The organism is Pseudomonas sp. EB271-G4-1 (genome assembly GCF_058791355.1).
Window position 1 is genome coordinate 121,732 of record NZ_JBYTEO010000005.1, and the last position, 49,616, is coordinate 171,347.

The window sequence follows — 49,616 nt, forward strand, 5'->3', positions numbered from 1 at the left end:
TGTGGGAGCGAGCCTGCTCGCGAAAGCGGCTTATCAGTCACATCGATGTTGAATGTGCTGCCGTCTTCGCGAGCAGGCTCGCTCCCACAGTGATGGTGTACAACCCCCGGCTCAGTTCATCTCCCCCTGCACCCGATCCCTGCCTTCCTGCTTCGCCACATACACCCCCGAGTCCGCCCGTAACAACAGCGCATCCGCACCTTCTCCGGGTCGCCAGCTGGCAATGCCGAAACTGGCGGTGACCACGCCTACTTCATCGATCGGCGCACTGCGCAGGCTTTGCCACAACTCCAGTGACAACAGATGGGCCTGCTCGCCACCGATGTCCGGGCAAAGGACCATGAACTCCTCGCCACCCAGGCGGCAGAACACATCCGAACGCCGCAGCCGATGACCAATGCGCTCGCACACCGCCTGCAACACCCGATCGCCGACGGCGTGGCCGTACTGGTCATTGATACGCTTGAAGTGGTCGATGTCGAGCATGATCACCGACAGTTCGCCACCACCGCGCTCCACCCGCGCCATCTCGGTGGTCAGCCGTTCCTGGAAATAGCGACGATTGTGGATACCGGTCAGGGAATCGGTGACCGACAGCGCCCGCAGTTCCTCTTCCACTCGCTTGGTGTCGGTAATGTCGGAAATGTAGCCATGCCAGAGCACGCCGCCGCCGGGCAGTTCCTCCGGGGTCGCCTCGCCACGGACCCAGCGCAGGCCGCGCTGGGGCAATTGCACGCGGTACTCCTCGCGCCAGTGGCTGAGGCTGTTGGCCGAGGCGCGGATCGAGGCGCGCACGCGGGTGGTGTCCTGAGGATGAATCCGCGTGAAAATCGCTTCGGCGTTGAGCAACAGCACGTCCGGCTCCAGCTCATAGATCTCGCGAATACCGTCGCTGGCGTAGATCACGCTGAAACGCCCGTCGAACTCCATCTTGAACTGGTAGATCCCGCCGGGCACATGGGCACTGAGCTTCTTCAACAACAGGTCCCGCGCGGCCAGGGCCTCGTGCACGCGCTTGCGTTCAGTGATGTCGATGCAGATCGCCAGGTGCCCGACCCACAACCCCTGCTCGTCGAGGACCGGGGTCGCCAGCATGTTGACAATCAGATGGCTGCCATCGCCGCGTACCAACGTCCACTCCCGCGCCTCATGGCCACCCTCCTCGCCGCCCTCGACCAGCATCGCGTGACAGGCCGGTACCGGCTTGCCGTAACGCGCACTCAATTCCGCCGAGCGTGCCGCGAGCTCCCGGGGCAAGTGCAGGTTTTCCAGGGTCATGTGCCCGACCACGTCGGCGGCGGTATAACCGAGCATCTGCTCGGCGCCGGCATTGAAAGTGCTGATCACCCCGCGCAGGTCCGTGGCGATGATGGCTACCTGGGTCGCGGCATCCAGCACCCCGCGCAACTGGCCATGGGTGCCGCGCAGTTCCTGTTCGCGGGCGCGCAGCTGCGCGGTCCTTTGCTCGACCATTTTCAGCGCCCGCTGCCGCTGACTGACCAGTACATACAGCAAGGCGCTGAGCAACACACTGAGCAAGCCACCGAGCACGACCAGCGTGGTCACTGAAGAGTGGTTGGCTTGGAGAAAAGCCTCGCTGGGCCGGATATCGACCTGATAATCATGATCGGCGAGACGTAACAAGCGCGTCGTGGACAAGTCACTGTGCGCTGGCGCATTGGGCGATTCAAACAGCACCTCGTGCTGCTCATCGGTGGACAGGTCGAGGATACGCACCGAGAGATAATCGCGACCCGCCTCCGGCAACCCGTCCGCCAGCAACTGGCGCATGCTGATCACCGCCATGACATACCCGAACGGTTTGCCGGTTGCGCCGCCTTTGTTGCTGTGCGGCATGACCGGCGCGACCAACAGTACGCCTCGCGCATAAGCCGGCTCGATGTTGACCAGGTGCATCGGTTGCGACACGGCCATGCCCTGATGCTGGTCGGCCCGCTCCAAGGTGGCCCGACGCAAGGGCTGAGCCAGCAAGTCATAACCCAGCGGCGCACCGAGCTTGCTTTGCGTCTGGCTATACAGCACCGCAACGTACTCATCCCGCTCGCCGGCCAATTGCAGTTGGCCGGCGGCATTGAGTTCGCGCAGGGTGAACCCGCTCAGGCCCTCCTCGCGCGCCCGGCGTTCAAAGGCCGCCCGCTGGTCGCGGCTGACCCGCTCGGCGAACGAATACGCCTGGGTCCGGTGTAACAAGGGTTGGGTGTAGCCGTTGAATTCCGCGTGCGAGACCGTATCGGAGTTGGCAAAGAAGCGGCGCAGGCCATCGAGGCGCTGCTCCTGATCCTGGAAACGTTCTTCGATACGGCTGTAGCGTTCGCTGGCCAGTAACTGGAAGCGTTGACGCAATTGATTGTGAAACAGGTTCAGCGTCGACCAGGCGAGCAAAGCCGTGAGAATCGCGCCGACGAGCAAGACCATGAGCGCGACCAGCCCGGCCGAGACATCTTCGCTGATAAAACCCAGGATCTTGGGGCGCACGGCGTACAACGACATAGACGCAACTCAAAACGCCATGTGCGGGAAAGCCCATTGGCCGTGAGTTGAGTTATAGCTATTAGCCACTAATTTGACCAGTGGGGGACCAATAGTCTGTAGGAGCGAGCGGCGCGGCGATCCGGCTCGCCCGCGAAGAACGATGACGCGGTGCGACAGATGCACCGCGGCGACTGGTTCGCCTGTAGGAGCGAGGCTTGCCCGCGAAGAACGATGACGCGGTGTGGCAGATGCCCCCCCGCGTCCGGCTCGCCTGTCAGCGAGCAGTGATCTTCCACGCGCGATGGATCTTGGCGTTACGGGCAAAATCCGGATCGATGGTCTGGGCGGTGATCTCTTCGATCGCGTAGCGCTCGCTGAGGTTAGGCTCGAGTTCGAACTTGCGGAAGTTGTTGGAGAAGTACAACACCCCACCCGGTGCCAGCCGCGCCATGGCCAGGTCGATCAGTTGCACCTGGTCACGTTGCACGTCGAAGATGCCTTCCATGCGCTTGGAGTTGGAGAAAGTCGGCGGATCGATGAAGATCAGGTCGTACTCTTCACGGCAGGCATCCAGCCAGACCATCACATCGCTCTGCTCCAGGCGGTTCTTGTCGGAGAAACCGTTCAGCGACAGGTTGCGACGCGCCCAGTCCAGGTAGGTTTTCGACAGGTCGACGCTGGTGGTGCTGCGCGCGCCGCCCTTGGCCGCGTGCACACTGGCAGTGGCGGTGTAGCAATACAGATTGAGGAAGCGCTTGCCGGCAGCCTCTTTCTGAATGCGCATGCGCATCGGCCGGTGGTCGAGGAACAGCCCGGTGTCGAGGTAATCGGTGAGGTTGACCAGCAGTTTCACGCCGCCTTCATTAACCTCGACAAACTTGCCCTGGGCCGCCTGGCGCTCGTATTGCTTGGTACCGCTCTGACGCTCGCGGCGCTTGACCACCACCTGGTTCTTGTCGATGTTCAGGGCCTGCGGGATCGCCGCCAGGGCGTCGAACATGCGCGCCGAGGCCTTTTGCGGATCAATGGATTTCGGTGCGGCGTATTCCTGGACGTGGACCCAATCGTGGTAGAGGTCGATGGCCATGGAGTATTCCGGCATGTCGGCATCGTAGACGCGATAGCAGTCGATGCCCTCACGCTTGACCCACTTGCCCAGCGCCTTGAGGTTTTTCTGCAGGCGGTTGGCAAACATCTGCCCGCCTTCACTCAGGCGCGGCTGCTCGATCACCGGTGCCGGGGCTGGCGCAGGTTTGATCGGGTTGCCGTTCTTGTTGTACTGGCGCTCTTGCGGCTCGCTCGGCGCCTGATCGTAGGCCGCCTGCTCACGCTCGGCCTGACGCTGCTCCGGGGTACGACGCTCGCCGGTGACGAATTGATCCGGCAACACCTTGATCAGCAACAGCTTGCACGGCAAGGCGCCGTTCCAGAACGAATATTGCTTATGGCTACGGATGCCCATGCGCTTGCCCAGGTCCGGCGCACCGGTGAATACCGCGGCTTCCCAGTTGAGGCAAGCCTGGCGCAGACGTTCGCCAAGGTTCTGGTAGAGGTAGAGCAGGCTCGCCTCGTCGCCCAGACGCTCGCCGTAAGGGGGGTTGCAGATCACCAGGCCTTTCTGGTTCTGGTCCGGACGCGGCTCGAAGGTCGCGACTTCGCCCTGGTAGATCTTGATCCACTCGCTCAGGCCGGCACGCTCGACGTTGTTGCGCCCCGGTTGAATCAGGCGCGGATCGGCTTCGTAACCGCGAATCCACAACGGTGGCTTGGCCAGGCCGGCAGCTGCACGCTCGGAAGCTTCTTCATGGAGTTTTTTCCACAGCGCCGGTACGTGACCGAGCCACGCAGTGAAACCCCATTGTTCGCGGCGCAGGTTCGGCGCGATGTCGGCAGCGATCATCGCCGCTTCGACCAGGAAGGTGCCGACACCGCACATCGGGTCAGCCAGGGCTCCGCCTTCAGCGGCGATGCGTGGCCAGCCGGAACGGATCAGGATCGCCGCCGCCAGGTTTTCCTTCAGCGGCGCCGCGCCTTGCTGCAGGCGATAGCCACGCTGGTGCAGGCTATGGCCGGACAGGTCGAGGGAGAGGATCGCTTCACCGCGGTCCAGACGCAGATGGATGCGCAGGTCCGGGTTGAGCTTGTCGATGGACGGACGGTCGCCCTGTGGGGTGCGCAGTTTGTCGACGATGGCGTCCTTGACCTTCAAGGCACCGAAGTGGGTGTTGTCGATACCCGAGCCGTGGCCGCTGAATTCGACGGCCAGTGTGCCGTCATTGAGCATGTGGTCTTGCCACTCGATGTCCAGCACACCGTGGTAGAGGTCTTCGGCGTCTTTCATCGGAAAACGCTTGAGCACCAGCAGGACCCGGTTGGCCAGGCGCGACCACAGGCACAGGCGATAAGCGGTTTCCATGGTGGCCATGCCACGCACGGCGGAAGTGTGCTCACGTGCTTCCTCAAGGCCAAGCCCGACGGCTTCCTCGATGAGCAGGCCTTCAAGGCCTTTAGGGCAAGTGAGGAAGAGTTCGAAACGATCGGACATGAGAATTCGGAGCCTTTGCTGAGTGGAGCGGCAACGCATTGCCGGCCCGGTTTTCAATCAGGCGCTTTTCTCGAAGAGCGCCCGCGTGGCACGAAGGTGTGCCGTTCCACCCTTGCTGCCCGGGTTAAATGAGCTTAGATGCAAGGACAGATAAAAAAGTTGATGCAATAAAATGACATAAGTTGACCCTTCGTCGAATAGTCCACCCCGCCAACGGGAGGCATTCTCAGCAAAGGATTAACCTGATCATCCAACGCAGGGCCGATCATACCGGGGTTTGGTCAAGAAATACGCCACAAACATCATGTTACTTAGTGCCATAGCACATTAACGGTTACGTCCTTATGACAAAACGATCATTCCCTCGATGTGACGCATTGGTTAGAACTCAATACAGGTTGGCGCCGCAATGACGCCAACACCTTGGCTCGTCACGCCGGCAACGAGCCCCAACGGCAGAGTTTTTCTGCCAGACCTCGATTGAGGTCTACGCGATAAATACAGTCAACAAGTGAGGGCAACACCCTATGAGAAGACTTAAGCGTGATCCGTTGGAAAGAGCATTTTTGCGCGGATATCAATATGGCGTTGGTGGCAAATCCCGTGAGCTTTGCCCATTTACTCTACCGTCGGTACGCCAAGCCTGGATTAACGGCTGGCGCGAAGGACGCGGCGACAACTGGGACGGTATGACCGGCACTGCGGGAATCCACAGACTCAACGAACTTCACGCCGTCGGCTAACACAGGGCACACACTCCGACATACAATCTGATATGTAGCGAATTAACCACGCACGTCCCATCCGGACGGCGGGCTACGGCCCAGGGGCTCCTTTGAGGGGCCCTTTTTTATGCCTGTTTCATGGCCAACCCAATACCTGTAGGAGCGAGCATGCTCGCGATAAACCTGAGAGCGCCGCGGGGTGTCAGGTTTCCAGCGTTATCATTAACGGGGGCGGGTTACCTGAGGGCTGCGATAGCGTCCACTGACTCGCGAATCAGCGCCGGCCCCTTGTAGATAAAGCCCGAGTAGATCTGCACCAGGCTCGCACCCGCGCTGATTTTTTCCGCTGCGTGCCTGCCTTCGGTGATGCCGCCCGCCGCGATGATCGGCAAGCGACCGCCCAGCTCCGAGGCCAGCACCTTCACGGTGTGCGTGCTCTTGTCACGCACCGGCGCGCCGGACAGGCCGCCCGCCTCGTCCCCATGCTCCATGCCTTCGACACCCACGCGGCTCAAGGTGGTGTTGGTGGCGATGACCGCGTCCATCCCGGTTTCGATCAACGCCTGTGCGACCTGCGCAGTTTCTTCGTCGGTCATGTCCGGTGCGATCTTGATCGCCAGTGGAACGTGCCGGCCGTGACGCAGCGCCAGTTCCGCCCGGCGCGCGGCGAGGTCTGCCAGCAGCTGCTTGAGCGAGTCACCAAATTGCAGGCTGCGCAGGCCCGGGGTGTTGGGCGAGCTGACGTTGACCGTCACGTAGCTGGCATGGGCATAGACCTTGTCCAGGCAGATCAGGTAGTCGTCGACCGCGCGCTCTACCGGGGTGTCGAAGTTCTTGCCGATATTGATGCCTAGCACACCCTTGTACTTGGCGGCCGCCACGCGGGCCAGCAAGTGATCGACACCGAGGTTGTTGAAGCCCATGCGGTTGATGATCGCCTCGGCCTCCGGCAAACGGAACAACCGGGGTTTGGGGTTGCCCGGTTGTGGGCGCGGGGTAATGGTGCCGATTTCGACAAAGCCAAAACCCAGTTGTGCAAAGCCGTCGATGGCCGCGCCATTCTTGTCCAGGCCAGCGGCCAGGCCTACCGGGTTCGGGAAGTCCAGGCCCATGACATTCACCGGCAGTTTTGCCGGGGCCTTGCACAGCAAACCGTTGAGCCCCAGGCGCCCGCCCGCACCGATCAGGTCCAGGGACAGATCGTGGGAGGTTTCCGGGGAAAGTTTGAACAACAGCTGACGGGCCAGGGTGTACATGGGCGGGTTTGACTCGATTGGCGGCGAATTGAGCCGGCGATTATAGCCGGCCCAGCACGTTGCGAGCGAGGACCCCTGTCAATTAGAAACCACTTTTTGCGGCTAACCATCGCAGGTATCGAGTGTGAAGCGTTATTTGATAGCTGCAACGGCGCAAGAGGGGGAATGATCGCAAACAAGCCCCCTTCGTCAGACCGAGCGAAATATGCCTATATCAGTCGGATCAACAACCTCATTTCCAACCCTACCTGCTGCAAACGCCTCTCAAAACAGTGGTAGAAATCAGACGACCGTAGAATTAGAAAATAGCTCCCAAGACATCGCAAATGCGATCACTGAACATTCAAAACCCCTTGACCGGCACACCGCTCCATTTCCAAATAATATCGTAATAATCGAAATGGAAAACTTCGCCAAAACACTCGATAACGTCATTGCAGAAGAATCAAGAAACGCCCCTATCCACGCTGAAAACATGATTCAGACCACCACATTGCTGATGAATGGTGAAACCGAAAGTGTCGATCACACGGTAATACAGATCGAGGATATGTCGCTGTTCCACGGCTCAATGAATCAGCAAGAGCCCAGCATCGCTCTACAACGCGCCCAAACCATCGTTGACTCCCTTGGCGAAATGCTGGGCAAACTGGGCCGCAACGAATTCGAAGGAGATCTCGGACGCCTGGCCAGCAACCTCACGATCAGCGGCCTTCGAACCGGGCTCATCGTGGGTACCCTGACAACGATCCGCCAACTGATCGGATTCGCCTTGGAAAAATGCTTGCAGTCCAACGCCGCCTCCCCGCTGACACGCAACGTCATAGGTGGTGTTTCTTTGATGATTGGTCCGGCGATGAACATCATTGGCGCGATTCGGGATGAATGCAACGGCACCGCAAACACCCAGACGCGACTGTCACGAATGCTCACTTTGGGGTTAGTGCTGGCCGCAGTCGTCCTTGCACTCGTCACGCCGGGGGCGCTTGGCGCCCTCGCCTCATTCGGCCCGCAGATGGGGCTCTTCACCTTGGCCCGCGACCTCACGCAGGTGTTTGTTCCTTTCAACGACAACGCACAAACCAATCTGCCCGGTACGGCAGCCAACGCAGGCCTGTATGGAGCCTTACAGTTTCTTCTCGGTACAATCATGGACAATACAGCGCCCAACTCAGGCGCCGGATATGCCATGTCGGCCGGTAGCGAGCCATCCACTGCTGATGGCGGGTTCGCAGCGCAATTGATGAACTGGATGCACACATTCGTCAATTCAAACACAACCCCGGAGACTCGGGCCGCAGAGATCCTTGAATCCCTTGCTCCAGTTCTAGGACACGACATTCTGCGGGGTGTCTACAATGCGGGGGTTGAAATCACGAGCGATGTGGCAGGTGGCGAAATGATGCACAGGTTCCAGAGCGAAAGAGCGCCTGAAGGCTTTCGAATCACTTTCGCCCCACGTATCCCCTCCGCCTCACAAGTAGCCGATCAATTTCTGACTACCTCAGCAATGCGAACCTCGTTCGGCGGAGCGATCATGGCTGCCGCGATTTCCGCAGGGACTTACTTTGGCAGCCTGGGTTTATCCCCTTCCGCGGTAAATCACGCGGTCAATGCCATAGTAGCCGCCGTCGCCATCGCCGGCTTACCAGGTTTTTTCTACGCTCATCAGGTCAATAGGCCGATGGACAATACAGCCATGTAACCCATCCGGTGCGTTCCGTCATTTCGGCGGGACGCACCCTGACCTCACCACTCACTCTTCTCCCAAGCCTCATCCTCCATCGGTTGAAACACGTCACGCATTAAGCTCTGGACGAAGAGGTCCATGCTGAAAGCAAGGCCGTTGGCGCCTTCGATTTCCTTATAAAGCATCGATTTTTCCAGCCCGTCGTCCTTCAATCGAAACAGCACCTGCTGCGTAACTGCCATCAACGCCTTGGCAGTGGGGTACGCGGGTGATTCGCCATCTGCGCCTCGACGTGAACGGAGAAACGCATGGATGACCTTTTCTCCCTGCCCCTCCATGGCTGACAGCAACTCATACAGGCGCTCGAATTCGGGGTCCGGACGCTTGTTTTCAGGCATGTTCCGGTTGGCTGCACGTATATGCGACTCAAGGGACTCGACCGCTGCGCGCCCCCCGCTCTCAGTCGTGCGCAGACTCAAACCGCTTTCAATCTTCATGGGGAACCTCGGTAGGGGCAGTTTGCGTGGCATCGGCCGAGCGCTCGGCAAAGGTCGAATACAGATCCGTGAGCGCCTCCATGGCGGCCCGGTCCAGCGTGCGAACCGACTCCGGCAGGTTCGCCACGCGCGCGAGCAAGCGCGGTTCCAGACGTTGCCTCGTCGTTTCAAGATCGAATTCGAACAATTGATCCGCAAGCCGCGCCACATAACGCTCTTGCGGGTGATAGTCGAGGACCAGTTCGCCGGACCAGAGCCGGCTCAGGCGCTCGCGAAGTTCGTTGCCCTGGGGCCGACAATGCATCGGCAGCAGCACTTGCAACACTGCGCCCGAGCCGGCCGGTTGTGCCGTTAGCCAACGCTCGAACATTTCGTCCAGCCATTCGGGACGCTGCAACGCGTCTGCGAGCAAATCACGAGCGGACTGCGCAAGGTCGCTGCGCAATTGCTGCCCCAACGCCTGCGCTCCCAGCAAGCTGTCAGCCAGTTGCTCGATGACGCGCAAGATGCCGTCGGCGTAGCCTTGCGAAAAGGCATGGGCGTGAACCGCTTCGGCGTCACGCCGAGCCTGCTCTACACAATCACGGGCCCAGCGCTGGGCCTGTTGCTGCAACGCTCGACGTCGACGCGCGGCGGCGATGTCTTCGCGAGACACAAGCGCATCGCTCGCCGCGGGAAGGTCAGTCAGGGTTCGGATAGAGTCGAGCATGCTGCACCGCCAAAAAGAAAAGCGCTGTATCGGGTTGCGTGACTGGCCATTGCCTGTGCAGGCGAACAACCGGCTCGGAAAATTGCAGGGGAAGGCGTTCGAGCAAAGCTGGCGGTACCTGCTCGCACCAACTCCATAACGCATTGAGGCCGGCGGCGTCGACCTGCTCCATCGAAACAGGCGAGTTCCCGATCGGCAGGGCGCATCGCCCCCCCAGGCTGTAACCGGCGAACCGACGCAGGGGCAATGGCAGGCGAAGCAACGTCGCACCTCGCGCCAGATCGGGCATCAAGCGATGCGCGCCCATCAGCCTTGCGATATAAGGTAACTGCCGCCAATGGCGAACCCATTGCTGCGCCACCGCCGTCAGCGGCGGCGTCGCAGGTGATGCCCCCTGTTTTTCAAGCCCTTCGAGCAGTATTCGATTGAGCAGACTTCGTGCTTCAGGCCAGGTAAATTCCTCTGGCAAAAGCAGGCGCTGCGGATGCAAGTAACTCAGGGGCTCGGCGAGAATCTGCGATAAAGACTCAACGTGCGACATTACGCTGTCCTGCGCTTGATTGGCGGTAAGCCCAGGCTGCGCCACTGGCCAACAGCAATCCGGTCAACGCGGACAACAACCACGTCCAGTGCGAATCCCCTTGCGTGGCGGCCACGGACGGCGCGATATGCTGGGTCGGCGAGCGCCTGGACAGTACCACCGAGATGTTCTCGTACTCGACCGACGCAAAACTGTTCTTGAGAAACCGCTTGATGTCGGTGATCAGCAATTGCGGGTCGACGTCGAGTTCATGGATCGCCACTGCCGAGAGGTGGACAGGCGGCGTCTTGCGCCCGCCTTCGCCGGCCTCCAGGTCGTAACTGACATGCACTCGCGCCGAAACCACGCCTTCGAGCACACCCAGCGACTGTTCGATTCGCTGCTCCAACGCCGAATAAAGCCGGGCTTTTTCAGCGCGGGGCGAGGCCACCAACGTGTCGGCAGGAAACATCTCTGCCACTTGCAGGCGCGGCCGCGAAGGCAAGGAATAGAGGTTGAGCAAATCAACCGCCGCGGAAAAATCGACCTGATTGATCTTCACCGCGTAACCAGTTTTGCCGGCATCGACTTTCACCGCCGCTATGTTGTTGCGCAGCAGCACCGACAGCACTTCATTGGCCTGCTGCTGATCCAGCCCTTCAAGCAGATCGGGTTGGCGACACCCCGACAGCGCCAGGCACAACAGCATCAGCAAAATGCCTGGCTTCATGACGCACGCAACAGGGTTTCGGCAGTACCTACCGCTTTGCGGACCAGTACGTTGAGCAGGTTGATGTCCACGTTGTATTGCCCAGTCAATTCCTGCAACTGGGCCAATACTTCGGGACTGGTGATATTCGGGCTTTGCATCATCTGATTGATGGCTGAAACGTCCTGCTCGCTACTGACCGCGGAACCGGCAAATGCTTCGATCAATCGGGACTCAAGGGATACGATCGGGCCTTCGTGTGGGCCGCGCAGTTCCGTAAAGACTGCCCGGTCAATACCAGACAGAGAAATGTTTTGAATAGCCATGCGATGTACTCATGAAAATGGCCATCGTCACGTACCGATGGCCGGTCAAAAAAAGAAGATTCAGCGAGCGGCCTGGATGATCGCCATGTCGATATCCTTGAAGCCCTTGATCGTGTTGGTCTGAGCGTTTCGAAACACCGTGTAGGACGAAAACGCGGCCTGATAAGCCGCCAGCAGACCTGGGTCCGATGCATCGTTCTTCAAGTCAAGCAGCGCTTTGTCCAGCGCAGTCTTGAGGGAGGCGGCGCCGTTTTCGAATGCCTCGGCCTGACGCCCGAGAAAGTCATCGGAAAAGTCGATGGGGATAGCAATGTCGGCCATGAATCACCTTTTAGCGTTGTGTAGGAAAATGCCATGATGACGAAGTCATCTTGATGTAGCCCTGCGGGCCGGTCTGGAACGACTTGCCCCCGAGCAAGTCGTCCTTGAGCTCGACGGTGAAGTGCACGTAGCGATCACCCCACTGCCGGTAAAAGCTGTCGATGTACCGGCGGGCGTTCGCCAGTTCGGAATCCTGCAAATTGCCTGCAACGGCAAACGTGACACTGTCCTCGTGCTCAATGCGGCTGTAGGCCAGCGACAGCCGCTGCAAACCCTCTTGCGCCAGATCGACGAGCTGCTTGTCCTCCTGCATTTGCACCGTTATGTCCTGGGCATAAGGCGCGGCCGAGAGCAGTACATCGAGCAGTTTTGCCTGCTTTAGAGGGGTGAGCAGATTGCGTTGTGCACTCAGCAACAGGCGCGGTACCGAAGGATCCTTCAGGTCTATGGAGTGCCAGGCCAGTTGCGGATCATGGTCGACCAGCAGTTGCTCGAGCCGACGACGCTCCTGATCCATCACCAGCACTTTGCCGCTCAGTGTGTTGTGGCGCACCAGCACTTGGCGACTCCAGCCGGCATCCCGTTCGGAAGTCACGAACACATAGATCGCATTGTCACGACCGCTCAACACCTTGGCCTCGTCACTGGCTCCAATGATCAACGCGCGAACATCGGTTTCAGGTGTGGGTCCAGGCATCGACCAGATGCCGACCACGGTGACCAGGGCAGCCAGCGCCAATCCGCTGGCGAGCCATCCAGACCAACGGGCACGCCACCACGCGACAGCCACGGCGTCAAAGGTAGCGTCAGGTTGCAGCCCGAGAAGTTCGGGTGCCCAGGGCTGGTCTTCAGGTCGCACGGCGATTTGCAGGCTGCCGATCTGCACCCTGGTCTGGAAAGCACAGTGGCGTATTTCCGTTGACTCATCGAGCACCCGCAGCGGCAGGCCTTGCGGCGTGACTTGACCGGCCAATACCTCAAAGTTGCATCCCCCCGACTCCAGGGGAACGAAGATGGCATCCGCTGGGACACTGGCAATCAGTACCCCTTCTCCTAGTAGATCCACAGTCCCTACCACGAACAGGGTTGTGCCTGCGCCGAGGGGGAATTCGCAACCTTGCAGCGCGCCATTGAGTATCCGTAGAACGCAAGGTTGTGGGTCAGGTGCCGTCAGAACTGTCACCGTTCAAGCTCCAGGGCTATGAAATGAACGGGCATGGTAGAAAGGCTGGCTGCAGGCTTCATGATCGAATTCTGCTGATTGTGCCCTGCAGAGCATCAGAATCTGGCGCCAGCGCTCATGACACCCTCATTGTCGAGCCAGGGAAAACACCTGATAACGCTGCCAGACCTTGCGCGCATAGCGCAGGCGCTCAGCTTGCCGATGCGCAGAATTGCCGGCGTTATACGCACCCACTGCCGTCCAGTTGTAGCCATAACGCGCGATAAAATCGGCAAGCACCGACGCACCGACTTCAACTGACAGGCAAGGATCAGCCAGCAGGCGCTGCTCAGTGATGCCCTGGGTGCTCAAACGGGGTAAATGATGGCTGTTGATCTGCATTAACCCGATGTCTCGAGAACCGTCCTTGTTGTAGTTCATTGCGTTCGGATTCTGTCCCGACTCGACATCGGCAATCGCTCGAAGCAGTTCGGGTTCAATCGCATGTCGCGCCCCCGCCTGACTCCAGCACCAGGCTTGCGCCTGGCCCGCGCCAAGGCACACCAGCACCGTTAGCCACTTGATTCTGCGCGGTATCATGCCAAGCGCCGCTCGCTGACCAGCGTCGGTCGCTTGCGGACAGGATGTTCCTGGGTCAAGGCCTGATAGGGCACATGAGGCGATCGTTGCAAAGAACTCCAGAGCGGCTCAGCCACCGGACCACCTGACAGTCCGGACCAACGTGACGACGCAATGCCATCAACGGATCGCAGTCTGGCCAGAGTCCGCCAGTTCGCATACAGGTCGCGGGCATTGAATGGATTGACGCCGAACAGCACATTCCAGGCGGCCAGCCCCTGTTCACCGATTGCGCTTTCGCAAAGCCCGGCTTGTTCGAGCTCGTCCCAGGCTGCCGCGTGCTGGTCAAAATAAGCCAATACCACGGCATAGAGAATCACCAGCAAAGAATTGCCCGACGCGCCTTGTTGCAGGGCTCGACGAGCCATCAGCAAGGCCGACTCGGGACTTGCGGCAAGCGCAATGCGCATACGCAAGACCTGCGTCCTTACGCAATCAGGATCATGCCGCAGAGCGTTGTCGATGCTTAGCGCGGCCTGCTCGTTGCGCCGCCAGAACCAGTGATGCCAGGCATGAAAGTAATGAACGTCAGCCTGATCGGCAGTCAGCAAACAGCGTCGGAAAAGCACCTGGGCCGCGTGCTCGCAGCCTCGCAGACTGGTGAGCAAAGCCTGGCGGGCCAATGCAGGGATGTTGCCTGGGTCCAATGCCAAGGCACTGGAAATCGCCGATTGTGCCTCATCGATTGCCCGGCCCTGATCACACAATCCGATCATTGCCTGCCCCAGCCATGCATCCGCCAAACCGTACCAGGACAGTGTGTGCCCGCCATCGAGCTTCAGGCACTGGCGAAACTGTACCAGCGCATCGCGCAGACTTTGCGGAGTGTGCTGCTGCACGCTGCACAAACCACGCAGGTACGCCACCGCGGCCGGGTAGGACGCGCACGCATCACCAACAATATGCAAGCCGGGAATACGCTGCGCTACCACACACGTCAGTGCCCCAAGCGACGCCCCGAGATCACTTGCATCCAGTGTCTGACCATGCAGCAGAGCGTGATCGCGGCCACGGATCAACTCGACCGACCATTGTTGCTGATCGGCCGAGCCGCTACAGCGCCCGCTCAAGCAGAAGTCCGCGGACAACTGCCCGACCAGCGACCGCACATCGACCGGTTGAGCATAGGCCGCCATCAATCCCGAGGGAATGACGTGCAACACCTCACCGAACGCCAAAGTCAACTGACGGATCATCAGATCCTGCAGATCCAGCGCTGCTGTCTCCCCCTGATTGCGAAACGGCAGAACAGCCAGCGAAGGCGCCACGGTACTCGCCTGACCCGTTGTGTCGAGTTCAACAACCGCACAGGTAAATCGATAACCATGGCCGTACACGGTCGTAATGAAATCCTTGTTTTCCCTGAGCAGCTTGCGCAATGCATAAATGCAGCGGGTCAACGATTCTTCGGCGGCATCCATTTCGGGCCATACATGATCCAGCAAATAATCCTTGCTGACCACCGTCCCAGCTGACTTCAATAGCAGGCGCAGTACGTTTAACTCTTTGGGTGGGACGTGAACCCCCTCTCCATCTCGCATCAGCGTTCCATCGCTTTGCAATAGCCAGTGGTCAAAAACGAATGACTTGACCGGCGATAGATCAGTTGCAATGTCCATACTTTGAAATTTCTCTATAGAAAGTTGCTCAAGCGTAATCAAGCCTGTGAGTGATCAGGCTCAAGATAACGAGCGCTTGACTATAGGAAATTGAGCAGGAGGATTCCGTAGGACTATCACCTCCATGGCGTAGGAAATTACGACAATAACTGTAAGCTCACTTTAAAAATCATGCCCCCCTCACCAAACAACAAATGTCACCAACTGTCCGCCACTCCTTCACAGCTGCAGCCGGTAGATCGATACCAAACGTCTCATTGACAGACATAACAATCTCTACAACACCCAGGGAATCAACACACAAATCTTCCACCAGTCGTGAGTCCGCCTTGATCGTCCGTCGATCAACCTGTAGATAACCCGACAGCATCTGTATAACCTGACGTTCAAGATCATTATTCATAAAACCCGGCATTATTACCTCCAACAAAAAATGCGGTGCGGCAGCTTCGCTTCAAAAATTCAACATAGCCTTCAACATATCTGCGTACTGATTCAGATGTGCAGACAAGGTCTTATTGAAGTTATCGTGATAGGAGTTGGCGTTTGAATATTTCTGGGTGAATGATTGCAGTGTGTTCTTCATGCGTTCTTCCTGGGCATTGAAGCCGGTTTGCCAGTACTGGAATTTCGCGTTATCCCAAGTAATCCAATAAACATTGGGCGGCAAACCGTTCATCATCGTCGTCAACGGTCCGAGGTCCATGACCACACTGAACGTACCGTTCCCGTTATTGCGAAGGCTGGTGGCAGGCAGGCCTAACGCCTTGAGCCATTTTTCCGCTTCCTCCCTGGAAGCGCCTGGAGGGGGAAACATGCCTGGAGCGGGAAACAATACTGCCGCAGCGTTTGGGGGTGAGTATTTTTTAATCAGCGCATTCAACGCATGCCTGATATTGCCCGCATTTAAATCGACCTCCTTACCTTCGTTCGCGCCTTTGATCCAGTCCTTTAACTTTGCGCTTACCTCTTCGTTGAAGTCTTTAAAGAATTCCGAGTAAGCCGCAATGATATGTTCATAGCCGGCCAGATAGCCGTTTTTGATCAGGTTGATCAACTCCAGCAGTTTGTCAAAGAAATCATTCGATGAACTGATGCTCTGTTCGAACGCTTCGGCTACTTCCGTCGGCGGCGAGAACCTTTCTTGCAGATCGAGCTGAATATGCTCCTGGGCAACGTCCAGGCATTGGCGCTGTTCCGGCGGCAGGGTTTCTTGGCAATGCGTCATCACCGCGCCACACTGGCGCAACTGCTGCGCCCACATTTGCCTGCGCTCGGCTTTGGCTTGAACCAGATCACCAAGCTCTGCAATGAGGGTTTGCTCCGCTGCGCCCGCTAACAGTTTCTCGACCATTCTTTCAGCGCCCGATTGGAGCTTGAGCATGGTTCCAAGGTTGCGACTCAATTCCTTTGCCGAACGATCCAGCAATTGCCCGACGGAAGAAGCGGATTGATTCTCGAAAGGAATTTCGGGTGGTAAAGGTGCGTCGGTAACAACGTTTAAATTGACCGACGATTTAACGGCTTGCAGTGTGTAGTTGGAAATTATCATTGTATTTCCCTACTCAAGCCATTCTGCCAATGACTTCAATCCGCGATTGAAATAACTGCATCACTATGTCCATGAGTTTTTGCAAGAGCGCCGCATCGGCCGAGTCTTTTGCCCCGACTTCATCGCTCAAGCTCTTTTGTGTGCTTTGCACATTTTCTTGCAATACCTGTTCCTGCCGCGCCGCATGCTCGGCCATGCGAACTATGGTGGAGACAAGCTGACTCATGACCGTCGATATCGGGTTAAGCGCTCGACCGATTTCGAGTTTCCTTTCAATGCCTTTGCTGCTCATCTGGCTGAGCCAGTCCGACGATTGGCCAACCTTCTGTGCCTTGGAAATTTCCTCGTTGAACCATTGCTGCTCCTTGGGTGTAAGGGTCGAGCCCTCGGGTTTGAAATCCACTGGTTTCTTCCGGCCGAAATCATCGAACACCGTTACCTTGTAGGTCGTTTCCGGGTTCCAGTCAGTGCGGTTGCGATCACGTGTAAGGTCACGTTCGATGTTGCCAGCGTCCAGGGCGTTGCGTTTATGCAGGCTGATATCAGTATGTTTTTGCGCAAGCCCTTGAAAGGTCTTGACCATGGCAAAGCCGGCGATTACACCGGAGACCACCGCTGCCGTGACGGCGCTGTAGATCGCCGCCCTGCCGGATTCCATGATGGCCTCGCCCTGGAGTTTGCTGGCCTCGGCCTGCATCACACTGAAATGCCCGCGCAGTGCTGCGTTGGCGACCCGCGCAATGTTGACCGCGATGATCGCGGCGATCAGCACGTTGGCGTGTTTTTCCCAGGCCCCCGGATCGAAGATCAGATCGTTACGCACTTCATCGCTGACCATCAACCGGGCCGCAGTGAAGTCTTGCCAGTCGGATTCGGTGGGTTGATAGGCATCGATCGCGTTCTCAAGCTCCTGCGCCGTAGGAAAAGCCGAGTTACTGCTCTGGAGTATTTGCTTTGCAACGCTCCCGTCTGACAGGGCCGGCTGTAAAAGCCTTTTTCCGTTAAGTTCTTTGGAGAACTGTTCCTGAGCAACCAACTCGCTCAGGCCCGCATCGTTGACCGGATCGTGCGCCGGGACCGCTGGCATGCGCACAGGCGTTGCGTTTATTTGAGACATGACGAATTCCTTTTTATGAGCAGGTTCAGATGTACCGAGCCATTTGCAGGCTGACGGAATGGCTGCGTTGCAGATCGGAAAAAACATGTTCGATATGTCGGGTCCGGTCTTGCATGGCCTTGCCGTAGTCTTCGACCACTTGAGTGAGGTAAGAGGCAATTGATTCGCTGATCGCCATGCGCACCGTCACGTCCGTCAGGTGTTCTGCCGCTTGGGCCTGATGCATGCTGCTTTTAATGCCACATCCAACTTCCATCCCCACGCCGACGAACTCGGTAAGGGTTCGAGCGATTTCGACATTGGTGGCGTAACGTGCCAGGGCTACAGGATCAGCACCGTTGGTGATGAAACTGCGCAATTGAGTCAGCATCTGGGTCACCGTGTTGGCAGCCGATGTGGTCATCTGCTTCATGGCCTCCACCGCCGCAGGTGCAGCCTGCGACACCACAGTTGCCAGTTTTGACGCGACCGCGCCGATCATCGGCCCAATCACCTGAACACCCAAGATGGCCGCCAATGCGATGACTGCAATGGTGGTGCCGATGCCCGCGATCATGCCGGCGATTTGCGCAATGTCCTTCGCCGTTTCGGGATCAACGCCCACCGCGACCAGCACCGTGGTGTAGAGATCGGTAAAGAAGCTGATGGCTTCCTGAATTCCCGTTATCAGCGGCTTCATCGCTTCCGCCATGAACGACACACCCGTAAATTCCTTGACCAGCTCGTCCGCGATCATGAGCCCAGCCCCGATCACCCCAAACGCTATGAGCATCACGTTGCCGGTCAGAGCACCGGCCGCAATGCTGGCGATGGCCACCAGCGCGCCAACGATTTTGCCGATACAGCCCATGGTCTTCTGCAACGCTTCGGCTTTTCGGACTTCTTCCAGGTACTTGTCCGACTCGAGCTGCATTTTTTCCTGCAGTTTGGCCTGCAATTCCAGAAACAACTCTTGACTGAGCTCTTCCTTGTTCTGCGCCGACTCGCCCAGCAGCTCGATGATCTTCAAGCGGTTCAACAGTGCCAGTGCACTGCTGCTCAGCGCCTTTTCATCCGATTGTTTAACCTGCGGTCCACCAACGCCTGCCTCCAGGACTTTTGCGGTCACGATCGCGAGGACCTTAACGGCGGCATTAGCGATTTCGATCAGTTTGAGATGGGCACCGGTGGATTTTTCAAAAGCCTGGGTATGATTCGCCAGCTCGCCCTTGAGATGATTACGAAGAGCCAATTCGCTCGCATATTCGGGTGATTCAGGGTCCAGCTTCGTCAGACGCGCCTCGCTTTCGTCCAGCAAGCCCTGACACTGCTGGACTTTCTCGCGCAGCTTCTCCAGGTTTTGCTGACTACCGCCAACGGTCCCCTCAGCGGCCTCAAGTACCGCGACGGCCTCAGCATATTCAACCGCCAGTTTTTCATGACCCTGTTGCTTAGCCCCGGCCATGCTCTGCAACATCGCCAGGCGGTGTTTCAGCTTGTTGACGTCGACCTCGCCGATCAGCTCGCTGATCATCGCCATCAGCAGCGTGAACAGATCGCCTTCCGACTCTTTGCCGCTCGTGCGTGCCTGCGGCAGATGCAACTGTGGACGCCCCGTAGCTGCCGTGGATTTACCGTGCTCGTTGTCGTAGTTCACCGACATCAATCCGGCCAGCGCTTGCTGGCCAGCTTTCTGAAAATCCACCGTTCTGGCCGCCTGGCTGGCGGCTTTGCCGTAAATCTCAAAGGCTTCGTTACGGCTGAGCCCTCCGGCATAAGCCGGGTTGAATGTACTTCTGATTTCACTCATGTTCAGTCCTCCGAACAATGCTTTTCAATGTGAGCCAGGGTGTCGAGATACACCCGGGCCTGTTTGCGCAGTTCCTCTTCCGTGGCCTGCTCGAGTACGTACTCGAAACACAATCGGGCCTTGCCAATCTTGCCCAGGGCGAGCTGGCACTGACCGCTGTAGAACATCGGGCGGTAGTCGTTCTTGCCCTGGGCAAAGGCGATGGCGTACAGATCGATCGCTTTCTGATGGTTTTGCTTGAGCTGGTGCACCGCCGCCAGTCCCAGCCAATACTGGCTATTGTGTAAGTCGTAGATGCACAGGAAGTGGAAGAACTTCTCGGCATCGTCCAGCCGTCCCTGCTCATAAAACTGGAAAGCAAAGGCATAGAGACCGTCCATGTGCTCATCGCTGATGCCCTGCACGTCCTTTAACGACGCACCCGCCAGCACGGCATCCACGATGTCCAGAGCGATTTGCTCGTCTTGTTGGTTGTTGCGACTCATCAGCCACACTCCTGAAAAAACGTCAGCGCTGCTGACGATTGCATTGAGCCAAAGCGCTGGCAGGTACGCTGCCAAATTGCGCTCATGCCAACGATGGATAGATTAAGAAGGGGATCAGGCCTGCTCGACTTGCTCGAGCCAGATCAACAGGCGCAGGACTTCTTCGACTTCCTGCACCTGGAGGAAGCTATAGCGCTGGTGGGTCTTGAAGATCCGCCGGGCCAGTGCGATGTCATTGATCACGGGCACGCCAACCTCTTTGGCATACGCTCGAACGGCCAGGGCGCGCTGGTTGGTTTCCATCAGCGAGATGAACGGCAGCAGGGTGATTTCCGGGCGGAAATACACCCCGATGGCGATGTGGGTGGGGTTGGCGATGATCATCCGCGAGCTGCGCACGTCGGATTTGACCTGCTCGGACAGGAGTTCCCTGTGCAAATCGCGACGGCGGCCCTTGATCTCGGGATTACCATCCTGCTCCTTGTGCTCGCGCTTGACGGCGTCCTTGTCCATCATTTGATCTTTCATGAACAACCAGTATTCACTCAACGCATCCAGCACGACGATCAGCAGCACGCATCCCAGGAACGCCAACACCAGAACCAGCAACAAGTGCCCCCAGATCGCGAACAGCTCCGGGGCCTGGGCGAACAATTGGGCAAACAACAGTTGCCGCTGCGTGATCCAGACTATCCACAGCGCCATGGCAAAGCTGCCCAGGTACAGCAGCGCTTTGACCGTGTCCTTGACGGTGCGCAGGCTGAACAGTTTTTTGAAGCCATTGATCGGGTTCAGCGCACCGAGATTGAGCTTCAGGGCCTCGCTGGCCAGTGCAAAGCCGCTTTGCAACAACGCAGGTAGTGCACTGGTCAAGACGCACACCAGCAGCAACGGCAGCAATGCCTTGAGCCCGACCAGCACCAGCATCGCCGAGTACGCCTGCATATCCGTGTCGAAATCACTGGCAATGATGCGTCGATAGACTTCCATGACCTCCACCAGCGAACTGTTGAACACCATGTAGGTGATGCCGCAGAGAGTCAGGCAGGTGACCACCAGGTCCTTGGCCTTGAACGTCTGGCCTTTGCGTGAGGCGTCGCGCAGACGCTTGGCGGTGGGCTTCTCAGTCTTCGAGGCGCTGGACGACATCGGCGACCTCCCCTTCACGGCCCAGATAGTGTTCCAGCCCTTGGGATTTGCCGCCCATGCGCAGGACTTCGTCCGGCAGGTGCACGCCGAAATACAACATCAACACCACCAGCGCCACCAGGCTCTTGACCGTCAGCGACACCGAGAACGCGTTCATTTGCGGCGCATACCGCGAGAGCAAACCGAGCAGCGCTTCGCTGACCAACAACGTGGCCACCACCGGGGCGCTGATTACCAGGGTCTTGCTCACCAGTGCATCCAACAGGCCAACAATCGCGGACAGGTGTATCTCGCAACCATTGGCCGGCGCGCATATGCGGTAGCTGTGCCCAACGGTTTCAAGCATCAGCAACATGCCGCCACCTTCGAGATAGACCGCTGCGGCGAACAACTGGAGAAAATTTGCCAACTCCGACGTATCGACGCCATTGGCCGGGTCCACGGTGCTGCTGAGCATTGCCCCGCGCTGGTTGTCGATCAGGTTGCCCATGGCGTGCAACACCCAGAACGGCCAGCACAGCAGGCATCCAAGCAGCACGCCAATGCCGGCCTCACGCAACACCAGGCCGAAGAATGCCAAGCCGTCGAGCGCCGGCAACGGCACACCCACATAGGCCCAGAACCCCGTCGCCACCAGCACAATGACTGCCTGGCGTGGCGCCCCCGTGAGCACACCGCTGTTGAGAAAGGGCAACATGAAAAAAATCGGCGCCAAGCGAGCCACCCCCAGGATGGCGGCGGCGAACCAGGCGTACAGGTCAAAAAACAACGTGACCGACATCGCGCTAACCCAACGCCAGGCGGATGACTTCACGACTGAAATCGAGCAGGGTTTCGCCGTACCAGCCCGACAACAGGAACAGGCATGCGGCAACAGCCAACAGCTTGAAACCGAACGGCAGGGTCTGTTCCTGAAGTTGCGTCACCGTTTGAATCAAACCCACCACCAGGCCGACCACCGTGGCGACAATGATCGGCCACGCCACCATCAACAGAATCAGGTACAGGGTTTTATTGCCGGCATAGACCAGATCGTTCATGAGCCGCTCCTACGCCAGCAAGGTCAGGTATTGCTTGACCAGCCCGGTCGACAGCAACGCCCAGCCATCCAGTGCCACAAACAGCACCAGTTTGATCGGCACCGAAATGATCACCGGGCTCATCATCATCATGCCCAGTGCCAGCAGAATGCTGGAGATCACCAGATCGACGATCACGAACGGCAGGTACAAATAAAAGCCGATCTTGAAGGCGCTTTTGATTTCACTCAATGCGTAGGCCGGCAGCAGGGAAAACAGCGACGGCGTGAGCTCTTCATCGGCGGGCAGACCGAGGTCGGACTCACTCTGCACCGCTTGCGCCCGCTCAAAGAACAGCGCCAGTTCCGGGTCGGTGTATTTGCGCAAGTATTCCTTGTATCCCCCCAACCCGTTCTCGGCAAAATTCACCACCGACTCGATGTCGGTAAAGGCCACCTGTTCTTCCTTGTAATAGCCATAGCCTTGCTTCATCACCGGCGTCATCACGAAAATCGCCAGCATCAGGGCAATCGCATTGAGGGTCATGTTCGAGGGCACTTGCTGCAAGCCCAAGGCGTTGCGCACGATGACAAAGACGATGGAAAACTTGATGTAGCAGGTGCCGGCCGCCACCAGGAACGGCAGCAGTGAAGCGAACGCCAGCAGCGCAATCAACGAGACGTCATTCATCGCGGCATTGCGTCCATTGAGTCGTTGCGATAGACCTCGAGCAACTCCACAGCCAACTGCTCTTCCAGTTGCACCAGTTCGCCACGGGCCACCGGCTTGCCATTGGCTCGCACTTCGATGTGCCGCGTCGCATCGTCCGCCAGCGGGATCAGTTGTCCCCCGATAAACTGCGACAGCGTGGCCAGGTCGATTTCCTGGGTCGCGAGCACGAACTGCAGACGCACCGACATAGCGCCGAGGTCAACATCGGGCTCCGGTGCGGATTCTGCGGAGCCTTGGGCGTCGGGCTCGGTCAATTGCATGTGTATCCCCTGTTCAGTAAAAGTGAAAACGCCGAGGCATAGATGCCCCAGGCAGCATCGTTGCGAACGCTGAATAATTCGCAGGACATCGCCCGCCTTCAGCCGTATCCCATGTCTGAGGTGACTCGACCCCAGCATCAGCTCCAGGCACAGCGGCAAATCGCTCAGCCATGAGTCGGTGTACAGGGGCGCGCTGGCGGCCCGTGCCGATGGCAATCGGGTTAACCACAAGCGCCCACGAGGCGTGTCGAGCCAAGGCAGCTCTTGCGGTGGCAATTGCCCGGGAAGCACCACATCGACGTCGGATAATTGCTGGTAGTGCAAGTCGTCTACCTCCAGCAGCAAGGGTTGCGGCACCGCGCGGAACAGTTCGGCGATGCTCATCAGCGAGCACTCGACTGTCAGTAACGACCGCAAACCCGGGAGTGATTGATGCAACCAGTCGCGGGCGTCGATCAAACCCCGCCATTCCCCGCCCTCACCTGATGCGCGAAAACACAGGTAGCCCGATTGCCCTGGCGGATGGCCTGAACCGGCGACGACATTCGCGCTCCGCCAGCGTCGTATCGCTTGCGCGCCAGCACGTGCCTGGGCGTTGATCCGGCGCAACTTCAGTGCGCTCATGCGCCCTGCCCGGCGTCTTCGGCCTGCTCGTCGTCCGGCGGCTGCCGCGAGCCCTGGCGCTGCTGTTCGTCTTCGCTATTGGTCAGGCGCCACGTGGGTTCGCGGACCTGCTCCAGCGACACTTTGAGTTGTTCGTAAACCAGGGCATTGCTCGGGCTGAGTTGCAGGTTGCGGGCAGGCTCATCGGCCACGCGGCTGATCGTCACTTGCCCGCTGACGGCTCCTTTATTGAACGGAACCTGAAGCAAGCCCCGGTCGGCAACCGACAAGGTTTCGATGATCGGATCGATGGCAGGAGGTACTGGCGGCATCACGGGCGCCGAGGCCGCAGGTGTGGCAGCTATGTGCACATGGCGTACGGTGGGGAGGCTCGATAAGGCTTCGGGCCTTTGCCCTTCGAACTCAGGTATCGGGGATGCACCTGGACGAGTGGTAACTTCGACCGACAGCGGTTCGACGATGTTTGACGGCGGTTGGATCGGCCCTGATTCAACAATGATGGGAGTCGCCAGGTTTATCGGTGCCGACGCGACAGCCCTGGCGACAACAGGCGCAACGTCAACCAAAGGTGACAACAACCGGGGCTGCACAGGTTTACTCAAAAGCGACTGCGCTGGGGGATGAGACGACGGTGTGAGCGGCCGTACTTCGTCGACTTCAGCAGCCAGCTTTTCCGGGAGCGTGACCATCGCCTGCAAAGTGCTTGCACGACCAGCGTCCATCTGAGGCCGATGACGCAGGATCAACGGCACCATCAGCGCCAGGACACCTTGGGGCAGTTCATCCTCCTGCACCGATACCAGCCTGTCGTGCAACTCATCCATCGGCCGTTCGATGACGGGTTCCAGGGGTTGAACCGGCAAGGGTGAAATTACAGATACAGTGCTCATCGCGAAACTCCGTTCATCTCTTCGACTTCTCTTTCATCCCGGCGCACCTGTTCCAGCCGTTGCCTGCGTAACAGAAGCTGAACAGCCCCTTCGTATTTGTCGTGCTTGCGCTGTGCTAACCGCAGTTGCTCGCGCTGCTCCTGCAACGCTTGCTCAATCTCCCGGCACTGCTGATCGACCCGGTCACGCTCAAAGCGCATCAGATCGATCTGCCGCCGGATGACCGCCTGCCTTCGCAACAGCGCCAACAGTTGCCCGTGATCAAGCACACAGTCATTGGCGCGATGGCTGGCCAACAAACTGTGTAGCTCCGCTTTTTGTGCGTCGAAAGCGGCCCGCTCCTGCACCAGCGGCTGCAGTTGCTGCCGGGTACGCGTTATCAGCAGTTCAGCGCGTTGCCGACGGAACTGGCCGAGTGCCAACAGGCGAAGACGATCGGCTAATGGATTCATGCCATCAGCCCCTGTAATTGGCCCAGGGCTTCGTCCGGCTCACAGCATTCACCCGTGGGCTGGCGCAACCACTGGTCGAGGGCTGCGCGGCGCTGCAGCGCCTGGTCGTTGCCGGCGTCCGCGCCTGGGCTGTACTCACCCATGTCGAGAAAAACCTGCAGCTGCTCAATCCGCGTCAGCGTATCCCGGGTCGCCGCCGCCAGTTGCTGCACCTGGGGCGGGGTGACTTGCGTCGCCACGCGACTGACGCTGCGCAACACATCGATTGCCGGGTAGTGCCCCTTGGCCGCCAAGGCTCGGCTGAGGTAGATGTGTCCGTCGAGAATCGAACGAATCTCCTCGGCGATCGGGTCCGGCTCGTCGTCGCTTTCCAACAACACCGTGTACCAGGCAGTAATGCTGCCGGAAGCGGTCACACCCGGTCTTTCCAGCAGGCGCGGCAAGGCATCGAACACTGAGGCCGGATAGCCCCGTCGCGCCGGCGCTTCACCGGCCGCCAGGGCCAGGTCGCGACGCGCCCGGGCGTAGCGTGTCAATGAATCCAGCAGCAACACCACGCGTTGCCCCTGGTCGCGAAAATACTCGGCGATGGCGGTTGCCTGCAGGGCCGAATTGCAGCGGTCCACCGAGGAAAAATCCGACGTGGCATACACCACCACGCAGCGCGCGCGTTTTTCCGACTGGCGCAGGTGCTCGATGAATTCGGTTACTTCGCGGCCGCGCTCGCCGATCAGACCGATGACAAACACATCAGCGTCGGTGTGGTTGATCAGCATATTGATCAAGGTGGTTTTGCCGGAGCCGGCGGCGGCGAAAATGCCGATGCGTTGGCCGACACCGCAGGTCAGCAAGCCGTCAATGACCCGAATACCGGTGCGCAACGGGGTGTCTACCGGGCGCCGCTGCTGGTACGACGGCGGATCGGCATCCACCGGGTAGTCCTGTTGCGCCAGCGCCGTAGACGGTACCAGACGCTCGACGATAGTGCCCTGAGGGTCGACTACGCTGCCGAGCAAGGCATCACTGCACGACAGTTGCAGGGTCGAGCCCGTAGGCACGATCATCGATTCCCTGGACAAACCTTTCGCATCACCCAGCAAGGTGAGCAGAACAGCGTCGGGTTTGAAGCCGATGACCTGCGCCCGTGCAACGACCTGAGGCAGGCGCCAATGCCGCCGTACTTCGCAGACCTCGCCAACTACCACATCGCCCAAGGCGGCTTCGATCAAGGGTCCGCTCAAGCGCAAAGGATGGGCCGCATGCCTTTCCAACCGCATGTTCATCGACGTAAAAGTTCGCACAGCGTTTCGATTGCCTGCACGAAAGCATCCAGGGCTTGCGCGAAGTGCTCAGCGTCGCCGAGGGCATGGGCATTCGCCATCAAACGCAGTTCGAGCCGTTCCTGAACCACGCAAAGGTGCAATTGCCCGGTGCGGGAAAAAGCATTGCCCTCAAGTAAGAACTGCATCAAATCGAAGGCACAACGGCTCATTGCACCCGGGCTCGCTTCTGCAACCGTCGTCCAGATCCAGGCATCGCCATCGACCAACGCCACGTTGATATCGGGCAGATTCTTCATCTGCATTTCAATGGTGCTGTGACTATCAAAATGTCCTATCTGACTGTCCTTGCAGCCACTAAAACGTAGCGCTTCGCGTAACAGGTCGGCTATATCCATTGACATCATTGCGGGGTTCCTCACAAGGTTTTGATCACATTGACGGAGACGGTCTCGCTGACTTCGCCGAACGACATCACGTCCAACTCGCGACAACGCCCCTCGATAAGCTTCTTGATGTAGCGCCTGACATCGACCGAACACAGCAGCACCATGTCCTTTTGAGCAATGTGCACACTGTCCAGGGCGACGCTCAGGCGATCCATCAGCTCTTCGGATTCGGCCGGCTCGAGGTTGATGAAACTGCCGGCCGAGGTTTGCCTAATCCCGCGCCGCACCACCTCTTCGAATTCAGCCGACAACAGCAACACCCGTAAGTCATTACCCTGGGCAAACTTGTTGCTGATGTAGCGGGCCAGCGAGCCACGAACGTGCTCGACCAGCACCAGCACGTCTTTTTCCCGGGACGCCCAATGGGCCAGGGACTCAAGAATGAGCTTCATGTTACGCACGGAAATACGCTCGCCGATCAGGCGCTGCAGCACTTCGGCGATCTTCTGCACCGTGACGTGGCGATAGACTTCCTTGAGGAGATCGGGGCAGCGGGTTTCCATTTCGTCGAGCAGTTGCTTGGTTTCCTGCACGCCGAAAAACTCCTGGATGTTGCGCGCCAGCAAGGTGACCAGGCAGCGGTAGCATTCCTCGTCCGCCGGCCTCAGGTGATAGCCCAACTGCTGCACCCGTTCCTGGTCGGTGGCGTTGACCCACACCCCGCGCAGGCGATTGCTGTCGCTGCCGTGCACCAGGGCAAAGCCCATGGGTTCCAGTTCCGGCGAGTAGTCGAGCAACCGCCAGTGATCGAAATGGATATCGTATTGCTCCGCGCGCACTTCGTTGATCAGCACCGCCACTTGATGGGCCGGCAAGGCTTCGCTGCCGCGCAGTTGCGGCTCGGGAATGCGCAGCCCGTAATCGACGAAAAACTGGCTGCGAAAACGCGCCGCCCAACGGGCCCTGGTCAACTCATCGAGGCGCGCGGTGGGCACCAACAACATCAGCGGGATGGTTTCGGTGGCAACGTTATCGATGTCCTCGAGTAGGCCCGGGCCGGTCTGCAAGGCTTCACCCTGCGTCGACGCTGACCGACTGTCTCCCTGCCCCTCGCCCCGGGAGGCCTTGCGCCGGCGAAAGTACACCAGCAGTCCCAGGGCCGCGGCGATGGGTAGGAAGGTCAGCAGCGGAAAACCGGGCAACAGTCCGACGCCCACTGCCAGCAGCGCCGTCACCCCCAGCACGAACGGATGCCCCAGCATTTGGGCGAGCATGTTACGCCCCAGATTCGCATCATCGCCGTTGACGCGGGTGACGATGAAGCCCGCGCCGATGGCGATCAGCAAGGCTGGAATCTGTGCCACCAGACCATCGCCGATGGTCAACAGGGTGTAGGTCGACAAAGCTGTGGACAGGTCCATGCCCATCTGCCCGACGCCAATGGCCATGCCGCCGATAAAGTTGACGAAGATAATGATGATGCCGGCGATGGCGTCGCCCTTGATGAACTTCATCGCGCCGTCGAACGAGCCGTACAACTGGCTTTCGCGCTCCAGCACACTGCGTTTTTCCTTGGCTTCCTCGGCCGTTATGGCGCCAGCCTTGAGATCACCGTCGATGCTCATCTGCTTGCCGGGCATGCCGTCAAGCGAGAAGCGCGCCGCGACTTCGGCCACCCGCTCCGAGCCCTTGGTGATCACGATGAACTGGACAATAGTGACGATGGAAAAAATCACGAAGCCCACCACCAGGTTTTCACCGATCACGAACTCACCGAAAGAGGCGATGATCTCCCCCGCATCAGCCTGGCTGAGGATCAGCCGGCTGGTGCTGATCGACAGCGCCAGGCGAAACAGGGTGGTCAGCAGCAGCAACGCCGGAAAGGTCGAGAAACTGAGGATGCGTTCGATGTAGAACGACCCCATGAAGACCAGTAGCGAAATCACGATGTTCAGGCCGATGAGAAAATCCACCAGCACCGTCGGCAGGGGAATGATCAGCATCGCGATGATCATCACCATCAGCGACAGGATCAGCAGCTCCGGGCGAGCGCTGACGTTGCGCAAAAACACATTGAACATGGCGGGTCAGTTCCGGGAAAAAGTCATGAGGTGCCGCCGGGACGACGCTGCTCAATACATTCGAGGGCATAGGCGATGTCAGCCAGGCGCATAAACTGCTCTGCCAGACGCAGCGGTGCCTGTTCATCGGCAAACAGCGGCGTCGGTAATTGCAGGCTGAGCCGACGCACCTTCTGCAGCACCGTCGAACGCTCATGGTGCGCACTCAACAGCAGGCGCTCGCCCAAGACGCCGAGCAACAACTGGTCGAGATCATCGGGGTAGGTCAGCACACCGATCAGGAACACCAGCCAGTCGGGTTCATCGGGGTTGTGCCGGCAGATGAGTGCATCACCGAGCAGGCCGCGAATAAACAGTTCATCTGCTGAACGCAGGCGTTTGAGGTCGTTCACCCGGGCCAGCAGTTGACCGAACTCCACGTGTGCACAACTGGGATCCTGGGCGCCGATGTCGGTGAGTAATGCCGCTTCAATGAAGGCCAGCACAGCGTGGCGTTGCGACGGACCGTAGAGGGCGATCCAGTCCTGATAACAACTGACCGGTCCGCAGTCGAACTCAATAAAATCCCGGTAGGTCTCGCGCAACAGGCCTGCACGCACCGTCATGCTCGCACCGAACATTCTGGCTTTGAGGGCGGTATTGATCCCGGCACTCATGCGCTTGGGGGAGCCTTGGGCAACCACCGTCTGCAATAACATTTCAAGCCGCTGACGAGTCCGTGTCTCGAGTTTTTTCCGGCGCAGCAATTCGCGCAGCACCAATGCCAGGTCGCTATCGTCGGGAAACAGGTTGCGTACCATCTGCAGCAACCAGCTGTCGGACTTGTCCGATAGCCGCGCCAGGCTCAGTACCTGCCGCGCCTTGGGCACGGTATCGTCCTCCAGGACTCTTTCGAAGGAGTCGGTCATCGCGTCGGACTTGAGCTCGAACTGCCGCCGGCCACGGAACTGGGCCAAGGCTGCAGACATTTCATCGCTGATCTGCACAAAGCGCCGGGCCACGTCGACCGTTATGCCGTCGTCAAGATCAACCTCTGCATCGACCTGCGGTTGCGGATGCTGGGCAGCCTTCTCGGCATTCAAGCGTGCCTGGGCCGCTCGCCCACCGGAAGAAATCGGTGGCAGGATCATTTTTCTGAGCTCCGGAAAAAGGATCGACGCACCCGTTCATGCTGCTGCGGGCTCAGCAGTCGCGCATCCGGCTCCACCGTGGTGGGTTCAAGGGCGTCGAGAATTTCCTTGGGCTGAATCAGGAACACCCGCACCGTATTGGCCGAGCGGCTCTGCCGATAGCTGAACAATCGGCCGATCCACGGAATCGAACCCAACACCGGTATCCGTCCGATTTGCTCGCTGTTGTCCTCGCGGGTGAAACCGCCGACCAACAGGCTCTTGCCCTGGGGCACTCGCGCCACCGTGCTGATACGCGTACGGCCGACCATCGGCAGTGTGCTCGGACGCTCTCCCTCACCGGGGTTTTCGATTTGGTTGCCGTCTTCGATATTGAGCGACATTTCGACCTCGTCCGCCCGGGCAAAACGGGGCAATACGCTGACCAGCGTGCCATAGGTCACGTGCTGCAGATCGACAGTGCGCTCCCCCACCAGTGGCGCATAAAACGTGCGGTTGTTGTCAAAGATCGCCGGCACGTTTTCTTGGGTCAGGATGACCGGCCGCGAGACCACATTCGCCCGGTTGGTGCGCTCCAACGCCATGACCTGGGCGACGAATGATGCCCCATCGAGGGTGGTCGCCGAGCCAGCATTGAGCGATGCGGAAAATTTCCCGCCCGAATTCACCGTGCCTTGCCAATTGATGCCCAACTGGTTGAGTTCGTCCTTATGCAAATCGATGATCCATAACGACAACTCCACATGTCGTTTCGGCGTATCCAGTGCACTCACGAGATTCTCGATAAAGCGCACCTGCTCCGGCAAACCCTTGACCAGCAGGCTGTTGGTGTCCGGATAGGCCACCACGCGAATGTTTCCGGCGGCCATCTCCCGGGCAATGATTCGCGGCGCAGCCGGGTCCTGATCAGGGGATGTGGTCGCCAGGCCTTCCAGGGGAAACGCTGGCATCGCCCCCTGCACTCGCTGTGCCCCGGCTTGCGCCACGGCCGGCTCGACCTCGCGCTTCTCCCCGCGCAACAAATCCTCGATCACGGTTGCCAGCCCGGGGATGGTCACCTTGTCATCGCGCAGCTCGTATTTACGGTCGCTGACAAAGGTGTTGTGCACCTGGATAACGCCAATCTGCTGTCTGCCCAGCAACAGCTCCGAGCGTTGGTTATCCATCAGACCGGCCGCTTGCACCACCAGATCGACATACATCGGCGGCCCCGACACATGGAACGTACGCAGGCCGTCATGGCGCAACGGATAACGGCCATCGAGCAGCCCGGACCGTTCGAGAAACGCCTGAAGCCTGGCCACGGTCAGGGTCTGCAGCGACATCATCGAGCTTTTCACTTCCGCGGCGTCATACAGGTAGATCGCCTGGCCATCGCTGTACCAGATCAACGCCATCTGTGCGCTGACCCGCTCGAAGGTCCGTTGCGGTGAGCGCAGGTCAAAACTGCCGGAGATCCGCTTGGCCGAGGCAGCCTTGCTGATGATCACCGGCTTGCCCAACGGCCCGGACAACTCCGAAAAAAACGTGCGCACACTCTGTTCGCGAGCCACGTATTCGTCGGCATTGGCCCGCACCGTATACGGCACCAGCATCAGTATGGCAGCCAGCCAGAAGGGCAAAACATACAAGGTTTGAACTGCGCGATTCATCGTTTCACTTACTTGGAAGGTAGGTAATGTCCGCCAGGCTGCTGGGTGTGAAGCCCACCAGCTCGCGAATTTCCTTGGAGAAATGCGAAGAAGAGGAAAAACCGAACTCCAACGCCAGATCTGTCAGGGAACAGTCCTGCAGACTCATGTTCAACAGCGCCTGGGCCGTCCGCCAACCGCGCAATGCGGGCTTGGGCGCCGTACCGAGCGCCTGCCAGCACAATCGACGAAAATGCGATACCGACACCCCATAGCGATGCGCCAGAGTCGTGAGTTTTTCACTGTGGGTACCCTGTTCCAGCAGAAAGCGCACAAGCCCGTAACTCTCAGTCTGGCGCAACACACTGGCAAAGGCCTGATAGGCCGTTCCGCCAGCCATCGCCTGTTCGAGGTACCAGCGCTCTAGTGCCTGCTCCGACTGAACCTGGGAAAAAGGCACTGGCAATGCCGCCCAAGGTGCCTGACGATCTCGCGCAGTGATCGGCGCATGGCCCAGATCGATGAACACCTGCAATTTCACCAGCGGTGCCAGGCCAGTTGGCAGGATCGACACACTGCCGTTGACCTCAAATCCGCTGGTGACTGCAATCAGCCCTTCCCAGCCCATCGGTAGGCAGCAGGTCGAGACGCACTGCGCCGGGGCCAGACAAACGGCGATTTGGTTGACACGCAGATGCAACAGCCGCTCACAGGAGCGGGTATTAGAGGCACGTGTGGCGTGTAGTGATTCGATGGGCACGCCAACCTCCTTTGCGTCCTGACGATGTAGGTCGGCAGGATGCGGGGTGGGGCGTGTCGAATCCTGATGTAAATGTGATGAAATCCGGGCTGGCATATGCCTTGCACCGGTTCACGCATCAGCACGCAGGCCAACGGCGGAATGCGTGCCAGGACAACGGCGTCGTCAGCCGCCCCTGCTCATACGGGGTCCGGGACGACGTTTTTTTTGGAAGGTGCGAAATCGATGAACGAACCCTCAATCGGCCCCTTGGCCTGGGTCAATGGCAGCGATGCCCCGGAAAAGACCGAAATCAACCTAGGCTTCATGGCCCTGAGCGACTGCGCTTCGGTGGTGGTCGCTGCCACCCAGGGCTTCGCCCAGCCCTACGGACTGACCTTGAACCTCAAGCGCCAGTCGTCCTGGGCCAACCTGCGGGACAAACTGGTGAGCGGCGAACTCGACGCCGCCCACAGCCTCTACGGCCTTATCTACGCCGTGCACCTGGGCATCGGCGGCGTGGCCCCCACCGACATGGCGGTGCTCATGGGCCTGAACCAGAACGGCCAGAGCATCAACCTCTCCCATGGCTTGCAGGCCGTCGGCGTGACCAGTCCTGAAGCACTGGACCGTCACGTGCACCAAACTCGCCCAAAACTGACCTTCGCCCAGACCTTTCCCACCGGCACCCATGCCATGTGGTTGTACTACTGGCTGGCAAGCCAGGGCATTCATCCGCTGCACGACGTCGACAGCGTCGTAGTGCCGCCGCCGCAAATGGTGGCGCACCTGCAAGCCGGGCGTATCGACGGCTTCTGTGTCGGTGAGCCCTGGGCTGACAGCGCGGTGAAGCAAAACCTCGGTTTTACCCTGGCGACCTCCCAGGCCATCTGGCCAGACCACCCGGAAAAAATCCTCGGCTGTACGCGCGCTTTCGTCGAGCAATACCCCAACACCGCCCGAGCTTTGGTGATGGCGATCCTCGAAGCCAGCCGCTTCATCGACGACAGTGTCGAAAATCGCCGCAGTACCGCGCAATTGCTCAGCGCTGCGCAGTACCTCGATGCGCCGTTGTCGTGTATCGAACCACGGCTGCTGGGCGACTATGCCGACGGCCTGGGCAACGAATGGCAAGACCCGCACGCCCTGCGTTTCCATGGGCAGGGGGCGGTCAACTTGCCCTACCTGTCCGATGGCATGTGGTTCATGACCCAGTTTCGTCGCTGGGGGCTGTTGCGCGACGACCCCGATTACCTCGCCGTGGCCCGTCAGGTTCAACAACTAGACTTATACCGAGAGGCTGCCAGCGCCGTCGGTGTTGCCATCCCAGGCAATGAGATGCGCAGCAGCCAATTGATCGACGGCAGGGTCTGGGACGGTTCGGACCCGGCCAGTTATGCCCGCAGCTTCAAGCTGCACGCCATGAGCGACAGCTTGCCTCTACTCGCCAGCCGCTGACAGGAGACTGCAGACATGTTGCGTATCCTGCTGATCAACGACACCGCGAAAAAAGTCGGCCGCTTGAAAGCCGCCCTGACCGAGGCCGGTTTCGAGGTTATCGACGAATCCGGGCTGACCATCGACTTGCCCGAACGCGTCGAAACGGTGCGCCCGGACGTGATCCTGATCGATACCGAGTCACCGAGCCGCGATGTCATGGAGCAAGTGGTGCTGGTCAGCCGTGACCAGCCACGGCCGATTGTGATGTTCACCGACGAACACGACCCCGACGTGATGCGCCAGGCGATCAAGTCCGGGGTCAGTGCCTACATTGTCGAAGGCATTCACGCACAGCGCCTGCAACCGATTCTCGACGTGGCCATGGCGCGTTTCGAAAGCGACCAGGCCCTGCGCGCCCAACTGCACGCCCGTGACCAGCAACTGGCCGAGCGCAAGCGCATCGAGCTGGCCAAGGGGCTGCTGATGAAGATGAAGGACTGCAACGAAGAAGAGGCCTACACCCTGATGCGTCGCCAGGCGATGAGCCGCCAGCAGAAGCTGATCCAGGTGGCGGAGCAGATCATTGCCATGAGTGAGTTGCTTGGCTGAGTTTTTCTGGTGCCGTTGAAGGCCTCTTCGCGAGCAGGCTCGCTCCCACATTTGAAATGCATTCCCCCTGTGGGAGCGAGCCTGCTCGCGAATGGCCGCAACTCGGTCCCAACTGTTGGCACAGATCTGGCTAAGTAATCCCTACAGGTAACCAACGGCGGTTGCCCCACCTACGACAAAGACGTCGCTCACCTCATTTACCCCATGGCGAATCAGGTGGCGGCGTTTTTTTTGTTTTGGCTCCCGTTCGAGACTCCTATCATCTGAGGTGCGCGATGAATTCAAGCTTCTGGAAATCCGGCCATACCCCGACACTGTTCGCAGCCTTCCTCTATTTCGACCTGAGTTTCATGGTGTGGTACCTGCTCGGCCCGCTGGCCGTTCAGATCGCTGGCGACCTGCACCTGACCACACAACAACGCGGACTGGTGGTGGCCACGCCGATTCTGGCCGGGGCGGTACTGCGCTTCGTAATGGGGATGCTGGCTGATCGCCTGTCACCCAAGACTGCCGGCCTGATCGGCCAGGTGATCGTCATTTGCGCATTGTTCGGCGCCTGGAAACTCGGCATCCATACCTACGAGCAAGCCTTGCTGCTGGGGTTGTTCCTCGGCATGGCCGGCGCCTCCTTCGCTGTCGCCCTGCCCTTGGCATCGCAATGGTATCCGCCACAGCACCAGGGCAAGGCCATGGGCATCGCCGGGGCCGGAAACTCCGGCACTGTGCTCGCGGCGCTGATTGCACCGGTTCTGGCGGCTGCCTTTGGCTGGAGCAATGTGTTCGGTTTCGCACTGATCCCGTTGATCCTGACACTGATCGTCTTCGCCTGGCTGGCCAAGAACGCGCCTGAGCGGCCGAAAGCCAAGTCGATGACTGACTACTTCAAGGCCCTGGGTGACCGCGACAGCTGGTGGTTCATGTTTTTCTACAGCGTGACCTTCGGTGGCTTTATCGGCCTGGCCAGCGCCCTGCCCGGTTATTTCAACGACCAGTATGGCCTGAGCCCCGTGACCGCTGGTTACTACACGGCAGCCTGTGTGTTCGGCGGTAGCCTGATGCGGCCACTGGGAGGCGCCTTGGCCGATCGTTTCGGCGGCATTCGCACCCTGCTCGCGATGTACACCGTGGCGGCCATCTGTATCGCTGCCGTCGGTTTCAACTTGCCCAGCTCCTATGCCGCGCTGGCCCTGTTCGTGTGCACCATGCTCGGTTTGGGTGCAGGCAACGGTGCGGTGTTCCAGTTGGTGCCCCAGCGTTTCCGTCGCGAGATCGGCGTCATGACCGGCCTGATCGGCATGGCCGGCGGCATCGGTGGATTTGCCCTGGCGGCAGGCATGGGTGCGATCAAGCAAAGCACCGGCAGCTACCAGATGGCATTGTGGTTGTTCGCCAGCCTGGGGGTGCTCGCCTGGTTCGGCCTGCACGGCGTAAAACGCCGCTGGAGGACCACCTGGGGTTCGGCCGCTGTGACGGCTGCACGGGTTTGACGCCACCATGAGCCTGCAATTAAGTTTTGCGCAAGCCAGCGCCATCGGCCCGCGCGATGAGAATCAGGACGCCTTGCGCCTCGTCACGCCGGCCCCGGCGCTGGCAGCCAGCAAGGGCTACCTGTTCGCCATCGCCGATGGCGTCAGCCAGTGCGCCGACGGTGGCCTGGCGGCTCGCTCGACATTGCAGGCCCTGGCGCTGGACTACTACGCCACGCCGGAAACCTGGGGGGTTGCCCAGGCGCTGGATCGCTTGCTGCTGGCGCAAAACCGCTGGCTGCAAGCCAACGGCGCAGGCCAGCCGCTGCTGACCACCGTCAGCGCCCTGGTCCTGCGCGGTCGGCGTTTTACCTTGGCCCATGTCGGCGATTGCCGGGTGTATCGCTGGCACGCCGAGCAGTTGCAGCGGGTCAGCGAAGATCACGTCTGGGACCAACCGGGCATGCAGCATGTACTCAAGCGTGCACTGGGCCTGGATCAACACCTGGTACTGGACTTTCTCGATGGCGAACTGCGTATCGACGAAAGCTTTGTGCTGCTCAGCGACGGGGTCTGGGCGGTCCTGGGCGACACCGCCATCGCGGCGATCCTGCGTGACCAGCCGGACCTGGACAGCGCCGCGCAAACCCTGGTCAACGCCGCACACCTGGCGGGCAGCCAGGATAACGCCAGCGCACTGCTGGTGCGGGTCGATGCCCTGGGTGAATCCAATATCGGCGATGCATTGATCCATCTGCAGCAATGGCCACTGCCCCCGGCGCTGAAACCGGGCCAGGTTTTCGAGGGCTGGCAGATTGAAGGGATTCTCAGCCAGAGCCAGCAGTCGTTGCTCTATCGGGTACGCGACAGCCAGCAGCAGCCCTGGTTGCTGAAAACCCTGCCCCCTCGCCTGCATGACGATCATCAGGCCGGGCAAGCGTTGCTGTCCGAAGAATGGTTCCTCAAGCGCGTAGCCGGGCGGCACTTTCCTGAAGTGCATGCGGCCAGCCAGCGTCAGCATCTGTACTACGTGATGCGCGAATATTCGGGCTCGACCCTTGCTCAAGTGCATGAACAGATCGGACCCATGCCCCTGGCCCAATGGCAGGACGTGGCTGAACGCCTGCTGCGAGCGGTCGGCATGCTCCATCGACGGCAGATCCTGCATCGCGATATCAAGCCGCAGAACCTGCTGTCAGGGGACGACGGCGAGTTGCGTCTGCTGGACTTCGGCCTCGCCTACTGCCCCGGCCTGTCTGAAGATCAGCCCAGTACCCTGCCTGGAACTCCAAGCTATATCGCCCCGGAAGCCTTCCGTGGGGAGTCACCGACGCCGCAGCAGGACCTGTATGCGGTGGGGGTGACCTTGTACTTTCTGCTCACCGGGCATTTTCCCTACGGCGAAATCGAAGCCTTCCAGCGCCCCCGGTTCGGCGTTCCGGTCAGTGCCAGCCGCTACCGCCCTGACCTGCCCGAATGGCTGGCGCAAAGTCTGGAACGTGCGGTTGCCGCAGACCCGGCTGAGCGCTTTGAAACCGCCGAGGAATGGTTGCGCCTGCTGGAACAGGGGGAGCGACGCAGTTTAAGCGTACGTCCCAGGCCTTTGCTGGAGCGCGAACCGCTGAAGGTGTGGCGGACATTGGCCCTGATGTCGCTGCTGGCGAACCTGGCGTTGCTGTTCCTGGTGTTCCATGGCTGAGCCTGCATTGCCCTTAAAACCGATCATCGTCATTTCGTGAGGAACAACACTATGAACGCAAAAGTCTGGCTGGTGGGTGCGGGTCCCGGTGATCCTGAATTGCTGACCCTCAAGGCGGTGCGCGCATTGAAAGAAGCCGACGTGGTGCTGATCGATGACCTGGTCAACGGCGCAATACTCGAACATTGCCCTGCAGCGCGGATCGTGGCGGTGGGCAAACGCGGCGGTTGCCGCTCCACGCCACAAGCGTTCATCCATCGCCTGATGCTGCGTTATGCCCGGCAGGGCAAATGCGTGGTGCGGCTTAAAGGGGGTGACCCGTGCATTTTCGGGCGCGGAGGCGAAGAGGCCCAGTGGTTGCGCGAGCGCGGGGTTGAGGTCGAACTGGTCAATGGCATCACGGCCGGGCTTGCAGGCGCCACCCAGTGCGATATTCCGCTGACCCTGCGCGGTGTCGCGCGGGGTGTGACACTGGTCACCGCCCATACCCAGGACGGCAGCAGCCTGAATTGGCAGGCACTGGCCCAAGGCGGTACGACCCTGGTGATCTACATGGGGGTGGCCAAGCTCAGCGAAATCCGCGAGCAGTTGTTGGCCGGGGGGATGGCGGAGGATACGCCGGTGGCGATGATCGAAAACGCTTCATTACCGCAACAGCGAGAATGTCGGAGCGATCTGACGGCTATGGAGGAAGATGCCTACGTCTTTGAGCTGAAAAGCCCGGCGATATTGGTCATCGGTGCAGTGGCGGTTGGCGAGAAGATCAAAAGATCGCAGCCTGCGGCAGCTCCTACAGGGATTTGCGCAGTACCAATGTAGGAGCTGCCGCAGGCTGCGATCTTTTCAAGTCACCACACAAATCTCAAATCGCAGACAAAGAAAAGCCCGGCATGAGCCGGGCTTTTCTCGTAGCTGTGGGCTAATTACTTAGCTTGAGCTTCAACCTGCGCTTCTACGCGACGGTTTACAGCACGGCCAGCTTCAGTAGCGTTGTCGGCAACTGGGCGGGATTCGCCGTAGCCAACAGACTGAACGCGGGACGATTCAACACCGTACTGGTTGGTCAGAACTTGCTTAACGGCGTTTGCACGACGCTCGGACAGTTTCTGGTTGTAAGCGTCAGGACCGACGGAGTCAGTGTGACCTTCAACAGTGGTGCTGGTGGATGGGTACTGCTTCATGAAGTCAGCCAGGTTCTTGATGTCGCCGTAGCTGTTAGGCTTGACTACCGACTTGTCGAAGTCGAATTTCACGTCCAGCTCTACACGAACAACTTCAGCAACTGCTGGGCAGCCATCAGCGTCAACAGTTACGTTGGCTGGGGTGTCCGGGCACTTGTCTACGTTGTCGCAAACGCCATCGTTGTCGCTGTCGGAGCAGACTTCTGGTGCTGGAACTGGAGCAGGAGCTGGCTTGGAGCCGCCACCGAAGTTCACACCGATACCGACGCTAGGAGCCCACTCGGTGTTGCCCTGGTCGATGTTGTATTGAGCTTCAACGCCAGCACGGGCGTAGAAGTTGTCGGTGAAGTACAGCTTGGCGCCGCCGCCAACGTTGGCGAAGGTGGAACGGTCACGACCGTTCGAACCGTTCTGGTCGATGCTCTGGTCGGAGAAACCGGCCGAGACGTAAGGACGCAGCATGTCGCCTGGGTTGTTGAAGTGGTACAGAGCGTCCAGAGCGGTGTTCGCGCCCTTGATGTTCTGGCCAGAGTCGGAACGTACGTTGTGAACTTCGTCGTAAGCCAGACGCAGCTCAACGTCGTCGGTCAGGAAGTAACCAACAGAGCCACCGAACAGGTTACCGTCGTTTTTGAAGTTACGGGTACTGTCAAAGTACTCTTTCTTGGCGAAGCCTTCGATTTCAACTGCGCCTTGGCCCTGTGCCAGAGCGCCGATCGAAGTGGCGGCAATAAGAGAACCAATGGCCAAGCCCAAGGTGTTTTTCAGTTTCATCCGTTAAATCCCCATCTGGTGATTGTGAAGCAGTCCCGCAAACCGGGGGACAACTCGGCGGCAAGTCTATCAGAACTTGCCTACACGTAAGAGATATTTGCGCCGAACTAAGTTTCAGCAATGCCCGCAAATTTCTCACGCAATTTATCTAGAGCGCGTTTGTACCGCATTTTTGTAGCGCTCAAGCCCATGTGCATGATGTCTGCGATCTCCTGAAACTCCAGCTCTGCGACAAATCGTAGCACCAGAATTTCTCGGTCAATCGGGTTCACATACACTAACCAGCGATCAAGTCCACCCTTTTCCTCGGGTTTCGGCGCCTTTTCTTCGGACGCTTCCTCGAGGGGGTCAAGACTCAAGGCGTCCATCAAGCGACGCTTTCGCCTTTCTTTCCGATACTGCGTAATGCACTCGTTGTACGTGATGCTATATAGCCATGTCTTGAACTTCGATTTGCCCTCGAAGTTCTTCAGGCCGTACAGCACCTTCAACATGACCTCCTGACAGACATCGTCAGCATCGCGATCGTTCCCGAGATACCTTGCACAGACATTAAATAATGTTCGTTGGTAACGCCGCATCAGTTCTTCATATGCGCGCGTCACGTGAAACAGCTCGGTATGCGAGCGCGCGACCAACTCCTCATCAGAGAGCTCGCGGGGGTCGTAGCGCATGGATAACGATTGGGCTTTATTCAAAACAAGTCGTGCCGACAGTCAGGTCAATGTCCGCCGCAGCCAGCATCAGGCGGCATTTCGCGGCGGCATACATTAGCAGGGTTTGCCGGGTTAGCGGCTACTCACATGCTGCTCGAGGAGGATCCGATTGGAAAGAGAGACTAGCTCACCCTCATCCGTCAGCAATGTAGTTTTAACCGTGCCGATCTCTTCGATCTGCCCTTCGACCTCTCCAACACGCACTTGTTGCCCAACCTGGTACAACTCACGCACATAGATTCCCGCAAGAATCTGACCGGCAATTTCCCGGCTTCCCAACCCCATGGCCAGCGCAACCGCCAGACCAACGGTAATCAAAACGATCACGATCACGTGGTTAAGCAGGTCAGTCTTGACCTCCAACTGACTGATCGCGACCGAGATACTGATGATGATCACCAGGCCCTGGGCAATTCTCCCAAGTCCCGAAGCGTAGTCCAGGCCTACGCCTTCTGCCGCTCCGCGCACCAGCCCATTGGCCAATTGCGCCAGCAAGACACCCACCAACAGCACCAGCGCCGCACCGAATACCTTCGGCAAATATAGCGCAAGCATATCCAGCGTAGCTGAAACTCGTTCAAGTCCAAGTGATTCTGCGGCAGAAACCAAAAAAATCAGCAGAACGAACCAATAGACGATTTTACCGATCAGCGTTGAGATAGGTACTTGAAGGCCGGCACGGGACAACAATTTCGTCAGGCCGGTACCGCCCATCAGGCGATCCAGGCCGAGTTTGGCGAGCAATTTGGACAGCAAGGTGTCCAACAGCTTGGCCACGACAAAACCGAGCAGGAGCACGACCAGTGCGCCGAACAGGTTCGGGATGAAGTTCGCAACCTTGGTCCATAACGCAGTCATTGCAGTGACGAGGCTCTGTGTCCAGAGATCAAGTTCCATATTCAATCAGCCTTATCAGCAGTGCGAGCGGTAGGTTTACGAAGACGGGAGACCGGCGCGACATGGGCCGAGCCATTATTGAGGGCGATCATCAGGGCGGGCAACCAGCGGCCCAGCAGGCTGAACAAATCACCTGCGCCAACCTGGCGATTGGCGGTTTTCAGGACACGCCCCAGGCATGCATCGTCGTCCCGGGTGGACGGTGATGCCTTGAGCATGTCGCGCAAAGACTGTTCAAACGGATCGTGCATACGCACCTCTCGTGATGTCTGTGAAAGACGCGGTCAAATTTGCCCGGGTCACATGGCGCACGTTCAAACCCAGCGCAAACGTCGGAATAACCACCACTGCCCGAGCGCCACCGAGATCATCAGCAGGCAGGCGACGAGGAAGCCATAGGGGCTTTCTGAAAATGGAATACCCCCGACGTTGATTCCCAAAAGACCGGTCAGAAAACTCATCGGCAAAAAAATCCCGGTGATGATGCCAAAGCGATACATGGTGCGGTTCATGCGCACGCTCAATCGCCGGTCTTCAGTCTCCAGGACCAGCCCCACGCGCTCTCTGGTTAATTCCAGCTCCTCCAGATAGCGGGTCAGGCTGTTGTTCAATTCGTTCCAGTAATCGCCATCGTCCTCGACGAACCAGGGCAATTTGATGCGCGTCAGTTGACCAAAAATGTCCCGCTGCGGAGCGAGGAATCGCTTCAACGCAGCAGCCCGGCGCCGGATCTGCAAAACAGCACCGTGCTCAGGAGTATACCGCTCGTCGGAATCCAGCTTTTCTTCTTCCTCATCGACCACTTCCGACAGGCAACTGACCAGATCCTGCACCTTGTTGGTGAGGTACTGAGCCATGTAGAGAATGAGTTCGGAGGCGGTTTTCGGCCCCTTGCCTGCTTCCAGTTGCACCAGCAAATCTTCAGTGGCACGCAGCGGACGCAGACGCAGGGAGATGACTCGCTGGGCAGAACCGAAGATGCGTACCGAGACCATGTCTTCAGGCTCGGCGCCCGGATTAAGGTTTACGCCACGCAAAAATAGCAGCAGTTCGCTGTCCGAAAGCTGCAGGAGACGCGGGCGGGTGTTTTCTTCCAGCAAGAGATCGCAGCTGAACTCACTCAGGCCGCTGGACTTGCGCAGCCAGGTCTGGGTTTGCGGGTGACTGCGATCCCAATGCAGCCACAGGCTTTCATGAGCCTGCAGCTGCAATTCGTCGAGTTCTGTCCGGGCTATCGAACGCGCACCGCCTTTACCATCCAGCACCAGGGCATGTACCAGCCCCCACTGCGCGTTTTCTTCCTCGAACATCCGCATTCCATTCTTCAAAAAAATCGGCCAGGACTTACTCAGGCATCGCAAGCGGGCTCGGCGAGATGATCACGCCGTTGTTGTCCGCATAGAGGTAATGACCGGGATGAAAGGTCACGCCGGCGAAGGTCACGGCAACATTCAGGTCGCCAATACCACGCTTGTCGGTTTTCATCGGGTGGCTGGCCAACGCCTGGACCCCCAGGTCGGTTTGCGCGATGACGTCGACGTCACGGATGCAACCGTAGATCACCATCCCTTCCCAGCCGTTCTTCGCGGCTTTCTCGGCGATCATATCGCCCAGCAAAGCGCGACGCAGGGAGCCACCACCATCGACCACCAACACTTTGCCATTACCCTTGAGCTCGGCTTGCTCCTTTACCAGCGAGTTGTCTTCGAAGCACTTGATGGTCACGATCTCGCCGCCGAAGGAATCCCGGCCACCGAAATTGCTGAACATCGGTTCCAGCACCTGCACCAAATCCGGGTAGGCGTCGCACAGGTCAGGGGTGAGGTAATGGTTCATCGAGAAACTCCTGTAATTAGGAAGAAAGCACGAACATCACTACTGATTTAGTCACAGAAAATGACCAGAACAGCTCAATGCGTCATATCTTAACTGCAACCCGACCAGAGCGAAATGCCCTTGATAGAGCGTCCAGCTTAGATCGCCGCGGCCAAATCCGCTTGATCACCGAGCAACGGCGTCTGCTGATCTGACAGCCAGCGAGCGACTAACGGCCAGACTTCAGCCTGGGCGGCTTTGCTGACCAACATCTCGACATGACCGAAATTATCGGCAAACCCCTGCTCACGCCCCAGGTTAATGAATTGCTTGTGCTCGCAACCCAACTGATCGAACAGCTTGCGACAAGCCCAGGCCGGGTCCTGATGATCGCCCGCGGCGCTCACCGCCAGCACCGGCATCCTGACCTCGGCCAGGCCCGCCCACCAGTCTTTGTCGGCATCGCCAAAGCGCCCGAACAGACCGTACCAGCGCATGCTTTCCAAGGCCAGGCCAATCGGCTCGTCCTCTGGGCCACGCTTGAGCCGTGAACCGGAGAGCTGGGCAAAGCGCTTGAGGATGAAACGACCGCTCCATTCCACCGGTGGAATCTTCAGCGGCCAGTAAGTGCGACTGACTTGCGTGCCAAAAAGCGCCGCGGACGCCACCACGGGTTCGCCAATGTATTGGCCACCCAGCGCGGCCGCCAGGGTGATGCCGCCCAGCGAATGGCCGATCCAGTGCGGAACCTGGCCGCTTTGCTCGCGTACGAAGGCGCCGATGGCTGGCAGGTCGTATCGTGCATAGTCGGCAACTCGGTTCTTGCGATAGCTCTGGTTGCGCCGGGAGAGGCCGTGACCGCGCATTTCCGCAATCCAGACATCGAACCCCTGGCGCGCCAGATAGGCACCCAGGCCCAGCCCCTTGGGGGAGAACCAGAAGCGTCGATTGGAAAAACTGCCGTGCAACAGGATCACCGGCACGCCACGGGATGCCGGTTCATCGGCCATGCCGAGGCGCGTCACCGCCAGTTCTACGGTGCCGTCCGGGCTGTTACCGGGTTTCAAGCGGTAGACATCTTCGCTCAGATCACCGCGGCGCTCGGCGCTGATCAGGGCGACAGGAAACAGGTTGCTGCTGCTTTGCATAATCTCTTGCACAAAAAAGGGCGGCTTCCAGAGGAGCCCGCCCTACTTGAATCTCAAAGGCTCCGCCCCACCCCTGTAGGAGCGAGCATGCTCGCGAAAAACGTCAAGACACCACGTTCATCCATGACAAACGCGTTATCGTTGACGTCCATCGCGAGCATGCTCGCCCCTACAAAGGCACGTGAGCGAGCCGTTCACACACCATCAAGCCTGCGCTTGACCTTCCGCCAGGAAGAACCAGGTTTCCAGTACGGAATCAGGGTTCAGCGAAACGCTCTCGATGCCCTGCTCCATCAGCCACTTGGCCAGGTCAGGGTGGTCCGAAGGACCCTGGCCGCAAATGCCGATGTACTTGCCAGCCTTGTTACAGGCGGCAATGGCGTTGGCCAGCAGCTTCTTGACCGCAGGATTTCGCTCGTCGAACAGGTGCGCGATGATCCCGGAGTCACGGTCCAGGCCCAGGGTGAGCTGGGTCAGGTCGTTGGAGCCGATGGAGAAACCGTCGAAGAATTCGAGGAACTCTTCCGCCAGGATCGCGTTGGACGGCAGCTCGCACATCATGATGACGCGCAGGCCGTTGTCGCCACGGGCCAGGCCGTTTTCGGCGAGCAGATCCACCACTTGGCTCGCTTCGCCCAGGGTACGGACGAACGGCACCATGATTTCGACGTTGGTCAGGCCCATCTCGTTGCGCACGCGCTTGAGGGCGCGACATTCGAGTTCGAAGCAGTCACGGAACGATTCGCTGATGTAACGCGAGGCGCCGCGGAAGCCCAGCATCGGGTTCTCTTCTTCCGGCTCGTAGAGCTTGCCGCCGATCAGGTTGGCGTATTCGTTGGACTTGAAGTCCGACAGACGCACGATGACCTTTTTCGGCCAGAACGCCGCTGCCAGGGTGCTGATGCCTTCGACCAGTTTCTCGACGTAGAAGCCGACCGGGTCGTCGTAGCCAGCAATGCGCTTGTCGACGCTTTCCTTGATGTCTTGCGGCAGGCCGTCGTAGTTCAGCAGCGCTTTAGGGTGCACGCCGATCATGCGGTTGATGATGAACTCCAGGCGGGCCAGGCCCACACCGGCGTTCGGCAGCTGTGCGAAGTCGAAGGCGCGGTCCGGGTTGCCGACGTTCATCATGATCTTGAACGGCAGATCCGGCATGGCGTCCACGGAGTTCTTCTTGATGTCGAAGCCCAGTTCGCCTTCGAAGATGAAACCGGTGTCGCCTTCAGCGCAGGAAACGGTCACGCCCTGGCCGTCTTTCAACAGCTGGGTAGCGTTGCCGCAACCGACCACGGCCGGGATACCCAGCTCACGGGCAATGATCGCCGCGTGGCAGGTACGACCGCCACGGTTGGTGACGATGGCGCTGGCGCGCTTCATGACCGGTTCCCAGTCCGGGTCGGTCATGTCCGATACCAGCACGTCGCCTGGCTGGACCTTGTCCATCTCGGACACGTCCTTGATGATGCGGACCTTGCCGGCGCCAATGCGCTGGCCAATGGCACGGCCTTCGACCAGCACGGTGCCGGTTTCCTTCAACAGGTAACGTTCCATGACGTTGGCCTGGGTACGGCTCTTCACGGTTTCCGGACGGGCCTGCACGATGTACAGCTTGCCGTCGTCACCGTCCTTGGCCCACTCGATGTCCATCGGGCACTGGTAGTGCTTCTCGATGATCATCGCCTGCTTGGCCAGCTCGCTGACTTCAGCATCGGTCAGGCAGAAACGCGCACGTTCAGCCTTGTCGACATCGACAGTCTTGACCGAACGACCGGCCTTGGCCTCGTCGCCGTAGATCATCTTGATGGCCTTGCTGCCCAGGTTGCGGCGCAGGATCGCCGGGCGACCGGCGGCCAGGGTGCCTTTGTGGACGTAGAACTCATCCGGGTTCACCGCGCCTTGTACGACGGTTTCACCCAGGCCGTAGGCGCCGGTGATGAACACCACGTCACGGAAGCCCGATTCGGTATCGAGGGTGAACATCACGCCGGCGGTGCCGGTTTCGGAGCGGACCATGCGCTGTACGCCGGCCGACAGGGCTACCAACTTGTGGTCGAAGCCCTGGTGCACGCGATAGGAAATCGCGCGATCGTTGAAAAGGGAGGCGAATACTTCCTTGGCGGCACGAATGACGTTTTCGACACCACGGATGTTCAGGAAGGTTTCCTGCTGACCGGCGAAGGACGCATCGGGCAAGTCTTCGGCGGTAGCGGAAGAGCGCACGGCCACGGCCACGTCAGGGTTGCCTGCGGACAGCGCGGCAAACGCGGTGCGGATTTCGGTGTTCAGTTTTTCCGGGAACTCGGCTTCCATGATCCATTGGCGGATCTGGGCGCCGGTCTTGGCCAGGGCATTCACGTCGTCGACGTCCAGGGCATCCAGGGCGTCATGAATCTGCTGGTTCAGGCCGCTCAGTTCCAGGAAATCACGATATGCCTGAGCGGTCGTGGCGAAGCCACCGGGTACCGATACACCGGCACCCGCAAGATTGCTGATCATCTCGCCCAGGGATGCGTTCTTGCCCCCCACATGCTCAACATCGTGTTTGCCGAGCTTATCGAGGGAAACTACGTACTCTACCAAGGTGATCTCTCCACTAACTGTGTTGGAAAAGCTCAGAAGCCGGCTGCTCGGGGGAGCATTTGCCAGCTGTATGGCCTGGACCTGGAAAATAAGTGAGAATGCGGGCCATTGGCGGCCGGCAAATCGCGCCTATCATATCCAAGAATGCTCATTAGCTTAAGGCCCAAGGTGCAAATGAAACGATCTGCTTTCTTTATCTCCGATGGCACCGGCATTACCGCCGAAACCCTGGGTCAAAGCCTCCTGGCGCAGTTCGAAAACATTACCTTCAGCAAATTCACGCGGCCATACATCGACAGCGTGGAAAAAGCACGGGCCATGGTACAACAAATCAACAAAGCCGCCGAAACCGACGGCTTCCGTCCGATTATCTTCGACACCATCGTCAATCAGGACATTCGTGAGATCCTCGCAACTTCCAATGGTTTCATGATCGATATTTTCTCGACTTTCCTGGCGCCGCTTGAACAGGAACTGACTGAGCATTCTTCCTATACCGTGGGCAAATCCCACTCCATCGGTGCCAACACCAATTACATGGAGCGCATCGAGGCGGTGAACTTCGCCCTCGACAACGACGACGGTGCCCGCACGCACTATTACGACAAGGCCGACCTGATACTAGTGGGCGTGTCGCGTTGTGGTAAGACGCCGACGTGTCTGTACATGGCCATGCAATTCGGTATCCGCGCGGCCAACTACCCGCTGACCGAAGACGACATGGAACGCCTGCAACTGCCTAGCGCGCTACGTGCCCACCAGCACAAGCTGTTCGGCCTGACCATCGACCCGGACCGCCTCACCGCCATCCGCAACGAACGCAAGCCCAACAGCCGCTATTCGAGCTACGCCCAGTGCGAATTCGAAGTGCGCGAGGTGGAAAACCTGTTTCGCCGCGAGAACATTCCCAATATCAACTCCACGCATTTTTCGGTGGAAGAAATTTCCGCGAAAATCCTGGTGGAGAAAGGTGTCGAGCGGCGGTTCAAATAACCTGTAGCGCCTATTCGGACGTCTTCGCGAGCAGGCTCGCTCCCACAGTAGATCTCGTTGAACACCGCATTTGTGAACGACACGAATCCCATGTGGGAGCGAGCCTGCTCGCGAAGGAACGATAACGCGGTCTCCTAGATAAGAAACATGTCTACAAACCGGTTCACCGGTGTTGCCTCAAGCTTTTGCTGATCCTTGCACAGCTCGAAAATCTCCTCGCTACGTTGCGCGGTAAAGCGTGTCAGCAGGTTCGCCTTGAACTTGTCCTCCAACAACGGAATGCCCTCGGCACGGCGCCGACGATGGCCTATCGGGTACTCCACCACCACATTCCCGGTGCTGGACCCATCCTTGAAAAACACCTGCACGGCATTGGCAATCGACCGCTTGTCGGCTTCCAGGTATTCACGGGTGTAATCCGGGTTTTCGACAATGACCATCTTGTCGCGCAGTACATCGATGATCGGATGCGCCTTGTGGAAATCATCTTCGTAGTACTCGGCCACCAGGTTGCCAAAGGCCAGCGGCACCGCGGTCATGTACTGGATGCAGTGATCGCGGTCGGCGGCATTGGCCAGCGGACCGACCTTGGAAATAATGCGGATCGCCGATTGCTGGGTGGTGATGACGATCCGGTCGATGTCATGCAGGCGATTACGCACTTGGGGGTGCAGGATTACCGCGGCTTCACAGGCGGTTTGCGCGTGGAACTCGGCAGGAAAACTGATTTTGAACAGCACATTTTCCATCACATAACTGCCGTACGGCCGCGAAAAGCTGAACTCGCGCCGGTCTCCAGGCTTGAGCGCCAAGTCATCGTTGGTGTGGCTGAACAGCACGTCGTAAAAGCCCCACTGTTTGGCACTCAACACACCGGGGATGCCCATCTCGCCACGCATGGCAATGTCCGCCAGGCGCACTCCACGACTGGTTGCATCGCCCGCCGCCCAGGATTTGCGCGAGCCGGCATTCGGTGCATGGCGGTAGGTGCGCAATGCCTGGCCATCGGCGAACGCATGGGACAACGCTGAGAGCAATTGCCCGCGATTGGCACCCATGAGTTTGGCGGTGACCGCGGTCGAAGCGACTTTCACCAGGATGACGTGATCGAGGCCCACGCGGTTGAACGAGTTTTCCAGAGCAATCACGCCCTGAATCTCATGGGCCATGATCATTGCTTCGAGCACCGTACGAACGGTCAGCGGCGTCTCGCCATTGGCGAGGCGCTTTTGCGACAGGTGGTCGGCCACCGCGAGAATCCCGCCGAGGTTATCCGACGGATGGCCCCATTCAGCGGCGAGCCAGGTGTCGTTGTAGTCGAGCCAGCGCACGATGCAGCCGATGTCCCACGCGGCCTTGACCGGATCAAGTCGATAGCTGGTGCCTGGTACGCGGGCGCCGAACGGCACGAAGGTGCCTTCGACCAAGGGCCCCAAGTGCTTGGTGCATTCGGGAAAACGCAGGGCCAGCAAGCCGCAGCCCAAGGTATCGATCAGGCAGTTGCGCGCGGTATCCAGCGCCTCTTCGGATTCGATTTTGTAGTTGAGGACGTAATCGGCAATGTCCTGCAGGACCTGGTCGTAGTCGGGACGGTTGTTGAGGTCGACGTTGGCGCTCATGTTCGATTCACTCGGCGGTGGTTCGTTGATGGGACCTCGGTTCAGGGCAATCTCAGTCTTATTATGGAAATGCGATCCCCTGTAGGAGCTGCCGCAGGCTGCGATCTTTTGATCTTGCTTTTTAAGATCAAGATCAAAAGATCGCAGCC

Annotated in this window: 47 protein-coding genes; 8 read left to right on the forward strand and 39 right to left on the reverse strand. The window is 59.1% G+C overall.

Annotated elements, in window-relative coordinates; genetic code table 11:
• Nucleotides 1–111: 111 nt before the first annotated feature.
• Both AC3WWR_RS04400 and rlmKL read right to left on the reverse strand, forming a co-directional pair.
• Entirely contained in the window at nucleotides 112–2,511 is a 2,400-nt protein-coding gene (locus AC3WWR_RS04400; protein WP_432668472.1) for a sensor domain-containing diguanylate cyclase, read from the reverse strand.
• A gap of 256 nt (nucleotides 2,512–2,767) precedes the next feature.
• Nucleotides 2,768–5,038: a bifunctional 23S rRNA (guanine(2069)-N(7))-methyltransferase RlmK/23S rRNA (guanine(2445)-N(2))-methyltransferase RlmL gene (gene rlmKL, locus AC3WWR_RS04405; RefSeq protein ID WP_020795912.1), complete on the reverse strand. Its 2,271-nt coding sequence runs from the start codon at nucleotides 5,036–5,038 to the stop codon at nucleotides 2,768–2,770.
• Nucleotides 5,039–5,565: 527 nt separating this feature from the next.
• Between rlmKL and rmf the strand changes: the two genes are divergently transcribed.
• Complete coding sequence (gene rmf / locus AC3WWR_RS04410; protein WP_003223300.1) at nucleotides 5,566–5,781, forward strand: ribosome modulation factor; 216 nt, start codon at nucleotides 5,566–5,568, stop codon at nucleotides 5,779–5,781.
• A 218-nt stretch (nucleotides 5,782–5,999) separates the two neighbouring features.
• On the opposite strand, the gene AC3WWR_RS04415 is transcribed toward rmf, so the two are convergent.
• Nucleotides 6,000–7,019, reverse strand: coding sequence for a quinone-dependent dihydroorotate dehydrogenase (locus tag AC3WWR_RS04415; RefSeq protein ID WP_033040162.1), 1,020 nt, complete (start codon nucleotides 7,017–7,019; stop codon nucleotides 6,000–6,002).
• Nucleotides 7,020–7,224: 205 nt separating this feature from the next.
• Here AC3WWR_RS04415 and AC3WWR_RS04420 point away from each other — a divergent pair, with 205 nt between their 5' ends.
• A complete protein-coding gene (locus tag AC3WWR_RS04420) occupies nucleotides 7,225–8,724 on the forward strand; it encodes a hypothetical protein (protein ID WP_492598530.1) in 1,500 nt (499 codons plus the stop codon).
• A gap of 44 nt (nucleotides 8,725–8,768) precedes the next feature.
• Here AC3WWR_RS04420 and AC3WWR_RS04425 read toward each other — a convergent pair whose 3' ends face one another.
• From AC3WWR_RS04425 to AC3WWR_RS04555, 27 genes are all read right to left on the reverse strand, one after another.
• Nucleotides 8,769–9,206, reverse strand: a complete 438-nt coding sequence (locus AC3WWR_RS04425; RefSeq protein ID WP_151142963.1) for a hypothetical protein — start codon at nucleotides 9,204–9,206, stop codon at nucleotides 8,769–8,771.
• A complete protein-coding gene (locus tag AC3WWR_RS04430) occupies nucleotides 9,196–9,915 on the reverse strand; it encodes an oxygen-regulated invasion protein OrgB (protein ID WP_432668475.1) in 720 nt (239 codons plus the stop codon). The genes AC3WWR_RS04425 and AC3WWR_RS04430 overlap by 11 nt, the downstream gene beginning before the upstream one ends.
• Entirely contained in the window at nucleotides 9,887–10,456 is a 570-nt protein-coding gene (locus AC3WWR_RS04435) for an OrgA/MxiK family T3SS sorting platform protein (RefSeq protein ID WP_151144117.1), read from the reverse strand. Before AC3WWR_RS04435 ends, AC3WWR_RS04430 begins: the two co-directional genes overlap by 29 nt.
• Nucleotides 10,443–11,165 (reverse strand): EscJ/YscJ/HrcJ family type III secretion inner membrane ring protein, encoded by a 723-nt coding sequence (locus tag AC3WWR_RS04440; RefSeq protein WP_020795904.1) that lies wholly within the window; start codon nucleotides 11,163–11,165, stop codon nucleotides 10,443–10,445. The genes AC3WWR_RS04435 and AC3WWR_RS04440 overlap by 14 nt, the downstream gene beginning before the upstream one ends.
• Nucleotides 11,162–11,470 carry a type III secretion system inner rod subunit SctI gene (gene sctI / locus AC3WWR_RS04445; protein ID WP_020795903.1) on the reverse strand — a complete coding sequence of 103 codons (309 nt, stop codon included), beginning with the start codon at nucleotides 11,468–11,470 and terminating at the stop codon, nucleotides 11,162–11,164. Before sctI ends, AC3WWR_RS04440 begins: the two co-directional genes overlap by 4 nt.
• Before the next feature lie 60 nt (nucleotides 11,471–11,530).
• Nucleotides 11,531–11,791, reverse strand: coding sequence for a type III secretion system needle filament subunit SctF (gene sctF / locus AC3WWR_RS04450; protein WP_020795902.1), 261 nt, complete (start codon nucleotides 11,789–11,791; stop codon nucleotides 11,531–11,533).
• Between the two features lie 10 nt (nucleotides 11,792–11,801).
• Nucleotides 11,802–12,974, reverse strand: a complete 1,173-nt coding sequence (locus AC3WWR_RS04455; protein WP_033040153.1) for a PrgH/EprH family type III secretion apparatus protein — start codon at nucleotides 12,972–12,974, stop codon at nucleotides 11,802–11,804.
• Nucleotides 12,975–13,100: 126 nt separating this feature from the next.
• A complete protein-coding gene (locus AC3WWR_RS04460; protein WP_033040152.1) occupies nucleotides 13,101–13,553 on the reverse strand; it encodes a transglycosylase SLT domain-containing protein in 453 nt (150 codons plus the stop codon).
• Nucleotides 13,550–15,253 carry a winged helix-turn-helix domain-containing protein gene (locus AC3WWR_RS04465; protein WP_225441844.1) on the reverse strand — a complete coding sequence of 568 codons (1,704 nt, stop codon included), beginning with the start codon at nucleotides 15,251–15,253 and terminating at the stop codon, nucleotides 13,550–13,552. The genes AC3WWR_RS04460 and AC3WWR_RS04465 overlap by 4 nt, the downstream gene beginning before the upstream one ends.
• 127 nt (nucleotides 15,254–15,380) lie before the next feature.
• Complete coding sequence (locus tag AC3WWR_RS04470; protein ID WP_256228025.1) at nucleotides 15,381–15,626, reverse strand: acyl carrier protein; 246 nt, start codon at nucleotides 15,624–15,626, stop codon at nucleotides 15,381–15,383.
• A 39-nt stretch (nucleotides 15,627–15,665) separates the two neighbouring features.
• Nucleotides 15,666–16,763, reverse strand: coding sequence for an IpaD/SipD/SspD family type III secretion system needle tip protein (locus AC3WWR_RS04475; RefSeq protein WP_020795898.1), 1,098 nt, complete (start codon nucleotides 16,761–16,763; stop codon nucleotides 15,666–15,668).
• A gap of 13 nt (nucleotides 16,764–16,776) precedes the next feature.
• On the reverse strand, nucleotides 16,777–17,880 hold the full coding sequence (locus AC3WWR_RS04480) for an IpaC/SipC family type III secretion system effector (RefSeq protein ID WP_492598531.1): 1,104 nt from the start codon (nucleotides 17,878–17,880) through the stop codon (nucleotides 16,777–16,779).
• A gap of 25 nt (nucleotides 17,881–17,905) precedes the next feature.
• On the reverse strand, nucleotides 17,906–19,669 hold the full coding sequence (gene sctE / locus AC3WWR_RS04485) for a type III secretion system translocon subunit SseC family protein (RefSeq protein WP_432668478.1): 1,764 nt from the start codon (nucleotides 19,667–19,669) through the stop codon (nucleotides 17,906–17,908).
• 2 nt (nucleotides 19,670–19,671) lie between these two features.
• On the reverse strand, nucleotides 19,672–20,154 hold the full coding sequence (gene sicA / locus AC3WWR_RS04490; RefSeq protein ID WP_033045155.1) for a type III secretion system translocator chaperone SicA: 483 nt from the start codon (nucleotides 20,152–20,154) through the stop codon (nucleotides 19,672–19,674).
• Between the two features lie 114 nt (nucleotides 20,155–20,268).
• On the reverse strand, nucleotides 20,269–21,303 hold the full coding sequence (locus AC3WWR_RS04495; RefSeq protein ID WP_020795894.1) for an EscU/YscU/HrcU family type III secretion system export apparatus switch protein: 1,035 nt from the start codon (nucleotides 21,301–21,303) through the stop codon (nucleotides 20,269–20,271).
• Complete coding sequence (sctT, locus tag AC3WWR_RS04500) at nucleotides 21,278–22,084, reverse strand: type III secretion system export apparatus subunit SctT (protein ID WP_020795893.1); 807 nt, start codon at nucleotides 22,082–22,084, stop codon at nucleotides 21,278–21,280. The genes AC3WWR_RS04495 and sctT overlap by 26 nt, the downstream gene beginning before the upstream one ends.
• Before the next feature lie 4 nt (nucleotides 22,085–22,088).
• The gene (locus AC3WWR_RS04505; protein WP_020795892.1) at nucleotides 22,089–22,343 is read right to left on the reverse strand and encodes an EscS/YscS/HrcS family type III secretion system export apparatus protein; all 255 of its coding nucleotides are present in this window, start codon (nucleotides 22,341–22,343) and stop codon (nucleotides 22,089–22,091) included.
• Between the two features lie 9 nt (nucleotides 22,344–22,352).
• Nucleotides 22,353–23,012, reverse strand: a complete 660-nt coding sequence (locus AC3WWR_RS04510; protein ID WP_020795891.1) for an EscR/YscR/HrcR family type III secretion system export apparatus protein — start codon at nucleotides 23,010–23,012, stop codon at nucleotides 22,353–22,355.
• A complete protein-coding gene (locus tag AC3WWR_RS04515) occupies nucleotides 23,009–23,938 on the reverse strand; it encodes a FliM/FliN family flagellar motor switch protein (RefSeq protein ID WP_033045157.1) in 930 nt (309 codons plus the stop codon). The genes AC3WWR_RS04510 and AC3WWR_RS04515 overlap by 4 nt, the downstream gene beginning before the upstream one ends.
• The gene (locus AC3WWR_RS04520; protein WP_033045160.1) at nucleotides 23,935–24,828 is read right to left on the reverse strand and encodes a SpaN/EivJ family type III secretion system needle length determinant; all 894 of its coding nucleotides are present in this window, start codon (nucleotides 24,826–24,828) and stop codon (nucleotides 23,935–23,937) included. The genes AC3WWR_RS04515 and AC3WWR_RS04520 overlap by 4 nt, the downstream gene beginning before the upstream one ends.
• Nucleotides 24,825–25,280: a SpaM family type III secretion system protein gene (locus tag AC3WWR_RS04525; RefSeq protein ID WP_033045162.1), complete on the reverse strand. Its 456-nt coding sequence runs from the start codon at nucleotides 25,278–25,280 to the stop codon at nucleotides 24,825–24,827. The genes AC3WWR_RS04520 and AC3WWR_RS04525 overlap by 4 nt, the downstream gene beginning before the upstream one ends.
• Nucleotides 25,277–26,563 (reverse strand): type III secretion system ATPase SctN, encoded by a 1,287-nt coding sequence (sctN, locus tag AC3WWR_RS04530; RefSeq protein WP_033045163.1) that lies wholly within the window; start codon nucleotides 26,561–26,563, stop codon nucleotides 25,277–25,279. Before sctN ends, AC3WWR_RS04525 begins: the two co-directional genes overlap by 4 nt.
• Nucleotides 26,560–26,967 (reverse strand): InvB/SpaK family type III secretion system chaperone, encoded by a 408-nt coding sequence (locus AC3WWR_RS04535; protein ID WP_033045164.1) that lies wholly within the window; start codon nucleotides 26,965–26,967, stop codon nucleotides 26,560–26,562. The genes sctN and AC3WWR_RS04535 overlap by 4 nt, the downstream gene beginning before the upstream one ends.
• 11 nt (nucleotides 26,968–26,978) lie before the next feature.
• The gene (locus tag AC3WWR_RS04540) at nucleotides 26,979–29,030 is read right to left on the reverse strand and encodes an EscV/YscV/HrcV family type III secretion system export apparatus protein (RefSeq protein WP_033045165.1); all 2,052 of its coding nucleotides are present in this window, start codon (nucleotides 29,028–29,030) and stop codon (nucleotides 26,979–26,981) included.
• 23 nt (nucleotides 29,031–29,053) lie between these two features.
• Nucleotides 29,054–30,160 (reverse strand): type III secretion system gatekeeper subunit SctW, encoded by a 1,107-nt coding sequence (gene sctW, locus AC3WWR_RS04545; RefSeq protein WP_020795883.1) that lies wholly within the window; start codon nucleotides 30,158–30,160, stop codon nucleotides 29,054–29,056.
• Nucleotides 30,157–31,812, reverse strand: coding sequence for a type III secretion system outer membrane ring subunit SctC (gene sctC, locus AC3WWR_RS04550; RefSeq protein WP_083349583.1), 1,656 nt, complete (start codon nucleotides 31,810–31,812; stop codon nucleotides 30,157–30,159). The genes sctW and sctC overlap by 4 nt, the downstream gene beginning before the upstream one ends.
• Before the next feature lie 4 nt (nucleotides 31,813–31,816).
• Complete coding sequence (locus AC3WWR_RS04555) at nucleotides 31,817–32,551, reverse strand: helix-turn-helix domain-containing protein (protein ID WP_033045170.1); 735 nt, start codon at nucleotides 32,549–32,551, stop codon at nucleotides 31,817–31,819.
• Between the two features lie 225 nt (nucleotides 32,552–32,776).
• Here AC3WWR_RS04555 and AC3WWR_RS04560 point away from each other — a divergent pair, with 225 nt between their 5' ends.
• From AC3WWR_RS04560 to cobA, 5 genes are all read left to right on the forward strand, one after another.
• Nucleotides 32,777–33,988 (forward strand): CmpA/NrtA family ABC transporter substrate-binding protein, encoded by a 1,212-nt coding sequence (locus AC3WWR_RS04560; RefSeq protein WP_083349585.1) that lies wholly within the window; start codon nucleotides 32,777–32,779, stop codon nucleotides 33,986–33,988.
• A 15-nt stretch (nucleotides 33,989–34,003) separates the two neighbouring features.
• Nucleotides 34,004–34,579 carry an ANTAR domain-containing response regulator gene (locus AC3WWR_RS04565; RefSeq protein WP_008056396.1) on the forward strand — a complete coding sequence of 192 codons (576 nt, stop codon included), beginning with the start codon at nucleotides 34,004–34,006 and terminating at the stop codon, nucleotides 34,577–34,579.
• A 275-nt stretch (nucleotides 34,580–34,854) separates the two neighbouring features.
• Complete coding sequence (locus AC3WWR_RS04570) at nucleotides 34,855–36,066, forward strand: nitrate/nitrite transporter (protein WP_020801092.1); 1,212 nt, start codon at nucleotides 34,855–34,857, stop codon at nucleotides 36,064–36,066.
• Nucleotides 36,067–36,073: 7 nt separating this feature from the next.
• Nucleotides 36,074–37,744 carry a bifunctional protein-serine/threonine kinase/phosphatase gene (locus AC3WWR_RS04575; RefSeq protein ID WP_020801093.1) on the forward strand — a complete coding sequence of 557 codons (1,671 nt, stop codon included), beginning with the start codon at nucleotides 36,074–36,076 and terminating at the stop codon, nucleotides 37,742–37,744.
• Nucleotides 37,745–37,795: 51 nt separating this feature from the next.
• Nucleotides 37,796–38,563 (forward strand): uroporphyrinogen-III C-methyltransferase, encoded by a 768-nt coding sequence (cobA, locus tag AC3WWR_RS04580; protein WP_151142973.1) that lies wholly within the window; start codon nucleotides 37,796–37,798, stop codon nucleotides 38,561–38,563.
• Between the two features lie 104 nt (nucleotides 38,564–38,667).
• Here the strand turns inward: cobA and AC3WWR_RS04585 are convergent, their stop codons facing one another.
• The 8 genes from AC3WWR_RS04585 to ppsA form a co-directional block, all read right to left on the reverse strand.
• Nucleotides 38,668–39,699: an OmpA family protein gene (locus AC3WWR_RS04585; RefSeq protein WP_020801095.1), complete on the reverse strand. Its 1,032-nt coding sequence runs from the start codon at nucleotides 39,697–39,699 to the stop codon at nucleotides 38,668–38,670.
• A gap of 107 nt (nucleotides 39,700–39,806) precedes the next feature.
• Nucleotides 39,807–40,397, reverse strand: a complete 591-nt coding sequence (gene sigX / locus AC3WWR_RS04590) for an RNA polymerase sigma factor SigX (protein ID WP_075949123.1) — start codon at nucleotides 40,395–40,397, stop codon at nucleotides 39,807–39,809.
• 90 nt (nucleotides 40,398–40,487) lie between these two features.
• Complete coding sequence (locus AC3WWR_RS04595; protein WP_008048604.1) at nucleotides 40,488–41,312, reverse strand: mechanosensitive ion channel family protein; 825 nt, start codon at nucleotides 41,310–41,312, stop codon at nucleotides 40,488–40,490.
• 2 nt (nucleotides 41,313–41,314) lie between these two features.
• Complete coding sequence (locus AC3WWR_RS04600) at nucleotides 41,315–41,563, reverse strand: hypothetical protein (RefSeq protein WP_020801096.1); 249 nt, start codon at nucleotides 41,561–41,563, stop codon at nucleotides 41,315–41,317.
• Between the two features lie 63 nt (nucleotides 41,564–41,626).
• The gene (locus AC3WWR_RS04605; protein ID WP_020801097.1) at nucleotides 41,627–42,622 is read right to left on the reverse strand and encodes a zinc transporter ZntB; all 996 of its coding nucleotides are present in this window, start codon (nucleotides 42,620–42,622) and stop codon (nucleotides 41,627–41,629) included.
• Nucleotides 42,623–42,656: 34 nt separating this feature from the next.
• Nucleotides 42,657–43,148 carry a ribonuclease E activity regulator RraA gene (gene rraA / locus AC3WWR_RS04610; protein ID WP_020801098.1) on the reverse strand — a complete coding sequence of 164 codons (492 nt, stop codon included), beginning with the start codon at nucleotides 43,146–43,148 and terminating at the stop codon, nucleotides 42,657–42,659.
• A 137-nt stretch (nucleotides 43,149–43,285) separates the two neighbouring features.
• Nucleotides 43,286–44,275, reverse strand: coding sequence for an alpha/beta fold hydrolase (locus tag AC3WWR_RS04615; RefSeq protein ID WP_033043617.1), 990 nt, complete (start codon nucleotides 44,273–44,275; stop codon nucleotides 43,286–43,288).
• 204 nt (nucleotides 44,276–44,479) lie between these two features.
• On the reverse strand, nucleotides 44,480–46,855 hold the full coding sequence (ppsA, locus tag AC3WWR_RS04620; protein ID WP_033039437.1) for a phosphoenolpyruvate synthase: 2,376 nt from the start codon (nucleotides 46,853–46,855) through the stop codon (nucleotides 44,480–44,482).
• A 174-nt stretch (nucleotides 46,856–47,029) separates the two neighbouring features.
• Here ppsA and ppsR point away from each other — a divergent pair, with 174 nt between their 5' ends.
• Nucleotides 47,030–47,848 (forward strand): posphoenolpyruvate synthetase regulatory kinase/phosphorylase PpsR, encoded by an 819-nt coding sequence (gene ppsR / locus AC3WWR_RS04625; protein WP_020801102.1) that lies wholly within the window; start codon nucleotides 47,030–47,032, stop codon nucleotides 47,846–47,848.
• A gap of 134 nt (nucleotides 47,849–47,982) precedes the next feature.
• Here the strand turns inward: ppsR and prpD are convergent, their stop codons facing one another.
• Complete coding sequence (prpD, locus tag AC3WWR_RS04630) at nucleotides 47,983–49,467, reverse strand: 2-methylcitrate dehydratase (protein ID WP_033044496.1); 1,485 nt, start codon at nucleotides 49,465–49,467, stop codon at nucleotides 47,983–47,985.
• Nucleotides 49,468–49,616: the final 149 nt, after the last annotated feature.

Coding starts and splice junctions, on each gene's coding strand:
- AC3WWR_RS04400 (WP_432668472.1), bottom strand. CDS start 2,511: ATGTCGTTGTACGCCGTGCGCCCCAAGATCCTGGGTTTTATCAGCGAA.
- rlmKL (WP_020795912.1), bottom strand. CDS start 5,038: ATGTCCGATCGTTTCGAACTCTTCCTCACTTGCCCTAAAGGCCTTGAA.
- rmf (WP_003223300.1), top strand. CDS start 5,566: ATGAGAAGACTTAAGCGTGATCCGTTGGAAAGAGCATTTTTGCGCGGA.
- AC3WWR_RS04415 (WP_033040162.1), bottom strand. CDS start 7,019: ATGTACACCCTGGCCCGTCAGCTGTTGTTCAAACTTTCCCCGGAAACC.
- AC3WWR_RS04420 (WP_492598530.1), top strand. CDS start 7,225: ATGCCTATATCAGTCGGATCAACAACCTCATTTCCAACCCTACCTGCT.
- AC3WWR_RS04425 (WP_151142963.1), bottom strand. CDS start 9,206: ATGAAGATTGAAAGCGGTTTGAGTCTGCGCACGACTGAGAGCGGGGGG.
- AC3WWR_RS04430 (WP_432668475.1), bottom strand. CDS start 9,915: ATGCTCGACTCTATCCGAACCCTGACTGACCTTCCCGCGGCGAGCGAT.
- AC3WWR_RS04435 (WP_151144117.1), bottom strand. CDS start 10,456: ATGTCGCACGTTGAGTCTTTATCGCAGATTCTCGCCGAGCCCCTGAGT.
- AC3WWR_RS04440 (WP_020795904.1), bottom strand. CDS start 11,165: ATGAAGCCAGGCATTTTGCTGATGCTGTTGTGCCTGGCGCTGTCGGGG.
- sctI (WP_020795903.1), bottom strand. CDS start 11,470: ATGGCTATTCAAAACATTTCTCTGTCTGGTATTGACCGGGCAGTCTTT.
- sctF (WP_020795902.1), bottom strand. CDS start 11,791: ATGGCCGACATTGCTATCCCCATCGACTTTTCCGATGACTTTCTCGGG.
- AC3WWR_RS04460 (WP_033040152.1), bottom strand. CDS start 13,553: ATGATACCGCGCAGAATCAAGTGGCTAACGGTGCTGGTGTGCCTTGGC.
- AC3WWR_RS04470 (WP_256228025.1), bottom strand. CDS start 15,626: ATGCCGGGTTTTATGAATAATGATCTTGAACGTCAGGTTATACAGATG.
- AC3WWR_RS04475 (WP_020795898.1), bottom strand. CDS start 16,763: ATGATAATTTCCAACTACACACTGCAAGCCGTTAAATCGTCGGTCAAT.
- AC3WWR_RS04480 (WP_492598531.1), bottom strand. CDS start 17,880: ATGTCTCAAATAAACGCAACGCCTGTGCGCATGCCAGCGGTCCCGGCG.
- sctE (WP_432668478.1), bottom strand. CDS start 19,669: ATGAGTGAAATCAGAAGTACATTCAACCCGGCTTATGCCGGAGGGCTC.
- sicA (WP_033045155.1), bottom strand. CDS start 20,154: ATGAGTCGCAACAACCAACAAGACGAGCAAATCGCTCTGGACATCGTG.
- AC3WWR_RS04495 (WP_020795894.1), bottom strand. CDS start 21,303: ATGTCGTCCAGCGCCTCGAAGACTGAGAAGCCCACCGCCAAGCGTCTG.
- sctT (WP_020795893.1), bottom strand. CDS start 22,084: ATGTCGGTCACGTTGTTTTTTGACCTGTACGCCTGGTTCGCCGCCGCC.
- AC3WWR_RS04505 (WP_020795892.1), bottom strand. CDS start 22,343: ATGAACGATCTGGTCTATGCCGGCAATAAAACCCTGTACCTGATTCTG.
- AC3WWR_RS04510 (WP_020795891.1), bottom strand. CDS start 23,012: ATGAATGACGTCTCGTTGATTGCGCTGCTGGCGTTCGCTTCACTGCTG.
- AC3WWR_RS04515 (WP_033045157.1), bottom strand. CDS start 23,938: ATGAGCGCACTGAAGTTGCGCCGGATCAACGCCCAGGCACGTGCTGGC.
- AC3WWR_RS04520 (WP_033045160.1), bottom strand. CDS start 24,828: ATGAGCACTGTATCTGTAATTTCACCCTTGCCGGTTCAACCCCTGGAA.
- AC3WWR_RS04525 (WP_033045162.1), bottom strand. CDS start 25,280: ATGAATCCATTAGCCGATCGTCTTCGCCTGTTGGCACTCGGCCAGTTC.
- sctN (WP_033045163.1), bottom strand. CDS start 26,563: ATGAACATGCGGTTGGAAAGGCATGCGGCCCATCCTTTGCGCTTGAGC.
- AC3WWR_RS04535 (WP_033045164.1), bottom strand. CDS start 26,967: ATGATGTCAATGGATATAGCCGACCTGTTACGCGAAGCGCTACGTTTT.
- AC3WWR_RS04540 (WP_033045165.1), bottom strand. CDS start 29,030: ATGTTCAATGTGTTTTTGCGCAACGTCAGCGCTCGCCCGGAGCTGCTG.
- sctW (WP_020795883.1), bottom strand. CDS start 30,160: ATGATCCTGCCACCGATTTCTTCCGGTGGGCGAGCGGCCCAGGCACGC.
- sctC (WP_083349583.1), bottom strand. CDS start 31,812: ATGAATCGCGCAGTTCAAACCTTGTATGTTTTGCCCTTCTGGCTGGCT.
- AC3WWR_RS04560 (WP_083349585.1), top strand. CDS start 32,777: ATGAACGAACCCTCAATCGGCCCCTTGGCCTGGGTCAATGGCAGCGAT.
- AC3WWR_RS04565 (WP_008056396.1), top strand. CDS start 34,004: ATGTTGCGTATCCTGCTGATCAACGACACCGCGAAAAAAGTCGGCCGC.
- AC3WWR_RS04570 (WP_020801092.1), top strand. CDS start 34,855: ATGAATTCAAGCTTCTGGAAATCCGGCCATACCCCGACACTGTTCGCA.
- AC3WWR_RS04575 (WP_020801093.1), top strand. CDS start 36,074: ATGAGCCTGCAATTAAGTTTTGCGCAAGCCAGCGCCATCGGCCCGCGC.
- cobA (WP_151142973.1), top strand. CDS start 37,796: ATGAACGCAAAAGTCTGGCTGGTGGGTGCGGGTCCCGGTGATCCTGAA.
- AC3WWR_RS04585 (WP_020801095.1), bottom strand. CDS start 39,699: ATGAAACTGAAAAACACCTTGGGCTTGGCCATTGGTTCTCTTATTGCC.
- AC3WWR_RS04595 (WP_008048604.1), bottom strand. CDS start 41,312: ATGGAACTTGATCTCTGGACACAGAGCCTCGTCACTGCAATGACTGCG.
- AC3WWR_RS04600 (WP_020801096.1), bottom strand. CDS start 41,563: ATGCACGATCCGTTTGAACAGTCTTTGCGCGACATGCTCAAGGCATCA.
- AC3WWR_RS04605 (WP_020801097.1), bottom strand. CDS start 42,622: ATGTTCGAGGAAGAAAACGCGCAGTGGGGGCTGGTACATGCCCTGGTG.
- rraA (WP_020801098.1), bottom strand. CDS start 43,148: ATGAACCATTACCTCACCCCTGACCTGTGCGACGCCTACCCGGATTTG.
- AC3WWR_RS04615 (WP_033043617.1), bottom strand. CDS start 44,275: ATGCAAAGCAGCAGCAACCTGTTTCCTGTCGCCCTGATCAGCGCCGAG.
- ppsR (WP_020801102.1), top strand. CDS start 47,030: ATGAAACGATCTGCTTTCTTTATCTCCGATGGCACCGGCATTACCGCC.
- prpD (WP_033044496.1), bottom strand. CDS start 49,467: ATGAGCGCCAACGTCGACCTCAACAACCGTCCCGACTACGACCAGGTC.